Source organism: Paucibacter sp. B51 (assembly GCF_027863535.1).
GTDB classification, from domain to species: Bacteria; Pseudomonadota; Gammaproteobacteria; order Burkholderiales; family Burkholderiaceae_C; genus Paucibacter_A; species Paucibacter_A aquatilis.
On sequence record NZ_JAPIVN010000001.1, the window covers coordinates 3,343,230 to 3,400,900 of the forward strand.

Here is a 57,671-nt window from a genome sequence, read left to right on the forward strand (position 1 = left end):
CGGCCAAGGGTGAAAAGCTGCCCGATGCCTGGGAACTGGCCGTCGAAGCGGCGCTCGACGAGCCGCCGACCTGGATTGATTCGGCCAATCTTGGCCGTGCTCGCCGCATCGGCGATGCGCGTGGTCGTTACATCGAGTTCTGCAAGAACAGCTTCGGCTCCGATTTGACCCTCAAGGGCATGAAGATCGTGGTCGATGCAGCGCATGGCGCGGCCTACCACGTGGCACCCGATGTGTTCCACGAGCTGGGTGCCGAGGTCATCTCCATTGGCTGCAGCCCCGATGGTTTCAATATCAACGCCGGTTTTGGTGCCACTTCGCCCGCCGCCCTGGTCAAGGCCGTGCATGAGCACGGCGCGCACTACGGCGTCGCGCTGGATGGTGACGCCGATCGCCTGCAACTGGTGGACGCACAAGGCCGCCTCTACAACGGTGACGAGTTGCTGTATGTGATGGTGGCCGATCGCCTGGGTCAGGGCCTGCGTGTGCCTGGCGCGGTGGGTACCTTGATGACCAATATGGCGGTCGAGCTGGCCCTGCGTTCGCGCGATGTGGACTTCGTGCGCGCCAAGGTCGGTGACCGTTATGTTCTGGAAGAGCTGAGCGCGCGCGGCTGGCAGCTGGGCGGCGAAGGCTCGGGCCATCTGCTGGCCCTGGATAAGCACACCACGGGCGATGGCATTGTCAGCGCTTTGCTGATTCTGCAGGCCGTCAGCCGCACCGGTCGCTCTTTGTCGGAGCATCTGGTAGACGTCACCTTGTTCCCGCAGACCATGATCAATGTGCGTTTGCAGCCGGGTCAGGATTGGCGCAGCAATGCCCGCCTGGCGCGCGAGCAAGCCGAAGTGACGGCTGAGCTCGGCGACCGCGGCCGTGTGCTGATCCGCGCCTCCGGCACCGAGCCGCTTCTGCGGGTGATGGTGGAGGCCAGCGACGCGGCCTTGGCACAGCAAAGTGCGCAACGCTTGGCGGAGGCCGTCAAGGCCTGATGTGATGATGGTTCGGGGCGGGTGTGCTGCAGTGTGTTGCATTTGCCCGAACCCTTGACGCTGAAATGAAAAGCCCCAGGTGACATGTCATCTGGGGCTTTTTGCTTGATTGCCAGGCAGTGGTCGATTCAGGGGCGCATGAGAACCAAGAACCCGCCCGACTTGTCGGAAGGCCGACTTACGGCCGCTACCACGCTCCAGCCGGAGGGAATCTCCTGACTGTTGCTCTGCAGCGCATGGCTGCAGCGGGTGTTTTGCAGGGAATGCTGAGCATCGACCCTCCATCGGCCCTGGAACTGCAACGAGGCCAAGGTTGCCAGGGACTGATCCGGTGCTGCGACACAGTTGGCGTTCTGCGGCAGGTGAGCCCGCAAGCGCTCCACCAAGGGGCCGTTGCTGCGAATGAAATCCAGTGGCGGCAGCAACAAGGTCATGATCAAGAGCCAGCAAAGGGCCACGCCACCGGCGGGCAGGACCAAACTCTTCCAAAGCGCATGCTGATGCCGGGCGGTGCGCCAACGAACCAGTGCGATCCATGCCGCAGTAGCCAATACGGCCAATACCAGGGCCAGTGCGCTGAAGCGTGGTTCGAACTCTTCACCCAAACCCAGGCGGCGCAGATTGGTCATGGGCGTGCGCGGCACACCCAGATGCATGGAGATGTAGTGCAGCCAGAACAGCAATGTCCAGGCGCTGAAGAAGAACACCGAGAACCAGTCCATGGCTGCGGCGATGCCGCGCTGCAAGGTGGGCAACGCAAAACTGGCGAGCACTGCGAGCGCCGGCAAGCTCAACAACAAAGCGCGATCCGAGCCGCCCATCAGGATGCTGGTCAGCAGGGGGATCAGGGCGGCGATCAGTGGCAGAAGGATATGCCTGCCTTGCCAATGTGCACGCCAGCGCCACAGGGTCCAGAGGGCCATGGGCCAGACCGGCCAGCAGAACCAAGCCAGCAAATTGAGGGTGCGCAGCAACTGATCCAGATCCAGTTCGCCTTTGATTCGCCAGGCCCAGGCATTGAATTCCCAGGCACTCATGGCGGCCAGGCAGCCTGAAGCAAGCAGCCATAAGGTGAGGCTCCGCACTTCCAGATACCGCGAGCGCCGGCAAAGCCAGGCGCCAATGAGCGACAGCGCGAGCGCCACCGCGGGCGCGCCACTGGCTGCCAAGATGGGGAGTGCCCCAAGAATCGCCCAGCGCGATTTGCTGGGGCGATAGGGGGCCGCGGCGAGGCCGTATAGGTAGAGGCTGACAGCCAGCAACTGCAGCAATTCGGGCGTGGTTTCGTGACCCAGTTGCAGCAGACCCAGGCTGGCGATCAAGGCAAGTAGGGCGCCATCGGCCAGTGAGCGGGCGTAATCGACGGCCTGTGCTTCCCCGCCAAATGCAAAGGCCACGGGTTGTGCCGCATCGGTGCGCGCCAGATGGAAGCTGCTGTACCAAACCAGCACCAGGACCAGCACCAGCATCAGTGCATATGGCAGGCGCGCCGCGAAAGCAGCGTCGGCGAAAGGCAGGGCCTGGATGGCTGCCGCACCCACCCAGTAGGGCAGGGGGCCGCCTTCTGCCGGAATGCCCGCGATCGCAGGTTGCCACCATGGGGCGCTGCCTTGCGCAATGCTGGCCATGAAGCCAAAGGCGCTCAGGTCTGCATTGCGCCAGGGATCCCGGCCGAACAGGCCAGGCAGCACATAGGCTGCGCAAAACAGCAGCAGTGCCAGGCGGGGCAGGCGCTGCGCACTTCGCTCGGCAACGATGGCAGGGGTGGGCAGGTTCACGCGTGGAGCAGTTGGGTGCGAATGAAAGATGCCTGGATCATGCCGCAAAGCTGTGATGGCAGCGAGGCGCGCGTCTTGCGAAGCTGAGCGTGTGGGGCGAGGGCTGCACGGGGCTTGGCGAAGCGGGCATGAAAAAAGGCAGCCAGAGCTGCCTTCCTGTACCGAGAACCCGAAGTCCGGGTCGAATCGGATTTACTTCTTGGCGAAGCCGGCAAACTTGTTGCGGAACTTCTCGACGCGGCCGCCCAGGTTGTCGATGCTCTTTTGCTGGCCGGTGTAGAAGGGGTGCGATTCGCTGGTGGTTTCCAGCTTGACCAGCGGCACTTCGCGGCCGTCGTCCAGCGTGATGGTTTCCTTGCTGCTCACGGTCGAACGCGTGATGAACTTGAAACCATTGGATTGATCCACGAAGCAAACGTCGCGGTAATTGGGGTGAATGCCGTCTTTCATGAGAGACCTCTCGCTTTGCGCTGACGTGCCGGGAGCCATGTCGCACCATGCGACGCACTTTCCGACAGCGACAAAAACGCGGATTGTAGCAAAATTTTTCAGGGCGACCGTTTGAAAGTGTCCGTCGGCCCACCGAAACCAGCGGGCCGGGTGTCCACCGCCGCAGCATGCTGCGGCCGTCCCTGCGCCGGCAGGGGCTGGAGAATCAACCGCCGCGACGCATCATGTCGAAGAAATCGAGGTTGTTCTTGGTGGACTTCATCTTGTCCAGCACGAACTCCATCGCCTCGATCTCGTCCATGTTGTAGAGCAGCTTGCGCAAGATCCAGCTCTTTTGCAGGATCTCGGGCTTGAGCAGCAGTTCTTCGCGGCGGGTGCCGGACTTGTTGATCAAGATCGAAGGGTAGACGCGCTTTTCTGCCATGCGGCGATCCAGATGGATTTCGCAGTTGCCGGTGCCCTTGAACTCTTCGTAGATCACTTCGTCCATGCGGCTGCCGGTGTCGATCAGCGCAGTGCCGATGATGGTCAGCGAGCCGCCTTCTTCCACCTTGCGCGCAGCGCCGAAGAAGCGCTTGGGGCGCTGCAGGGCGTTGGCGTCCACGCCACCGGTCAGCACCTTGCCGGAGGAGGGCAGGACGTTGTTGTAAGCGCGAGCCAGGCGGGTGATGGAGTCCAGCAGGATGATCACATCCTTCTTGAGCTCGACCAGGCGCTTGGCGCGCTCGATCACCATCTCGGCCACCTGCACGTGGCGGGCGGCGGGCTCGTCGAAGGTGGAGCTGATCACTTCACCGCGCACGGTGCGGATCATCTCGGTCACTTCTTCGGGGCGCTCGTCCACCAGCAGCACGATCAGGTGAGACTCGGGATGATTGGCGACCAGCGCATGCGCGATGCTCTTCATCATCTCGGTCTTGCCGGTCTTGGGCTGGGCGACAATCAGAGCGCGCTGCCCTTTGCCGATCGGCGCGATCAGGTCAATGATGCGGCCGGTGACGTTTTCTTCGCCCTTGAAGTTGTCTCGTTCGAGCTTGAACTGTTCGCGCGGGAACAGCGGCGTCAAGTTCTCGAACATGATCTTGTGCTTACTCTCCTCGGGCGTCAGTTCGTTGACGCGGTCAACCTTGACCAGGGCAAAGTAGCGCTCGCCGTCCTTGGGCACGCGCACTTCGCCTTCGATCATGTCGCCGGTGTGGAGGTTGAAGCGGCGGATCTGGCTGGGGCTCAGGTAGATGTCATCGGTCGAAGCCATATAGCTGTCGTCGATGGAGCGCAGGAAGCCAAAGCCATCCGGCAGCACTTCGAGCACGCCGTTGCCGAACACTTGTTCGCCGGCTTTGGCGCGCTTTTTCATGATCGCAAACATCAACTCCTGCTTGCGCATGCGAGCGACGTTGTCGATCTCCAGCGCCTCGCCCATCTTGATGAGCTCGGAGACGTGAAGCGCTTTCAGTTCGGAAAGATGCATGGGTGAACACCCGGTAGGTCGTCAGGGTCCTGCCAAGGACCGGGGACTTAAAACTTCAGCGGCAAGCGCACATTGCCCTGCAAGCCACGCCAACGGCACAGAATCAGTCAGCGAAACCGCGAAACAAAAAAACGAGGGAGCTTGGGCGCCGAGTCCACGCGCCAGAGCCGTCGATGCGGCCAGGGCGTGTTGGCAATTCACTGTCGCCGGGAGCCGGGAATCCGAGAGGATTCGATATGTCCCCGGCAACAGATTGAAGGGGATTATAGGTTAGCGTCCAGGAAGGCCGTCAATTGGGCCTTGGACAAAGCACCGACCTTGGTGGCGGCCAGCTGGCCGTCCTTGAACAGCATCAGGGTTGGGATGCCGCGGATGCCGAACTTGGCGGGCACTTCGCGGTTTTCGTCCACGTTCATCTTGGTGATTTGCAGGCGATCGCCATAGTCCTTGGACACTTCGTCCAGGATGGGTGCAATCATCTTGCAGGGGCCGCACCATTCGGCCCAGTAGTCCACCAGCACGGGCTTGCCGGCTTGGATCACATCGGCGTCAAAGGATGCGTCGGAAATGTGTTTGATCAGTTCGCTGCTCATGGAGTGTCCTTGGACGGGGTCTCGGCAGGGCTGCCGACAAAGAGGCCAGACGTGGCTGGCTTGAGTGTCGTTGGATTTTGACACAAAGGATTTGGGGTCGTGACGATGGGGCCATGGTGGAACGGTCGGCTTCACGTGCTCGCGAATCAGCGCAACGACTTGTGTTCTGCGCTTGCCTTCTGATTCTTGGCTGCTGGGTCGCTAACGTGAAAACAACTCGGAGGTTTTTGGGGGGGGGCATGATTTCGGCAATGGCGTGTTGTTTGCAGTGGCCTGGAAGAAGTTTTTGGAGTTTTCTTGGGAGCGCTTGAATTCCAGGCTAGAATGGCGGTCTTCGTCGGGGCGTAGCGCAGCCTGGTAGCGCATCTGCTTTGGGAGCAGAGGGTCGCGAGTTCGAATCCCGCCGCCCCGACCAAGACCCTTATCGAATACCCGTTGCAAGCGCGAGTTTGCAGCGGGTTTTTTGTTTGTGCTGGAGAAAGGTAAGGCAGTCGTATTTGACACCGGGGTTTGTGCGCCCTGGGTTAGCGCGACTTCTCTGGCCGCAGCTCGAACCACAGAATTGCGCGCGACTGGGCTTGATCGAGCCCGCCCTTCAACATGACTTGATGCCATGGCTATCCAACAACTGACCGAAGAGCAAATCCAGACCTGGACTCGCGCCCAAAAGGACGAGTGGTGGTTCAAGAACATCTTCCGCGGCGACATGCCGCAGCTGACCCTGCGGTCTGCCCTGACGGGTTTCTTGCTCGGCGCCGTTCTGGCAGCCACGGCGCTTTATGTGGGCGGCAAGACCGGCATCGGCATCGGCGTGGGGCTGACCGCGGTGATTCTGTCGTTTGGCTTGTTCCGCGCCTTGCACGCTTCGGGTCTGGCCAAGGACTACACCATCCTCGAGAACAACTGCACGCAGTCGATCGCGACTGCGGCGGGCTATGTGGTGGCGCCGCTCTACACCAGCTTGGCGGCCTATATGTTGATCACGGGCCGCATCATTCCTTGGTGGCAGATGATCATTTGGATGGCAGTGACATCCATTCTTGGCGTGCTGGTGGCTTTCCCCATGAAGCGGCGCTTCATCAATGAAGATCAGCTGCCTTTTCCCGAGGGCCGTGCCAGCGGCGTGGTGCTGGATGCGCTCTACATGGGCGACGCAGCGACAGGTGTGTTCAAGGCGCGTTTGCTGACCCTGGTGGCCGGTGGCACTGCGCTCTATCAAGCCGTGGTCAGTGATGGCTGGATGAAGTTGATCCAGTTCAAGATCCTGCGCATGGATCAGTGGGCCGGCATGAAAGAGCCTTGGCATCTGCATGAGCGTCTGGACACCTACTACTACCAAGCCGCAGCCAAGGCGGAGTGGTGGATCCCGAAGATTCTGGGTACGGATTTCCGCGTCTTGGGCCTGCGCCTGACGCTGGACGCCGCCATGATCGGTGTCGGCGGTCTGATGGGCATTGCGATCGCAACCAGTTGCTTGCTCGGTGCCTTCATCAACTTCGTCATCCTTGCACCGATGATGATTCAGCTCGGCGATATTGCGCCGCGCGTGTCGCCCAGTGGGGCACTGGTGCCGCTTTCGCGCGCCGAGATCGTCAACCAGTGGTCGCTGTGGTGGGGGGTCACCATCATGGTGGTGGGCTCGCTGACCAGCCTGCTGGCCAAACCTGAGCTGATCACCAGTCTGTTCAAAGGCAAGAAGAAGGGCGCGGCTGTGGCGTCCACGGGCCCGGATCTGCTGGCCGGTATCGAAGTGCCGCTGTGGATCTCCTATGTCGGCGTGCCCGTGTTCAGCGTGCTGGGCGCCTGGGTCACGCACCTGTTCTTTGGTGTGCCCATGTTCCTGGCCTTGGTGTCCTTACCCTTGATCTTTGTGCTGACGGTCATCTGCACCAACTCGATGGCCTTGACCTCGTGGACGCCGACCGGGGCCCTGTCCAAGATCACCCAGTTCACCATGGGCGCAATCGACCGGACCAATCCCGCCAGCAATTTGCTGCCGGCCGGCATGACCTCGGAGATTGCCTCCAACGCCGCCAATCTGCTGTCGGACATCAAGCCGGGCTACATGCTCGGCGGCAAGCCGCGCCACCAGGCCATTGGTCACATCATCGGCATCTTCGCGGGCTTGCTGGCCTGTGTGCCCCTGTACTTCCTGCTCTTCTTGCCGGCCGATGCCAATGGCGTGCGCTCAGTGTCGACCCTGGTGTCGGAGCAGTTCGCCATGCCGGGTGCCTTGCAGTGGAAGGGCGTGGCCGAGTTGATTGCACGCGGCTTCAATGGCTTCCCGACCTCGGCTCTGATCGCCATGGCTGTGGCAGCCATCAGCGCCATCGTCATCGAGGTGCTGCGCATCGTCACCAAGGGCCGCTTCCCGCTGTCGGCTGTGTCCATTGGCTTGGGCGTGGTGTTGCCGCCCGAGTCGGTGTTTGCCATGTGGGTGGGTGCAATGCTGTTCTGGGTCATGGGCCTGCGCCACAAGAGTGTGAGCAGCCCCGGTCACCGCATTTGGGTGGAAGGTTGCGAGCCGATCTGTGCGGGCCTGATCTCGGGCGCGGCCTTGATGGGAATCGGCAACTCCATCGTCAATGTGATCATGAATTGATGGTGGGGCCTCGGCGGCGGCGCACTCGCGCGGCCTCCCAGGCCCATGGCACAATCGCGGCCCCCGGAGCCTTGATTCGGGTTCTGCTACAGCTCAGACCTCAATTTGTTTGGGTGGCCTCGTGGCAGGCTTGCCGGGGCTCATTGCCGGGGGTGGCGTCGATCGGCGCCGTGCCCTGTTCGACCGACCATAGCTCAACTGGATAGAGCACCCGCCTTCTAAGCGGGCGGTTGCAAGTTCGATTCTTGCTGGTCGGGCCAATCTTCTTTCTCGCAGCCATGTTGCGCCGCACTCTCCTTCCTGTGTGGTGGATGTCCGCGTTGGCGTGCCGGGCCGATTGCGGTTTCAGGGGCTGACGCTGGTGGATCTTGCGATGTTTCGCTCCTGTGCTGTTCTTGTTTCGAAGCCAGCGCCGCTGCCTTGCAAAGCAAGAATGGATTTACGGGCTGACAAGCTGGCGCATCTTTTTGAATCACGCTTGTTCCCGGCGTTCTAGGGTTTTCCTGAACCTTGCTTTCCTTTGAATTCCCGCTTTAACGCTGATTTCCTGCATTTGGGCCAGAGATTTTGCGTTGCAAGGATTGCATCCTGCGCGTTACCAAACGTAAAGTAGAGTCCACAAAACGAGGGAATAGCGGCACCACGATGTGTACGCTGGAGGGGGAGTGAGTGCGGCTGCAAATGCTGTTCTCGCAACCTTGGGGAATGGCTTGGAGCGCAGTGCAGATTCGTCTCAGTCTGCATGCCATGTGACTCCTTGTGAGCAAGCGGCGTCCTCGTTGGACGCCGCTTTGCTTTTTTGGATCGAACACCATGCAGTGAGGATCCGATTCAAGACTTCAAGCCGGGCAGAGAAGGTGCCGGCTGAGGCTTCAAGTGCCCAGCTCCGTCGCATTCCGTTGTTAGACTCCGCAGCCCTGTCCAGCCCGCGGGCTGTGCGCGTCCGCTTCGACACGGGATTGCGTTTGTTCTTGCCCATGCTTCCGTGACTGCCGTGCCTGCCTTGCCATGACTGCCTTGCCAATCACCCGACACACCTGCCTCGCCCTGCGTGCTGCCAAAGCCTGCCGAGCGGCTCGGTTCTTCGGGGTGGTGGCCATCTTGTTCGGTGCCACGATAGTTTGGGCGCAGGATGGCGGCGCGGCAGCGCCGGTATTGGGCACCGGCCCAGGGTCCTGTGTGTTGGTGTTCGGGCATGGGCGCAATTTCGAACCCACGCAGGCTGCCCAGAACGAGTATTGGGATCAGCTCAATCTGAGCTTCAACCGCGAGGTGGTTGATGCACTCAATCAGGCTCGCCACACCGCTCATGCCTTGGTGCTCAAGGTCTCGGCGCTGGATCTTGCGCGCAATGCGCGCCTGTTGCTGGACGAAGCACAGCGCCTCGGTTGCGGCCAGGTCTTGGAAACCACCGTGTTCGCCGATGTCGAGTCGTCTTCGTTCAAGGCCCGCTTGCGTCTGTATCCCCTGCAGGGGATGAAGGGGCCGCGGACTTCGGGCGAAGGCCTCAGCATCGGGGCGCCGCTCTACACCAACGAACGTGGCTTTGAGCTCAATCAGCGCAATCTCGAGCGCCTGCGTCCGGAGTTGCTGGCGCGCACCATGAGCGATGAGTTCTTGCAGTCCTTTGTGCCGGCCTCACGCACAGGTGCTGGGGCCAGCTCCGCTGCCGCTCCCGCCGCTGTCTCGGCGCCAGGACCTTGAGGTTCATGAGATGCATGAGGAGTGCGTCCGGCTCTGTGTGCCAGACGAAGCAGGCATCAATGTCGGCGGTACTGGGTGTCCCCGAACAGCATTTCGCGGGCCTTGTCGTCCATCAAGGGCTTGCGCTGGGTTTCCAGCACGGCCACGCCGCGCTGCACTGCCGGCCGCGCAGCGATTTCGTCAAACCAGCCCTTGAGATGGGGGTAGTCCGACATCTGCACGCCTTGGTTTTTCCAGCTGCGCAGCCAGGGAAAGATGGCCATGTCGGCAATGCTGTAAGCCGGCCCGCCGATGTAGCGGCTCATGGCCAGACGCTTGTCGATCACGCCGTACAGGCGCTGCGCTTCCTTGCTGTAGCGCTCGATCGCGTAGGCGATTTTCTCCGGGGCGTAGATGCGAAAGTGGTGAGCCTGACCCAGCATGGGGCCGACGCTGCCCATCTGGAACATCAACCACTGCAACACCTCGTACTTGCCGGCCGTGTCAGCGGGCAGAAATCGCCCGGTCTTGCCGGCCAGGTACAGCAGGATGGCGCCCGACTCGAACAGGCTGATCGGCCGCCCGTCCGGGCCTTCGCTGTCCTGGATGGCGGGGATCTTGTTGTTCGGGCTGATGGCCAGAAAGGCGGGCTCGAATTGTGCGCCCGCCCCGATGTCCACGGGGATCACCCGATAGGGCAGTCCGCATTCTTCCAACATGATGTGAACCTTGTGGCCGTTGGGTGTAGGCCATGAATACACTTCGATCATTTGGGTTCTCCACCTTGGCCAGACGGTCGATGCAAGGCGCATCGTCACGCTGTTCTGGCGTTCGCCGCATTGTGCTAGCTCATGTTTTTTAAGCAAGTCAAACACTGGTTCGTTGCCCGCTCCAATGCCGCCCGCTGGCGGCCCATCCACGATTGGTCGGAGAGCCGCAATGCCCAGTTCCGCTTGACCCGAGACGGCCGCGGCTTCGTGATCGAGCAGCCCAAAGCCCTGCCCGGCAGCTTGCGCATCGAGTGGGGGGACTCCCAGCGCGGCTACATCAAGGGCTCGGAGCTGCGCATTCGCTGCGAGCTGCGCCTGCACAGCGATCTGCAGATGATGGTGCTGTGCCGCCAGCTGATGGAGTCGCTGGAGTCCACCGTGTTCGAGGCCTACACCGACACGCTCAAGACCCGTGTCGACACCGACACGCCGGAGGAGATGCGCTGGCTGGTGATGTTCCCCAAGCTCGGCCAGATCAGCTCCAAGCTGGTGCGTCAGCGCTTTGGCGCCATCGGCGTCAACAAAGACCTGACCGCCGCCTGGCTGGATGGCGATCTCAGTGAAGCCCTGGCCCAGGCCAGTCAGGATTTGCTGCCCGAAGGGCACCCCGTCGTGATCATGACCCTGCGTGGCAATGCCTACCTGCGCACGGCCATGGACCAGCCCAGCTTGCCTGCCATCCAGGGCCTGCTCAAGTTGCTGGAAGTCGCGGGCCGGGAGGCTCAGCGTGTCAATGGTCGCTTGTCTGAAAGCGGCCCATGGCCGACCACCACCTCGATCGCCTGGCAGTCTTCGCGGCCGGAGGAAGACCTGTCACGGCCCTGAGCGCAGGGCCGCAGAGGCTGTTCAGCGATTGGCAATGGCCAGGAGTTTGTCGCGGCTGAGCATGACCAGGCGCGTGGGTTCGACCCGCACAGCCCCTTCGCGTTCGAAGCTCTTGAGCTCTTGATTCACGCGCTGGCGCGACGCCCCCAGCAGCTGGGCCAGGTCTTCTTGCGCCAGTTGCAGGCCGATGCGGGTTTCCTCGCCCTGGGGCTCGCCGTAGGAGCGAGCCAGGAAGATGATCTGCTTGGCCAGCCGCGAGGCCAGGGGCCGGGTGTTCAGGTCTTCCACCATGTCGAACATCAGGCGCAGGCGGCGGCAGTTCAGGCGCAGCAGCGCATCGTAGAGCTCGGTGTGGCGCTGCAGCAGCTCGCGGAAATCGGGCTTGCGGATCACCAGCAAGGTGGTTTCTCCATGCACACTGGCATCGTGGGTCCGTGGCAGCCCGTCGAACAAGGCGATGTCTCCGAACCAGGTGCCAGGTTCGACATAGGTCAGCGCAATCTGCTTGCCCGCCAGTGACACCGAGCTCACGCGCACGGCACCTTTGGCGACCGCCATCCATTCCTCGGCCGGCTCGCCACGGCAGGAGAGCAGGGCGCCATCGTTGAGGCGGCGCACCGAGGCGCGAGCAAGGATGTCCTCGCGCAAGGCGGCGGAGAGCTTGGAGAACCACGGGCCCGATTCGATGTTGTTGCGTTCTGTTTGTGTGAGGACCGTGCTGTTCATGCTGTGCCGCTGTCGTGACCACAAGAGTTTGTCGTCGGATGACTGATTGTCCATGAGCAGATGCTTGGTGTCGGGATGGTCTCAAAACGGAAATGGCATGGAAAACCCAGGCACTTGCGTCGCCTGCGGAAATGGCCTGGGAAGGCGGTTTGTTTCGCGCTTTTGTCCCGCAGTGCGGGCGATGCTGCGTGCTAGAGTGAGTCAAACAACATTTCCCCCCGGCATGGACCGAGCACCCGCACCGCCCACCTTCACCTGGCGCCATCCCCGATCCATCGCGCCATTGCTGCTCGGTGTGAGCCTGGGTCTGTGCGGCCCGGTGCAGGCCCTGGGCGTGGACAGTCCGCTGACGCAATCAGCCCTGGGGCAGGCGCTGAATCTGGCCTTTCCTGTGCTGCTGAAGGCGGGTGAGCGTCTGACTCCCGAGTGCGTGCAGGCTGAGGTCTATGCGGGTGAGGCGCGCTTGCCGCAGCATCTGGTGCAGGTGGTGCTGGAAGGTGAAAGTGAAGGCGCGGTGCGAGCTGTGCGCCTTTACAGCCCGGTGCCCATCAATGAGCCTTTGGTGCATGTCAACCTGAGTCTGGGTTGTCCGTCGGTCTTGAAGCGCCAGTACACGGCCTTCATCGACCCGCCGGGATTGGATCAAGGAGCACGCGGCCTCAACCAAGCCCCTGCTGCTGTGCGGGCGCCTCAGTACACGCCGGCCATGCGGGCCGCCATGGCTGCCGCCGGCGCCCGCCCCGAAGAGCTGCTCGGTTCAAGCGCTCGCATGGCCCCGGCGCCTGGCGCGACCGGACCCGTCGCACCTTCATCGAGAGTTGCGTCGGGCTCGAAAGTCAAGCTGCCCTCAGCGCCTGAGGCCGATGCGGCCGTTGTGCGGACGGCAACGGCCAGGCCGACTCAGGGCAAGGCCAGCTCAACCTTGCGAACCGTGAGTCTGAAGGCCGGCGAAACGCCTCGTTTGCGCCTGGATGCCCCGGATGCCGATGAGGCCGCCGAGTCGCCCTTGGCCCAGATCGCGGCTGCCGAGGTGGCGCTGCTGCGTTTGCGTCAGCTCGAAGAGCTGCTCAACCGGCTGCAGCAAGACAACCAAGGCAGCCGTGCCAAGGTGCAGGCCTTGCGCACGCAGTTGGAGGCAGCGCCGCCGGATGAAGGGCCGCAGCCCGCCGTCTGGGGCTTGGCTGCGTTGAGCCTGGGCTTGGCGGGCCTGAGTGCTTTTCTTTGGAACAGCCGTCGCCAGGAGCGCGCCGAACGCGATGCGGCTTGGTGGACTGCCGGCCGTGCAGGGAAGTCGCCAGATGAGATCGATGCGCGCGAGCCTGACGTGGGAGTTGCACCCGGCGAGGCATCTCGGACTGGCGGCGCCGATCGGTCCGGCCTGGACGGGCATGACTTGACCCCTGTCAGCCCTGCGCCCGCGCTTTCTGGAGTGGCGGCCTCTGCTCCGCCCAGCGCTTGGGCTTCGGCCACGGGCGCAATGCCGGCAGCGGCGCACCTCAGTCCGATCGATGAGCGCACCATCACCTTGCCGCCTCAAGATGCGGTAGACGATGCAATGGGCGATCCAGGCGACGACTTTCTGTCTGCCCCCATGCCGCTGGCGGACGAATCAGCGTCGGAGCCTCTGAGCATTCAGTTGCTGGACACGCCGGCCAATTTCGTCAATGACACCGGTGCTTTCACCGCGCCCGTGCCCTTGAACGTCACCGCGGTCGGCACCGATCATGTGACCGTGGAGGAACTGATCGACCTGGAACAGCAGGTCGAGTTCTTCCTGGTGCTGGGCCAGAGTGATGCCGCGGTGGAGTTGCTGCAGGCCCGCATCGATTTCGGCGGCGCCAGCGCCTTGCCGTATTTGAAGCTGATGGAGATCCACCAGCGCCAAGGTCAGGAGCCGCGCTTTCAACAGGTGGCTGCGGCCTTTGCCAAGCGGTTTGATGCCTTGGCGCCTACCTGGGGCGCCGATCTCAACCTGGGGCGTGATTTGGAGGCCTACCCTGCCGACTTGCAGCGCATCCAGGGTCGCTGGGCCGATGCGGCCGCCAGCATGGCCCTGGTGCAGGAACTGCTCTCGCGTGGTGGTGCGCAAGGGCAGGGTTTCGATTTGCCGGCCTACCGTGAGCTGCTGTTTCTCTACAGTGTGGCCCGAGATCGCTCCGAACATGAGGTGCGTGGCGAAGAAATCGATCTCTTCTTGCCTCTGGATGGCGACGCTTCGTCTGCGGCTGGAACGGCGGGCGACGGCCATGAATTGATGGCCACCATGATCTGGCAGGGCAAGGCCATGCCGGGCCCTCAGCATGCGCTGGAGGTTGACATCTCGCTGGATGACCCGAACGCCGCCGCGTCGCGCATCAGCGCACCCAGCCGTTTCTGAGTTTCTGAGTTTCTGTCGCGCCCGGGCCTTGGCGCACCAGCTCAGAGCTGCCGCAGCAAGGCCAGTGCGCGATCCAGGGTCGCGTCTTTTTTTGCGAAGCAAAAGCGAATGATCTTGTCTTGGCTGGCCCGCGCCTGGTCTTGCTTGTCCGCATGGAAAGCCGACACTGGAATTGCCGCCACGCCCACTTCTCGTGTCAGCCATTGGCAAAACTCGGCGTCGTTGAGTGCTCGTCCGGCCTCAAGCTCGCGGTAGTCCACGCACTGGAAATAGCTGCCCTCGCTGGGCAGCAGGCGCAGCCGGCATTGCGCCAGGACTGCGCGGAAATGGTCGCGCTTGCGCTGGTAAAACGCGGGCAGATCCAAATAGGGACGTGGGTCTGCCAGATAACGGCTCAGACCCAGCTGAACCGGCGTGTTGACGGAGAACACCGTGTACTGGTGTACCTTGCGGAACTCGGCGCTCAGGGCCGCGGGAGCGGCGACATAACCGACTTTCCAGCCGGTGACGTGGAAGGTCTTGCCGAAGCTGGACACGATCAGGCTGCGAGCGGCCAGCTCCGGAAAACGGGCGACGCTTTGATGCGCTTGCCCGTCATAGACCATGTGTTCGTAGACCTCATCGCTGATCAACAGTGCCTGGCTGCCGCGCAGCAAGTCGGCAAGGTTGCGCATCTCGGCATCACTCCAGACCGTGGCACTGGGGTTGTGCGGGGTGTTGATGATGAGGGCGCGCGTGCGGGGGGTCAACGCGGCGCGGATGCGATCGAAATCGGGGCGAAAGGTCTCCGGGTCCAGGGGCACGCGTACGAGCACGCCGCCAGCCAGCGCGATATTGGGGGCGTAGCTGTCATAGCAGGGCTCCAGCACGATCACTTCATCGCCGGGATGAACGATGGCCAATAGGGCGCACAAGATGGCTTGGGTGGCGCCGGCGGTGATGGTGATCTCGCGCTCAGGGCAATAGGCTTGGCCATGCGTAGCCTGCAGCTTGGTGGCCACCGCTTGGCGCAGTGCGGGCACACCGGGCATGGGTGGGTACTGGTTGTGGCCGTCACGCATCGCGGCATGCACGGCCTCGATCAGGGCGGGGTCGCAGTCGAAGTCGGGAAATCCTTGGCCCAGATTGACGGCGCCATGGGCCTGAGCCAAGGCCGACATGGTGCTGAAGATGGTGGCGCCCACCTGGGGCAGTCGGCTGTTCAGGGGCGTGGGCAGGGTCAGGCTGCCGGGCGATGTCGGTGCATTCATGGTCGAGGGCGGGGCAGACAGTCGAGCGGCCGGGCCCGACTGAGATCAAGGGATCAAAGCGTTCAGAGCTTGTAGTCGCTGGCCTCGCCGCTCATGGCTCGCTCGAGCAAGGGGCGGTTCAGTCGGTCCGACAGCAGCTCGGCAAAGCTGTAGACGTAATTGCGCAGATAAGCGCCACGTTTGAAGGCAATGCGGGTGACATTCTGGCCGAACAAATGGCCCAGCGGTCGCGACACAAGTCCGCCGTCGGGAGGATCCTCGCGCACCGCCATTTCGGCCACGATGCCCACACCCATGCCCAGGCGGACATAGGTCTTGATGACGTCGGAGTCGATGGCCTCGAGCACGAAGTTGGGGTGCAACTGGCGCGCCTGGAATGCCCGGTCGATGCGAGTGCGGCCGGTGAAACTGGGGTGGTAAGACACCAGGGGCTCGGCAGCCAGCTGCTCCAGGCTCGGGCGCTCCACCTGGGCCAGAGGATGGTCGGCCGGCACCACCAGCACATGCTGCCATTCGTAGCAGGGCAAGGTGACCAGCTCTTCGATCTGGGCCAGAGATTCGGTGGCCAGGCCGACATCGGCGCTGTCGTCGAGCAGCATGCGCACGACTTGGTCGGGGTTGCCTTGGTGCAGGCTGACGCGCACCAGCGGCAGTTGCCGGCGCAGCTGGGCTACCGGGCCCGGCAGAACATAGCGCGCCTGGGTGTGAGTGGTGGCGATCGACAGGGTGCCACTGTCCTGCTTGGAGTATTCGTCGCCGATGCGCTTGAGGTTGTTGACCTCGCGCATGATGATTTCGATGGCGGCCAGCACCTGCTGGCCGGGCTCGGTGATGCGGCGCAGGCGCTTGCCGTGACGCGAGAAGATGTCGATGCCTAGCTCTTCTTCGAGTTCCAGGATGGCCTTGGACACGCCCGGCTGAGAAGTGAACAGCGCCTTGGCGGTCTCGGTCAAGTTGAGATTGCGGCGTGCCGCTTCCTGCACGAATCGGAACTGGTGCAAGTTCATGGGTGTTCCTCGGCGGGGCCGTCCAGCCAGGCCAGGCTGGCCTCGGCCATGGCCTGGATGATGCGCTCCTGGTCGCCCAGGGCAGGGTGCAGCAGCCACTGCACGGCATCGCCGTACTGGCTTTCCAGGCTGGCCAGCAGGGGCGGAATGTCGCGCCGCACGTGGCCGCCGGTACCCAGGAACATGGGCACGATGTGAATCGTGTCGCAGCCCTCGGCCGCGAGGCCGTGTGCCGCTTCTTCGAGGCTGGGCGACATGAATTCCAGGTAGGCCAATCGCATGGCCAAGCCCGGGCGTTGTCGGGCCAAGCGAGCGGCCACGGCTTCGAATGGGCGCGCCCAATCGGGATCGCGGGCGCCATGGGCGAAAAGAAGCAGGCCTTGGCTCATGGCTGTTGGTGGTGGGTGTGGAGCGGGTTCATCGGTAGCGGACCAACCAGCCGAAGGCGGCCAGCGAGAGGGCCAGATAGATCAGGCTGGGCGTCGCGGCGGCAGCCCAAGGCGTCCAGTTGTTCAAGATGCCCATATGCCCGGCCACATTGTTCAGCAGGACAAAGCTGATGCCCAGCATGATGCCGCCGAAGACCTTGAGGCTGATGCCGCCCGACCGCCCATGAAGATAGGCGAATGGCAGGGCCAGGGCGATCATCACAAAGCAGGCGAAGGGGTAGAGCGCTTTGCGCCAGAACTGAATGTTATGGGCCTGAGCCGATTGCTCTTGCGCGGACAGGTGCTCGGTGTAGCGATAGAGCTCCAAGGTCGACATGGAGCCGGCCGGCAGCACAGCGGCTGTGATCACGCCTGCGTGCAGGCTGCTGGGCCAATCCAGGCGCGGCAGCCGCAGTTCGCGAACTGGGGTGCTCAGATTCGGTGCATCCTCGCCGCTGGTCCACTCGGTGCGCTCCACCTCTTGCAGCTGCCACAGGCCTTGCTTGTCCACGCTGGCGCGCTCGGCCGCCGTGCGCGAAATCAGGCCGCCATGCTCGTTGAACTCAAAGATGCGTACCTCGCGAAGTTGCCCTGCAACATCGGCCCGCCCGACGTGGATGGAAAAGCTGCGTTCCTGGCCGTCCACGGTGCGGTGCTCTTTCAACCAAGCTCCTTTGGCATTGGCCTGCGCATCGCCGGTGGCGCGTGCGCGAAGCAAGTCGTACTGGCGCTTGAAAAAAGGTTCTGCAAAGTCACCGGCCACAAAGGTCAGCACGGCAAAGACCAGGGCCAGGTTGGCCAGCAGGCCCAGCGCGCGCCCGGGACCCAGGCCGCCAGTGCGCAGAATCGTGAATTCGCTGGACTGAGCCAGGCGGGCCAGCGAGAAGATGGTGCCGATCAGCACCGTGATCGGGAACAACTGGTAGAAGTGTCCCGGGATCGACAGCAGGGCCAGTTGCAGCGCCACCCAGCTGCCGGCGCCTGCACGGCTCATGCGGTCGATTTCATCGACGCAGTCGGTGAAAAAAAACAGGGACAGAAAGGCCAAGGTGACAAAGGCGACGGCGCCGACGATGTCACGGTAGAGCAGGCGGCGGACCGTTTTCATGCGGCGCCTCCCTGGCAACTGGCCTTCAAGCCGACGCCGCGGCGGCGCGGTAGGTGGATGCGATTGCCCTGGTCACGCCACCACAGCAGCAACAGTGCCAGCGCCAACGCGCTGCCGTGCACGCTCAGCAGGGCGCCACCCATGCTCATGCGGCCACTGGTGATCCAGGACTGGCTGAGATTGACCAGATTGAAATAGACCACAAAGGTCAGCAAGGCGAACAGCAGGTTCCAATTGCTGGCACGGCGCGGATTGGTGGCCGACAGACCCAGGCCCAGCAAGCACATATTGAAGGCCGACAGAATCATGCCGAAGCGCCAGGCCAGCTCGGCCCGGTTGCGCGGCGTTGGGTTGTTGATCAGTTCCAGAGTGGCCAGTGCTTTGGGCGGCAATTGATCGGCCGAGCGCAAGACCTGGCTGTCCATCAAGACCTGGTACTCCTCGAAGCGGGCCAAGGTCTTTTCGCCGCCAAAGCCCTTCGTTTCGTTGCGTTGACCGCGATCCAGCACCAAGAAGCGGTCGTCGCCGACCTGCTCGATGCGGCCTTTGGACGAGGTGGTGACGGATTCGCTGTCCTGTTGTTTGGACAGGATGAAGACATTGCGGCCAGTGCGTCCGTCCTCGCTGTCTCGTTCGATGAAGAAGACGCGGCTGCCGTCACGTGAAGGCTGGAACTGGCCGGGTGCCACACGGGACAAGTCGCTGCGTTTTTGATAGCGCTCGCGCAGCTGGGCGCTGTTCTGGTTGCCCCAGGGCCAGATCAAGAGGTAGAGCACCATCACCACCAGGAGGACCGGCCAGGCCATGCGGAACACCGGCTTGGCGAATCGGCTCAGGCCGATGCCGCTGGAGAACCAAATCGACATCTCCGAGTCGCGGTACATGCGGCCAAGGCTGGTCACGATGGCAATGAACAGCGACAGGATCAGCATCGTGGGCAGATGGCCCAGCGAGGCATAGCCCAGCAGCAGCATCACATCCTGCGGCGCCACGCTGCCGCCCGCCGCCTGGCCCAGGGTGCCAATCAGCATGATGGTGAGGACGGTGGTGAGGATGACCACGAGGGTCACGCCGAAGCTGCGCGCCAACTCGGTGCGTACGGTGGAATCGAATAACATCCTGGGACTTTTTTCTACTCGGCGACATTATGGACTTCCGTACACAGTCTGCGTCCTTTGACGCATTGGCCAGCTTCAATGCTGATGCCTTGATCCTGGTTCTGGGTGGCGACACGCTGCCTGAGGGCCTGGACGCCGGCTTGAGCGCCCTCATCAAGGACGCGATCAAGCTGGGCGACTTCGAGTTGAAAGCTGGCAAGTCGCTGGTGCTGCAGCGCCCGGTCGGTGTGAAGGCCCCGCGCCTGGTGTTGGCAGCTTCTGGCAAGACCAGTGTCAAGGCCGCTCGTGCCGCTGTGCAATCGGCTCTGGGCTTGCTCAAGGGCCGCGGCGTGGCCCATGCCGGTGTGGCTTTTGTCGGTTTCGACTTCAACGCTCACGGTGACAGCTTGGCTGAGCAGTTCGTGCTGGCTGCAGGCGATGCGACGTATGTGTACCGTCACACCAAACCCAGCGCGCCGGAAGCCGGCAAGCTGAGCAAGCTGACGCTGCTGGTGGACAAGGCCGATGTCGCCTTTGCCAAGGTTGCCAAGCAAGGTCTGGCCCGCGGCGAGGCGATCGGTGCGGGTGTCGAGTTGGCCCGCGAATGCGCCAATCGCCCGGGCAATTACGCCACGCCGACCTACCTCGGCGAGCAGGTCAAGGCCTTGGGCCAAACCTACGGCCTGAAGGTTGAAGTGCTGGACAAGAAGGCCGTCGAGAAGCTGGGCATGGGCTCCTTCCTGTCTGTCGCCCAGGGCTCGGACGAGCCGCTGCGCTTCATCGTCGCCCGCTACGAGGGCGCAGCCAAGACGCAGGCGCCCGTGGTGCTGGTGGGCAAGGGCATCACTTTCGACTCGGGCGGCATTTCGCTGAAGCCGGGTGCCGAAATGGACGAGATGAAGTTCGACATGGGCGGCGCCGCCAGTGTCATCGGCACCCTGCGTGCTGTGGCTGAGCTCAAGCCCAAGATCAATCTGGTGGTGCTGATCGCTGCCTGCGAGAACATGCCCAGCGGCCGCGCCCTCAAGCCGGGTGATGTGGTGACCTCGATGTCGGGTCAGACCATCGAAATCCTGAACACCGATGCTGAAGGCCGCCTGATTCTGTGTGATGCGCTGACCTATGCCGAGCGCTTCAAGCCCGCAGCCGTGGTGGATGTGGCCACGCTGACGGGTGCATGCGTGATCGCTCTGGGCGGTGTGCGCAGCGGCATGTATGCCAACGACGAGAGCCTGGCGCAAGCCCTGACCGCAGCTGGCGAAGCGTCGCTGGATTTGTGCTGGCGCATGCCTCTGGATGACGACTACGAAGAGGGCCTCAAGAGCAACTTCGCGGACGTCGCCAACGTGGGCTCGCGCGCCGGTGGCTCCATCACCGCGGCCAAGTTCCTGCAGCGCTTTGCCAGCAAGTACGCCTGGGGTCATCTGGATATCGCCGGCACGGCCTGGAAGGGTGGCGCGGCCAAGGGCGGCACCGGCCGTCCGGTGGGCCTGCTGACCCACTTCGTGCTGTCGCAAGTTCGTTGATCGAAGAAGGGTGCGGGCGCTGTTCATCGGCGCCCGCCGTTTCTCGCTCACAAGGACCGAATGACAACCGAAGTCAGTTTCTACACCGGCGTTGCCGACCGGCTCGGCTACCTCGTGCGTCTGCTGCGCAAATCACAGCAGGCCGGGGTGCGCACGGGTGTGTGTGGGCCGGCTCATCTTCTGGGGCGTCTGGACGGCAAGCTCTGGGATGCCGAGGCCAGCATTTTTGTGCCGCACGCGCGCTGGGAAGCTGCGCATGCGGGCACGCCCTTGGGCGAGCACACGCCGATCTTGTTGAGTGAGCGCTGCGTGGACTTGCCCCACCGCGAAGTGCTGCTCAACGTCGGCGCTGACATGCCCGAAGGTTTCGACGAATTCCAGCGCGTGCTGGAGGTGGTTTCGACCGACCCCGAGCAGGTGCAGGCCGCGCGCCGGCGCTGGCGCCGCTATGAAGAGTTGGGCTTCAAGGTCACCCACCACAAGGTGGCCTGAAAGCTTTGAAGCCTTGCTACTTGCGCCCTGGCAAGGCCTGTTGCGATTCCATGCTTTCCCCATGTCGTCACCCCCTCGTTTTGGGGTATGTTCATGGTGTTGAGAATTCAACGGCAAATAACTCTCCTTCTTCCAACTCGGAGGTAATTCATGCAGGTTAAATTGAATGTTGTGGTCGGCGCCGTGGCGCTGATGCTGAGCGGTGCAGCCATGTCCCAGGACCTGGTTGTGAAGATCGGCCACGTCGGCCCCACCAGCGGCGCGATTGCCCACCTGGGCAAGGACAATGAGTTGGGCGCTCGCATGGCCATCACCGAGCTGAACGCCAAGGGCGTGATGATCGGCGGCAAGAAGGCCAAGTTCGAACTGCTGGCCGAAGACGATGCTGGCGATCCGAAGCAAGGCACCGCCGCAGCACAAAAGCTGGTCGACTCCAAGGTCAACGGCGTGGTCGGTCACCTGAATTCGGGCACCTCCATCCCGGCTTCCAAGGTCTACAGCGACGCGGGCATCCCCCAGATTTCGCCTTCGGCCACCAACCCCAAGTTCACTCGCAACGGCTACAAGACCACCTTCCGTGTGGTGGCTGATGATGTACACCTGGGCGGCACGCTGGGCAAGTATGCCGTCAAGGAACTGAAGGGCCAGTCGATCGCCGTGATCGACGACCGTACCGCTTACGGCCAAGGCGTGGCCGACGAGTTCGAAAAGGGCGTCAAGGCAGCCGGCGGCAAGGTCGTTGGTCGTGAATTCACCACCGACAAGGCCACGGACTTCACCGCCATCCTGACCAACTTGAAGGCCAAGAAGCCCGACGTGGTCTTCTTCGGCGGTATGGATGCAGTGGCTGGCCCGATGCTGCGCCAGATGAAGCAACTGGGCATCGAAGCCAAGTTTGTGGGTGGCGACGGCATCTGCTCGGGCGAGTTGCCCAAGCTGGCCGCTGGCACCATGGGCGATGGCCAAGTGGTGTGCGCTGAAGCCGGTGGCGTGGAAGGCGAATCGAAGAAGACTTCGGACGCTTTCAAGGCCAAGTTCAAGGAAGCCTACAAGGTTGAAGTCCAGATCTACGCGCCCTACGTCTACGACGCCGTAAACGTGCTGGTGGCAGCCATGGTCAAGGCGGGCTCTGCTGAGCCGGCCAAGTACCTGCCGGTGCTCGCCAAGACCGAAGGCTATAAGGGTGTCACTGGCACCATCTCCTTCGACAACAAGGGCGACATCAAGAACGGTGCTCTGACCATGTACACCTACAAGGGTGGCGAAAAGTCGCAAATCGCTGTGGTTCGCTGATTCAATTCAGCTGACTGTGCAATCCCTAGGCCCGCGTAAGCGGGCCTTTTTTTTGGGCTCCGGGAATAAGCACAAACTCATACTCTCCGAAGAAAACTGATAAAGCTGAACAAACTGTTCCCAGGCGACACATGTGCCAATTTGCGAGAGGCGCAAGCCCGTGGAATACGCACGCTGCGGCGATCTCGCGTGCGCTGCGGGTGTTCTGGAATGCGCTCTACTCTCGCCACTTAGTCGCAGGGGCCTGAAAACTCAATGCCTCGTGTTGCGGAGTTTTGTCTTTATTCCCGCCGGTCCCCCTCTAAACGGGGGGCTTTCAAGCAGTGGCGGCGCAGGCATCATTCGCTCGCGATCAAGGTAAGACCCAGTGTCAGATTTGGATCGTTTGCAGGTGAGCATGGTTGTTGGGGCTCATCCGGTTCGAAGGTGGCGATTCCGCTGCCCCGAATTGATAGCAGACGCTTGACGCTGCAGGCAGTTCAGTTTTAGTGATCGGGGAATAACATGATTCGGATATTCAGCCACTATTTGCATCGGCAGACTTTGCTGCAGGTCTTTTTTGATCTGGGTTTGATCGTCTTTGCGGTGGTCGCCGTGGTTCTGAGTCAGGAAGAGGCTGCCAGCTCGGTCATTCCTTTTGTCGCCTCTCATGGTTTGTCCTTGGCTGGTTGCATGTTTGTCATCAACTCGGCCAGTGGTTTGTACCAGCATGTGCACAACCGCTCGCTGACCGAGTCCTGCGCCCGCGCTTTGCTCGGCTTGCTGTTCGGTCTGCCGCTCGCTTATGCCATCTTCAGCCTGCTGCCGGTGGATCCGGGTCATCGTCAATTGGTGACGTTCGCTGCCATGCTTGCCGTTGCGGCCGTGATGGTTCATCGCGTGTATGCCGCCCATGCCGGTGCCCAGTCGCGCACCCGTACTCGCATCCTGATTTTTGGTTCCGGCGCTGTGGCCAAGACGGTGGGCGCCACACTGAAGGCAGCTGACCCCCATGCGCTGATCGTGGGTTACCTGGCCGGTCCCAACGAGGAGTCTTCGGAAGTGCCGGCCAATGAACTGATCCAGGCCCGCGGTTCTTTGACGGACACAGCTCGCAGTTTGGGTGTTGATGAAATCGTTGTCGCTCTGTCTGAGCGACGTGGTGGCAGCATGCCGCTGCGCCAGTTGCTGGATTGCAAGCTCTACGGTATCCGCGTGGTCGACATCGCGACGCATTTTGAAAAGACCCTCGCCCAGATCAAGATCAGTCACGTCAATGCGGGTTGGTTGATTTTCGGCGACGGCTTCAACCAGGGCGTGTTCCGCACGGCTGTCAAACGCATCTGCGATATCGTCTTTTCGTCGCTGATTTTCGTACTGACCTTGCCGGTGATGGCTGTGACCGCCGTGCTGATCAAGCTGGAATCCAAAGGCCCCGTCCTGTACCAGCAAGAGCGCGTCGGTCTGAATGGTGCAGTGTTCAAGGTGATCAAGTTCCGCAGCATGCGCACGGACGCCGAAAAGGATGGCAAGCCTCGCTGGGCTACCTTGAACGACGACCGCGTGACTCGCGTCGGTCGCTTCATTCGCAAGGTGCGCATCGACGAGTTGCCGCAACTGATCAATGTGCTGCGCGGCGAAATGAGCATGGTCGGCCCGCGTCCGGAGCGCCAGTTCTTCGTCGATGACCTGGTCAACAAGATTCCTTATTTTGCTGTTCGCCACAGCGTCAAACCGGGTGTCACGGGTTGGGCTCAAGTCCGTTACGAGTACGGTTCGACCGTGGAGGATTCGATCGAGAAGCTGCAGTACGACCTGTACTACGTGAAGAACAACTCGCTTTTCCTGGACCTGCTGATCATGCTGGAAACTGTCGCCGTGGTGTTGACCGGCAAGGGCGCGCGCTGACCGAGGCCTTGAATTCCGCTGAAAGATGGGCCGGCTCATGGAGCCGGCTTTTTTCTGTCCCGCTGCGGGTGAGTGCTTGGCATTTGTGCCGATTCAGCTGATCTGTAGGTCGTGCTCCAATCGCTGATGCTCAATAGTTTGCTGGATCTCAGCTTGTTCGGTGATGCGCTGGCCGCTTTGGCCTATGCCGTTTTCACCTTGTACTTTGCCTGGAAGCTGTGCTGGCAGCGCAGTGCTCCAGCCCACAGTGTTTCCTACGTCTTTCTCTCGGCCTTGCTTGTCAGCACGGGCTGGGCGGCCTTTTCCTGGCTCACCCAATGGCTTCGTTTGCCGATCGAGGTCGATGTCTGGCTGATTCCTTTGGCGGATTGGTTGCGCTACGCGCTGTGGCTGGCATTTGTGTGTCTGCTGTTACGGCCCGCCGATGGGGGCGCTCGGGCGGCAGGTCTGCCGCGTTTCGCGCCGCTCGCCGTCGTGGTGTCTTTGACATCTCTGGCGTTTTTGATCTCGCGTGAGTACAGCAGCCCGTGGTTGTCTTGGCCTGTCATGCTCAGCCGACCGGCGGCGTTTGCGGCTCTGGCTCAGGCCGTGGTCGGGCTGATTCTGGTGGAGCAGTTGCTGCGCAATGTTTCGGCCGATTCGCGCTGGAACGCCAAGCCGGTTTGCCTTGGCTTGAGCGCCATCTTTGCATTCGATCTGTTTTTCTTTTCGCAGGCCGCCTTGTTTCGCCGCTTTGACAGCGACGCATTGAGTGTCCGCGCCCTGGTCCACAGTCTCGCGGTCCCATTGTTGTTCATGGCCGCACGCAGGCAGGTCGACTGGCTGGACAAACTCCATGTTTCTCGCGCCGCGGTGTTCCACTCGGCCGCGCTTTTGCTCGTGGGCGCCTACCTGTTGCTGGTTTCGGCGGTGGGCTACTACGTGCGCTACACCGGCGGCGAGTGGGGCAGGGCCCTGCAACTGGCCCTGATGTTTGTGGCCTTGATTGCACTGGCTGTGGCGGTGCTGTCCGGCGCAATTCGGGCTCGCTTGAAGATCTACATCAGCAAGAACTTTTTCAATTACCGCTACGACTACCGAGAGGAGTGGCTGCGTTTCACGGCCATTCTGTCTTCTGGCAGCTCTCCGCAGGAGATGGGGCTGACGGTGGTCAAGGCCTTGGCCAATCTGGTGGAGGCCCCTTCCGGAGCTTTGTGGTTGCGCCGTGGTGCCGAGGCTGAGTTGCGCCCGGTGGCGAACTGGAACCTGCCTCAGCAGGATCGCGCGGAGCATGCTGCCTCGGGCTTTTGTGAGTTCTTGCGCGAACGCAACTGGATCGTTGACATCCAGCAACTCCATGCTCAGCACCAGCACTATCAGGCCGTAGCCCTGCCCGAATGGTTGCTTGCGGATTCACGCTACTGGTTGGTCATTCCATTGATCGTGGGTGGCGAGTTGCTGGGCTTGGTGGTTTTGGGGCGACCGAGGGCACCGATCGAGGTCAACTGGGAGGTTCGCGACCTGCTCAAGACCGCCAGCAGCCAGGCTGCCAGTTACCTGGCACAGATGCAGGCGGCCGAAGCCTTGATCGAGGCGCGCAAATTCGATGCCTTCAATCGCATGTCCGCCTTTGTGGTTCACGATCTGAAGAACATCGTCACGCAGCTGTCCTTGATGATGAAGAATGCAAAGCGGCTTCGAGACAATCCCGAGTTTCAGCAGGATATGCTGGACACGGTGGAGAACTCGCTGGAGAAGATGCGGCAGCTGATGTTGCAGCTTCGCGAGGGTGAGAAGCCCCATGGGGTGAGCAGCGGTGTGGACCTGGTCGGGATTGCCAAACGCCTGGCCGCCGCGGCGGAAGCCAAGGGGCGCCGTTTGAACTTGCAGTTGAGTCAGGGGCTGCGCACGCGCGGCCACGAAGATCGCGTCGAGCGCGTCATTGGTCACGTTGTGCAGAACGCCTTCGATGCCAGTGCGGCTGATGCCGAGGTGCGGCTGGTTCTGGAACAGAATGGCAGCATGGCTCGCCTCATCGTCAGTGATCAAGGCTGCGGAATGAGTGAAGATTTCATCCAGAACCGTCTTTTCAAGCCGTTCCAGACGACCAAATCCAGCGGTATGGGGATTGGCGCTTATGAAAGTTACCAATACCTGCAAGAGTTGGGTGGAAAGATTTCGGTGGACAGCAAACTCAAGATCGGGACCACAGTGACGATTTCATTGCCTTTGTTTCATGGCGGTGGTGCGGGAGAGCACTCTTTGGTGGGAGGCGCATGAGCGCAGTGCGACAACAGCCTTTGCTGATCGTTGAAGACGATCTTGCTTTGCAAAAGCAGCTCAAGTGGTCACTTGATCGATTCGAATCCGTGTTGGCTCAGGACGTGGCTTCGGCTGTGCTGCAGTTTCGTCGGCACAGTCCTGCCGTGGTGACCATGGATCTGGGCCTGCCGCCCGATCAGGATTCGGTGTCCGAGGGGTTCAAGTGCCTCGAGAAGCTGTTGGAGTTGGATCCTTCGGCCAAGGTCATCGTGCTGACCGGTCAAAACGATCAAGAAAACGCGCTGCGAGCCATCCGCATGGGTGCGTATGACTTTTTGTCCAAGCCCGTCGATCCAGATGTGCTGAGCTTGACGGTCGAGCGCGCTTACCGGCTGTACGAACTGCAGCAAGAGAATCGACGCCTGCAGACCGCGCAACAGACGGGTGCATTGAGCGGCTTGGTGACCCGTGACGCCCAGATGCAGCGCATCTGCCGCACGATTGAGAAGGTAGCCAGCAGCGATGTCACCGTGCTTTTGCTCGGAGAGAGCGGCACCGGCAAGGAAGTGCTGGCCCAGGGCCTGCATGAAGCCTCCAAGCGGGAAGGGCGTTTCGTCGCCATCAACTGCGCCGCCATTCCTGAGAATCTGCTGGAGAGCGAACTGTTCGGCTACGAGAAGGGTGCCTTCACGGGTGCCAGCAAGACCACCATCGGCAAGATCGAGACGGCCCATGGGGGCACGCTGATGCTGGACGAAATAGGCGACCTGCCCATGCCGCTGCAGGCCAAGCTTCTGCGCTTTCTGCAGGAGCGTGTGATCGAGCGCGTTGGCGGGCGCAAGGAGATTCCGATCGATGTGCGGGTGATCGGGGCAACCCATCAGGATCTGAAAAATCAGATCAGCTCGGGCGGCTTTCGCGAGGACCTGTATTACCGACTGGCTGAGATCGTGATCGATATCCCGGCTTTGCGTGATCGCCAGGGCGATGCGGTCCTGTTGGCGCACACCTTCTTGCGCAAGTTCAGCAGCGAGTTGCGTCGGCCCGGACTCAGCCTGGGCGAAGATGCAATTCGCAAGATCGAGTCCTATGCCTGGCCCGGCAATGTGCGTGAATTGCAGAACATCATCAAGCGCGCTGCCATCATGGCCGATGGTCAGCAGATCACGGCTGACGACATCGGTATCGCAGTTGCTGCCCCATTGGATGGCGAGGAGCTGGCCGTTCTGGACTTGCGCACAGTGCGTGAGCGCGCCGAGCGGCAGGCTGTCGTCGCCGCCCTGGCGCGTGTGGATGGCAATATCTTGCGCGCGGCCGAGTTGCTGGGCGTCAGCCGTCCGACTCTGTATGACTTGATGGACAAGCTCCAGATCAAGGCTTGACGCAGGAGTGGGGCCTGTAGCCAGCGCTGTGTGGCCCCAGGCGGGTAAATCGGCGCTGGGCAACTCGCGACAGATGCGTCATTGTCGGGCGGGTTAGCCCGGGCCCTGCGTCGGGTCGGATTGTGGCGAGGCGGTGAAAGCTGGGTGTCTTGGGCTCTCGATAAGACGGGTGTCTTGCCACTTGCAAACTTTGTCACGATTTGTACGCTCGGCGTATATTGGTCGGATGGTGGCGCGCGTGTTCGCAGGATGTTGAATGCTCGCCATTCCCGCTGATTCCATGCGCCGTGGCCCTGCCGCCGCGGCGCGTTGGGTGACGCATCAGATTGAGGAATCTATGAGTCAAATCCGCCGGTCCAATTTCCGCAAAAGCCTCCATCAACAGCTACGCGGCTTGTTCCGCAAGTTCCCGCAGAGCATCCGATTTCCTTTCTACCGGCGCATGGTGGATTGCGATCCCGCGCCTGACAGTCGGCTGGAGCTGAAAATTGCAGAAACCCAGGAGGAGCTGGAGGCTTGCTTTCAGATCCTGCATGACGCCTATGTGTCCAGCGGTTTCATGAAACCGCATCCGTCGGGTATGCGCGTTACGATCTACCACGCATTGCCCACGACCACGACTCTGTGCGCCAAGTTCGACGGCCGCGTGGTGGGCACCATTTCCATCGTGCGGGAGGGGGTGTTCGGCTTCCCGATGCAGACCGCGTTTGATTTGACGCAAGTGCGTGCAAAAGGCGGCAAGATAGCAGAAATATCTGCTTTGGCGGTGCATCCTGAGTTTCGGCGTACCGGCGGCGCGATCTTCTTTCCATTGGTGAAGTTCATGCGCCAGTACTGCGTCGAGTACTTTGATACCCGCCACCTCGTGATTGCCGTCAACCCTGATCGTATCGAGCTCTATGAAGCCGTGCTTTGCTGCGAGCGCTTGCAAGCCAACGTGATCGATCACTATGACTTCGCCAACGGCGCGCCAGCCGTTGGCGCGACGCTGGACTTACGTTTGGCACCTGAGGTGTTCCGGCGAACTTATGGTGGCCGGCCGCCTAAAAAGGACCTGCATAACTATTTTTTCGAGTTGTCTCTGCCCAATATCAAGCGCCCGAGCCGCAAGTACTTCACCACCAACGATCCGGTGATGACGCCCGAGTTGCTGGACTACTTTTTCAATCAAAGAACCCAGGTTCTTCCGCAGCTGGACGATCGCAAGAAGTCCCTGCTTTGGTCGATTTACGACCAGGTCGAGTACCGGGCTGTTTTGCCCTTGCTTCAAGGCTCTGCGGATCATGGCCATCCCTTGCGCCGACATCAGCGCTATTCCATTCGCTGCCCAGGCGCGGTTGAGTTCAGTGTGGACGGCTCGAAGCGCAACTTTGTGCTGCATGTCATTGAAATTTCGCTCTCTGGTTTTCAGGCGGAGTGCAAGCTCAATCTGCCCTTGGAACAAGACGGTTGGGCCGAGATCGATCTCGGGCAGAACAAGCGCTCGCGGGTGGAAGTGCGTTCGGTGCGTCACCGCGAAACCGAGGCCGGGCACTTTTATGGTTTCAAGCTGACCGAACCCGACACCATCTGGCGCGAGTGTGTGGCAGCGCTGGAAATGAGTTTGACTTCAGGGGATCTGGCTTGAAAGAGGTCGGCATCAGCCTTGCTCAGTCTTGCGCAGCGTATCTTCGCGCCCTTGTGCGCGCACTGTGTGCGGGGCTGCTTGTCTCGCTGGCAGCCCATGCGCAAAGCTCGGCCTCGGCGTTGACGCCTGCCGAGATCATCGCTCGAAGCAAGCCCTCGGTGGTGTTGGTTGGCACCTTCAACCCGTTGGCCACGCCCCGTTTTTCGTTTCGTGGCACTGGCTTCGCCGTCGCTGATGGAACGCGCATCGTCACCAACGCCCATGTGCTGCCGGAGCCGGGTTCAGAGCAAGCATCGCAGTTGGCGGTGCAGGTCAAGCAGGCCAGCGGTGCCTGGGAACTGCGCAAGGTGCTGGACCTCAGCCTGGAGCGTGCCCATGACTTGGCCGTTCTTGAGATCGGTGCCCCGGCGCTGCGGCCACTACCCTTGAAGACCGAATTGCCCGAGGAGGGCGCGGAGGTGCTGTTCATTGGCTTCCCCATCGGCGGTGCGCTGGGGTTTTCACATGTCAGCCATCGTGGCATGGTCTCGGCCGTTACGCCGGTTGCCTTGCCGGCTCCCAGCTCCACCACACTCAACGCACGCAATGTGTCGCAGCTGCGCGCAGGCTCCTTCAACATCCTGCAGCTGGATGCGACGGCCTACCCAGGCAACAGCGGCGGGCCGGTGCTGGATGCGCGCAGCGGTGAGGTGCTCGGCGTCATCAATATGGTCCTGATCAAGAACACCAAAGAGTCCGTGCTCGCTCAGCCCTCAGGAATCAGCTACGCCATACCGATAGAGAACGTGGCTCGCATTTTGCAACGCTGATCCGCCGGCATCGGGCCCGGCACGTCCTGCCGTGCTTGCAGTAAAGGAGTAGTCATGAATGTTCTGATCACCGGTGGCGCAGGCTTTATCGGCACCCACACCACACGTGCTTTGGTGGCCCAGGGGCATACGGTCCGAATCCTGGACAGCCTTGACCCCCAGATTCACGGGGCTGCACCTCAATTCAGTGCCGAATTGCAGCAGCTTGCGGATTGCCGTCTGGGCTCGGTTCTGAGTTTGAGTGACTGCATGCAGGCCTTGGACGGTGTTGATGCGGTCTACCACATGGCAGCCCGCACCGGTGTGGGTCAAAGCATGTATGAAATCGCCGATTACGTGTCCACCAATGTCCTGGGCACGGCGGTGCTTTTGGAAGCAATTCTGAAGAAGAAGATGCAGCTGCACCGCCTGGTGCTGTCTTCGTCACGCGCGATTTACGGCGAGGGCCTGTACAACTGCGCGAGCCATGGTGTGCAGCATCCCGAGATTCGCTCGGTCGAAGCCATGAATCGCGGCGACTTTTCCATGCCTTGCCCACATTGTCAGACTGCCATGCAGGCCTTGCCCACGACGGAGGATTGCCCCTCTGCGCCGCTGTCGGTTTACGCGCGAACCAAGAAGGAGCAGGAGGACTACTGCGACTACTTTGCCAAGACCTACCGTTTGCCCGTCACCACGCTGCGTTACTTCAATGTGTACGGTTCCGGCCAGTCCTTGAAGAACCCCTACACCGGGGTGGTGTCCATCTTCTTTTCGCTGCTGCGCGAAGGCAAGGCCTTGTCCATGTACGAAAGTGGCTTGCCGATCCGAGATTTCGTTCATGTGCGTGACGTGGTTCAAGCCAATTTGCTGGCCTTGAGCTCGCCCCAGGCGGCAGGTCAGAAGTTCAATGTCGGATCCGGTGTTCCCGCCACCATCGCAGACATCGCGCGTACGCAAGCGCAAGCCATGAAGCTTGAAGCCAGCTTGGAGGATCGAGGCGAGTTCCGGGTGGGCGATATCTTTGCCTGCTATGCCGATCTTGAGCATTCGCGCCGCGACCTGGGTTTCAAGCCTCAAGTGGACCTCTTGCAGGGCATGGAAGAGTTTGTGGCCTGGGCCTCGGGCCAAGCGTCGGCCAATTTGTACGACAAGACCGTGAGCGAGCTCCGCGCTCATGGCTTGTTTGGGCAGGCGCGCCGTTCTTGACCGAACTCAACTTCCGCACGCCCCGAACCGAGTCGCCGTAGAAGCAAGCCATGTCCGCACCGAAACTTCTGTTCGTCGCCGAGGCTGTGTCCCTGGCCCATGTGGCGCGCCCTAGTGTCCTGGCCCATTGTGCGGTTGCGGCCGGCTATGAGGTGATATTTGCCAGCAACGGCCAGTTCCCGGTGTGTTCTGCCAGCCCGGAATGGCAGTCCTACGCCTTGCACAGCATCGCGCCTGCGCTGTTTCTGCAGCGTTTGGCGGACGGTCAACCGGTGTACAACGAGGCCGAGCTGCGGGCGTATGTCGATGCCGACATCCGCATGCTGGAGGCGTTGCGTCCAGCGGCCATCGTCGGTGACTATCGACTGTCCTTGAGCGTGGCCGCGCGCAAAGTCGGCATCCCTTTGATGTCGATAGCCAATGCCCATTGGAGCCCTTTCGCTCGTGATCAGCAAATGCAAGCGCCGGAAATGGCGCCGGCCCGATATTTGGGCTACGCGGGTCTTGATCTTGTGTTTCGTGCCGTCTGGCCCTGGGCCAGCTTGCATCACTGTGCAGCCATGAATCGCGTGCGAGCCGACTACGGCCTGCCGGCCTACCGAAGCTTGCGTGAATACTATTGCGACGGCGATCTGACGCTGTATTCCGACACGCCTGCTCTGGTGCCAACCGCGGATTTACCGGCTTCCCATCGTTATGTGGGGCCCATCGTCTGGTCGCCGCAGATGACGCCGCCGGATTGGTGGGGCGTACCCGCGGGACAAGGTCGCCCGCTGGCCTACATCACCTTAGGCTCGACCGGCAGTGTTGACCTGCTGCCGGCCATCATTGATGCCTGCCTGGCTGAGGGCATGAGCTGCTTGGTGGCCACTGCAGGGCGCAGCGATTTCCGCTCGGACTCGCCCTATGTGTTTTGTGCCCCATATCTTCCGGGCAGCGAAGCGGCGGCCTGCGCTGATGTGGTGGTCTGCAATGGTGGTAGCGCCACGGTTCAACAGGCTCTGCAGAAGGGGCGGCCCGCGCTGGGCATTTGCTCCAACCTCGATCAGGTCTTGACCATGAAGGCCATGCAGCAAGCCGGTGTCGGACGCTATTTCCGTGCCGGGCAGTTCTCGCAGTCACGCATGCGCCAAGCACTGCGCGACTTGCGCGACGAGCCCGCGCTGCGTGCGCGTGCCCTGGCCATGGTCGAAGAGTTTGCGCGCTGGGATCCGCGTGTTCACTTTCCGAAGGCTTTGGCCGCGGTTCTGTCCTGAAGATGCGTCGCTCCGGGCCTGCTGTCCTGGGCCTGAGACAATGCACGGATGAATCCTTTATCCATGTCTGCATCTTCCCAGACCGTGCCCGCCGATGTGCGGCCCGAGGGCTTTCTTCGCGTCCAGGCTGCCTTGCTGCAACGGGGTCATGAACATCCGCCGCGCTGGCTGGACGTGGCGGCACGTACTTCGCAAGAAGCCGCCGATGCGTTGGGTGTCAGCCTTGGCCAGATTGCCAAATCGGTGGTGTTCCGTCGCCGCAGCGACGAGGCCGCGGTGATGGTGATCGCTTCGGGGGATCGCCGGGTCGACGAGAAGAAGCTGCAGCAGCACACCGGCGCTTTGGGGCGCGCGGACGCCGAGTATGTCAAGGCTCGCACCGGTTTCTCGATTGGCGGTGTGTCGCCACTGGGCTTTGCGCCGGCCGCAGATCTGCCCCAGCCGCTCTTGTTCCTGGATGCCGATCTGCGGCGCTTTGACTTCATTTGGGCCGCGGCCGGACACCCTAACGGCGTGTTCCTTATGAGCCCCGAGCAACTCCAGCGCCTGACGGGCGCTGAGTTCATCGAGGTGGTGCAAGCATGAGCGCGCTGCGCCCCCCTTCGCCGCCGGCCGTGCCGGCTCCTGGTTCCACCGTCAGTTCGCCCTGCACCAACATCTGCCGCATCCATGCTCCCACCGGTTGGTGTGAGGGCTGTGCGCGCAGCATTCCGGAGATCACCGTCTGGTCTCGAGCTGATGATGCGACACGGCTTGAGATCCTGGCGCGCCTGCCGGCGCGGCGCGAGCAATTGGCGGAGCAAGGCATTTTCATTGCCTGAAGATCGCGCCCCCCTTGCTCTTGTTTTGGTCATCCACCTGCAACAGGCGGAGGTCGGCAGGGCCGCAGCCGCCGTACCGGAGTCCTTCGCATGAAACATCTGCGTTTTTATTTCGATCCCATCTCTCCCTACGCCGCGCTTGCCTTCGAGCATCTGCCTCAGGCCCTGGAAGGGCTGAGCTACAGCGTCGAATACCGGCCGATTCTGTTCGCCGCTTTGCTCCACGCCTTGGGGCAGAAGGGGCCGGCCGAAATCGAGCCCAAACGACAGTGGACCTTCCGTCAGATCAGTTGGGCGGCGCACAAGCTGGGCCAGCCTCTGCAGGTCCCGGCCCAGCATCCTTTCAATCCGCTGCCGCTGTTGCGCCTGGCCTGGGCGTGTGCGCCGGCCGGTGACACGCCGAACCGGGCCACGGTGGAACGCATATTTCGCCATGTTTGGCGCAGTGAGGGCGCTCATCCTGCCGACCCAGCTCGTCTGGCAGCGCTGAGCCAAGAACTGGCGCCGGTGCGCGATCCGGCCAGTGAAGAGGTCAAGGAGACCTTGCGCGTGGCCACCGAGGCCGCGCTGACCCTGGGCGTGTTTGGCGTGCCGACGATCGAGGTGGACGGTCGCCTGTTCTGGGGCCTGGACTCATTCGATATGGTGGCGGCCTACCTCAAGGGCGACCCCTGGTTCCAGCAAGGTGACTGGGAGGCGGCCGCGGTACCGCGCCCTGGAGTGCGTCGGGCGGCCCCCTGAGCAGCGCACTTCCCTCAGGCTGTGCCCGGGAGGGCGCGGTCTGTGCATGTCTTGAGCTGACGAGCTAGTTCAGCGGCATGGCGAGTCTGACAATGCCAGCCCGGGACTTACCCTGAAAAGTCTGAGAATTTCGCATCGCGAAATTTCCAGGCAGGGTTGCAGCGGATTTTGTCAGCCTGCGTTCAGTTCGGCGTCAGAGTTGGGTCAGAGCCGACTCCCATGATGCGTGTCAAGAGCTACCGGTCGGTGGCTCTCAAGCAAACGTCGGTTTGCAAGAGGATGGGCCCTCAGCCTTTGACGGTGAGAGCCTCTCAGGACCCCAGGTCCATCCCCTTGTGGCCGGCTGCAATCAACGGAGACACCCACCATGGCAACTGCAAACGCAGTCTCCACCAACACGCCGATGACGGCCGAGGAAAAGAAGGTCATCTTCGCTTCCTCGCTCGGAACCGTGTTCGAGTGGTACGACTTCTACCTCTACGGTTCGCTGGCGGCCATCATCGCCAAGCAGTTCTTCTCGCAACTGGATCCGCAGGCGGCGTTCATCGCTTCGTTGCTGGCCTTTGCGGCCGGCTTCATCGTGCGCCCCTTCGGCGCGTTGGTGTTCGGTCGCCTGGGCGACATGATCGGTCGCAAGTACACCTTCCTGGTGACCATCCTGATCATGGGTCTGTCGACCTTCATCGTCGGTATCTTGCCGGGCTCGGCCACCATCGGTGCGGCAGCACCGGTGATCCTGATCGGTCTGCGCATGCTGCAGGGCCTCGCGCTGGGCGGCGAGTACGGCGGTGCAGCCACCTATGTGGCCGAGCATGCGCCTCACGGCAAGCGTGGCGCCTACACCTCCTGGATTCAAACCACCGCGACCCTGGGCCTGTTCCTGTCGTTGATGGTGATTCTGGGCACCCGTACCGTCGTCGGTGAGGCTGCGTTCGCCGAGTGGGGCTGGCGCGTGCCTTTCATCGTCTCCATCCTGCTGCTGGCCATCAGCGTCTGGATTCGTCTGTCGATGAATGAATCGCCGGCCTTCCAGAAGATGAAGTCGGAAGGCAAGACCTCCAAGGCCCCGCTGTCCGAGTCCTTCGGTCAATGGAAGAACCTGAAGATCGTCGTGCTGGCACTGTTCGGCCTGGTTGCCGGTCAAGGCGTGGTTTGGTACTCGGGCCAGTTCTACGCCCTGTTCTTCCTGACCAGCGTGCTCAAGGTGGACAACGCCACGGCCAACATCATGGTGGCGGTCTCGCTGCTGCTGGGCACGCCTTTCTTCGTGGTGTTCGGTACGCTGTCCGACAAGATCGGCCGCAAGCCCATCATCATGGCCGGCCTGCTGCTTGCCATCGTCACCTACTTCCCGCTGTTCAAGGCCCTGACCAACGCCGCCAACCCGGATCTGGCCAAGGCACAAGCGACCGCGCAAATCACGTTGACGGTGGACATGAACACCTGCTCCTTCCAGGGCAGCCCGATTGCGCGTGAGGTGGACTTCACCAGCTCCTGCGACATCGCCAAGCGTGCGCTGGCCCAGTCTTCGGCCAGTTATGAGACCCTGCCCGGCGAGGCCGGTTCGGTGGCCGTCATCAAGATCGGCGAGAAGGTCATCACCGGCCTGAATGCCACCAAGCTGAACGAGCACAAGTTCGATGAAGCCACGACCAAGGGCATCGCTGCCTTCAAGAAGGAACTGGCTGAAGGCCTGAAGGCTGCAGGCTATCCGGCCAAGGCCGATCCGGCCAAGGTCAACCAGCCGCTGGTGGTGGGCATCCTGTTCATCCTGGTGCTGTACGTGACCATGGTCTATGGTCCGATCGCCGCCATGCTGGTGGAGATGTTCCCGACCCGTATCCGCTACACCTCGATGAGCCTGCCGTATCACATTGGTAACGGCTGGTTCGGTGGTCTGCTGCCCTCCATCACCTTCGCGATGGTGGCTCAGAACGGCAACATCTATCACGGCCTGTGGTACCCGATCGGCGTGGCCGCCATGACCCTGGTCATCGGCCTGCTGTTCGTGCGTGAAACCAAGGATGTGGACATTTACGCCAAGGACTGAGCGTTTCATCTTCGAGCCATCTGGCTCATCAAAAGGGAGGCCCTGGGCCTCCCTTTTTTATTGGGCTTGTTGCTTGCAGAGGAAATGCGTGCAGGTGCGTTGGGCGAGCCGATCCACGCTCAGGCAGATGGGCTCGGGGCAGATTTCTTGCTAAATTGGTCTTACTTTGGTTTTATTGGCTTTCACATGAACACCAAGCTCTGTTCCCTTGCGTCTGCGGTTTCCCTTGCTTCCAGGCGCTGGCTGGGGCCGCTGCTCGTGCTCGCAGCGCTGCCGGTAGGTGCGCCAGCGAGCGCGCCACCCCCGGCATCGACGCCGGCCGCTGCCGGCGCATCGGTTCTGGCGGGGCTTCCGGTGGACCTGCGGCCGCTGCGCAGCTTGTCGCCGGCGGATGAGGACTTCAGCGACCTTGCCCCTTTGGCCAAGGAACTGGACGGTGTTCGGGTTCTGGCCTTGGGCGAGCAGACCCATGGCGGCCGCGAGGAGTTTTTGCTCAAGCTGCGCCTCTTGCGTTTCTTGCATGAAAAGCTGGGCTACGAGGTGCTGCTCCTGGAGAGCGGCTTTTATGACATTGGCCGTCTGGCTCAGGCGATGGCCGCGGGTCAGAGCCTGGATGCTCTGGCGCCCGGCAATGTGTTTTTCATGTACGCCAAGACCGCCGAAGGCCGCTTGTTGCTGCAGTATCTGGATCGTCGGCAGCGCAGCAGCCGCCCCTTGCAACTGGCGGGTTTCGACAGCCAGCACAGCGGGGAACTCAGCCTGAAAGGCTTGCTGCCCGGGCTGCGAGAGCGCATTCAGCAGCGAGCGCCTGAGCTGGCCGGGGACCATCTCTGGCAGCCCTTCGCGCAACTCGCCCAGGCCTTGCTGAGTCTGCGGCCGCCCCTGCCCGAGGCTGCGGAGCAAGCCGGCTTCTTCCAGCAGGTTCAGGCCCAGCGTCAGGCCTTGTGCCGAGAGATTCCCCCGGAGCAGCGTGCCGGTGTCGGCTCCGAGGGGTGGTGGTGCCAGTTGTTGGACAGCATCGAGTCCCAGGCGCGCAGCCTTTGGAGCGAGGGACGCGACTTTCAGCGCGATATCCAGATGGGCCGCCATGCCATCTGGCTGATGGAACAACAGTTCCCGGGCAAGAAGGCCGTGGTGTGGGCGCATACCGTGCATGTCGCGCGAGGCTTTGAGCGCAGCCCGGCTCACCCGCAATCCGGTGAAGTGATGGCCCGGCACTGGGGCCCGGCCTACAAGGTGCTGCAGTTCAGTGCCAGTGGTGGTCAGGTGCTGGATTACCTGCGCGCAGTGCCGCAGTCTGTGCCTGCGCCGGTGCCGGGCAGTCTGGAGGCCTTGCTTGGCCGATCTCACCCAGGTGCTGTGGCGTCGCCGGCCCAGCTCTTGATCGCGCGTGGACCGGTGACGCTGCCCCAGCACAGTTTTGAGTACCAGAGTGGGGGCATCGAAGCCTCGCGAGGCCCGGGTCGCCTGGGACAGAACTGGGATTTTCTGATCCACATCCCGCGCATGAGCCCTGTGCAGATGGTGCGCTGAGGCGCATCCGAGCTCAGCCTGCGCTCAGGCTGCTGTCAGCTTGGCTGGCAAGAATGCCGCCATCCTTTCTTCTTTTAATGGGAATACACCATGTGGAAACTGCTCGTCGGCTTCATTGCGTTTGCGGCTCTGGCCATCTTCATCATGAGCAAGGGTGGCGACATTGACATGAGCGGCGAGAAGCACGATGTGGCGGCTCCCCATGCCGCCGAGGCGCCCGCGGCCAGTTCGGCCCCGGCCTCTGCGACCCCGGAAGCCGCCTCTGCGCCGGCTTCAGCCGCTTCGAACTGAGTCACGCCAGATGCCGGGCCCAGCCGGCGGCATCGGCTTTGAGCTGAGCGCCCTGTGAAGGGCGCGCTGCGAGCCCTGGCCGGCAAGGGCGCTCAGTGCAAGGCGTCCTCGCTGCCGCCGCTGCGCTGTGGCGCATTCAGCGGCAGGCGCATCACCATGCGTGTGCCCTGGCCGACGCTGCTGATCACCTCGATCTGTCCGCCCAGCACATGGGTGACGATGTTGTGCACGATGTGCATGCCCAGGCCGGAGCCGCCGGTGCCCAGCTTGGTGGTGAAGAAGGGGTCGAAGATGCGGCGGCGCACCGATTCGTCCATGCCGCGGCCGTCGTCCTCGACGCTCAGTTCCACCTCCTCGCCGCTGCTGCCGTACATGCAGCGCACCAGAACCTGGCCTTGCTCGCGGCCTTCAAAGCCATGCACCAGGGCGTTGATCAGCAGATTGGTCAACACCTGGCCCAAGGAGCCGGGGTAGCTGCTCATCGCGATGCCGCGGGTCAGTTCGGTCTTGATCAGGAATGGCGTGTGCTTGAAGCTGGGCTCCACCAGCACCAGCACATCTTCGATCACGCGATCGAGTTCGAAATCTCGCCGTGAGTCGGTGGTCTGGTCGATGGCCACGCGTTTGAAGTCGCGCACCAGGTCGGCCGCTTTCTGCACATTGCGTTGCAGGATGTCCTGCCCGCGCCGGGTGTCGCGCACCAGGTCCTCCAGCACGCTGCGGCGCATGGGCGTGTTGTTCGCCAGCATCTCGTCGAGCTGTTTGTAGCGATCTTCCAGCGAGGACACCACGGTCAGGGAGTTGCCCAGCGGCGTGTTCAGCTCATGGGCCACCCCGGCCACCAAGCGGCCCAGCGAGGCCAGCTTTTCCGACTCGACCAGCTCATGCTGGGCGGTCTTGAGGTTGGCCAGGGCCTGGGTCAGGTCGGCATTGCTGGTGGTCAGCTCGGCGGTGCGCTGCTCCACCTGTTCCTCCAGGGTATTGGCATGCTCGCGCAAGGCATCAAAGGCCTGCAGCAGTGACTGGCGCATATGCTCCATGGCCTGACCCACCCGGGCGATCTCGTCGCTGCCTCCCAGTTTCAGCGGCTGCTGCAGCTGGCCGGCGGCCAGGGCTTCGGCGGCCTGGGTCATCTGGGTCATGGGTTGCAGCACGCGGCGCTGCATCACCCAGAGGATCAGGGCCGAGGACAGGGTCAGGGTCAGAAAGCTGCGCCATAGGGTGCGCAACATTTCCGCCTGCTTGGTCTCCAGCAGGGGCGCTGCGCTCATCTCGACCGTCAGCTCGGCGATCTTGCGGCCATCGCGCAGCACGGGCCGGCTTTCGCTGAGCGTCAGGTCCGGTTCGTTGGCTGCCAGCTTGCGGCGCAGCTCCTGGAAGGGGGCGACATTGGAGGGTTCACGCACCACCACCGAGACAAAGCGAGGGTCGTCGAATTGGGCCTTGATCATGGGCTCGGCCAGGTCAGGCGAGACCTGCCACACCGGTTCGGCCAGGGACAGCGACATGACCTCGGTCGTGCGCACCAGATCTCGTTTCAGGTCCTCCAGCGCGGTCCGCCGGGTTTTCTGGGCGTCGTACAGAAGCACCAGTGCGGTCGGCACCAGCAGGCCGATCAGCAGGGCCACGATGACGGCGTAGCGCAGCGAGGCGCGTTCGAACATCACGCGGTCTGCTCCGTGGCCGGGGCTGGGCGGGAATGCGTCAGCGGCAGGATGTTCAAACGGGGCGTCATTGCAAGGGCAGGGGACGAACTGCCCTCAGTGTATGGGCAGACGCGGCTCGGTCAAGTCGGGGCAGTGACCCGGCGTCGCGCGGCCGCGTCGGAGGCGCCGCGGGCGGGCTGCCGGGCAGGTTGGTGCTGTGCATGGGGGCAGGCTCAGGCCGCCTCCGCGCTGAGTACGGTGACGCAGTTGCGGCCGCAGCGTTTGGAGGCGTAGAGCGCGCGGTCAGCCCGCTCAAAGAAGTCGTTTGCACTCTCGCCCGGTGTCATCTGCGTCACGCCCATGGACATGGTGATGCGCTCCAGGCTGGGCTGGGCCTGGGCCGGACGGATGCGGCTGGCCGCTACGCTGGCGCGCATTTGTTCGGCCAGTCCTTGGGCCTGCGCCAGGCTGGCATGCGGCAGTAGCAGGGCGAACTCCTCGCCGCCCACCCGGGCCGGCAGGCTGTCGCCGCGTGCCACCTGCTTGAGCGTTTGGGCCACGGCACGCAGCACATGGTCGCCGAACAAATGGCCAAAGCTGTCGTTGACGCGTTTGAAGAAGTCGATGTCGCCCAGAACCAGGCAGGGCGCTTGCGCGTCCTCGGCACGGCGGTCCTCGTGCTGGGTTCGCAGGCCGGTGCGGCTGGCGGCGCACAGGCTGAGCTCCTGCTCAAAGGCGCGGCGGTTGGCCAGACCGGTGAGCGAATCCACCAAGGCATCGGCCCGCGCCCGGCGCACTTCTTCGCGCAGCAGGCGCAGCTCGTTCTGGCTGCCGTCCAAGCGCTCTTGCAGGGTTTGCAACGTGGCGCGGATGTCCTGGGTACCGACCAGCAATTGCTGGACGATCTGGCCCGGCGTCTGTCCGCTGCGCTCGGCTGCAGGCACGGCATCGACCAGCAGCTCTTCCACCCAGCGCTGCAGCGAGGCCTCAAACCCTGCCGTTTGCTGGCCGGCCAGCGAGGCCGAGGCCGACAGGGTGTCGAGTACCCGATTCAGGCCGTCGCCGATGTTCTGGGCGGTGCGGGCATTGAAATCGCTGACATGGTCCTGGTAGAGCTGCAGGGTCTGCGCCTCGTCGAGGCAGCGCTCGTCCCGCGTCAAGGTTTGCAGGGCGTGGCTGAGGGCGGGGTTGATGCCGCTGACATGCTCGTACCAGACCGCATAGCTGATCGGGTGCAAAGCAGCGCGCTGACGCGTCATCTGGGGCAGGGCGGCGCGCAGGTGCTCGGCGCTGCGCGCCATGCTGTCTTGGTATCTCATCGGGGAACCCTCGAAGCTTGGCGTTTTGATTGCTTTTCAATGGGCCAAGATCGGTGGTGTTCCGTGACCGGACCACCAACTGCTGCCGGGTGGCGACGCATGTTCAGCGGCCCCGGTCTGCTTGGCATGCCGGGCCTATCGGCAGCGCTTGCGTGAACTCAAGCCTTCAGCGGCACAGACAGGCCAGGCCCATCCACGCGAGGCTGATTTTTGTCAATTAGTGCCGGCTCTCTAGGCCTTAGTCTGCCGGCTGTTCTTCATCCACCGTGCGGGGCGCTCAGCGCCCGAGCCTGCCCATGACTGAAACCTCCAGCCCCCAGCAGCAGCTGCAATCCCTGTTCGAGCGCAGCGGTCTGCGCGCTCTTGAGTTGAAGGGCCGTTGCTTGCTGCCCATCGTGCAAGGCGGCATGGGCGTGGGCGTCAGCGCCCAGCAACTGGCCGGCACGGTGGCCAGTCTTGGCGGTGTGGGCACCTTGAGCTCGGTGGATCTGCGCCGCCAGCATCCCGACCTGATGGCTCGCACCGAGGGCCACAACGCGGGCGACGCGGCCAAGCGCTTGATCAACGAGGTCAATCTGATTGCACTCGAGCGCGAGATCCAGGGCGCCAAGCAGCGTGCCCAGGGCCGCGGTCTGGTGGCTTTGAACGTCATGCGTGCGGTGGCCGAGTACGCGCCCCAGGTGCGTCGGGCGCTGGAGTGCGGTATCGAGGCTGTGGTGGTGGGGGCGGGCTTGCCGCTGGACCTGCCCGACCTGGCGGCCGAGCACCCGCAGGTGGCTTTGATCCCGATCCTCAGCGATGCCCGCGGCGTGCAGCTGATCGTGCGCAAATGGGAGCGCAAGCAGCGCTTGCCCGATGCCATCGTCATCGAGCACCCGCGACTGGCCGGTGGCCACTTGGGCGCGGCCAAGGTCGCCGATGTGCACGATCCGCGCTTCGATTTCGAGCGCGTGATTCCCGAGTGCCTGGAGTATTTCGAGAAGGCCGGCATTTCGGGCCAGATCCCCTTGATCGCGGCCGGCGGCGTGCGCAGCTTCGCCGACATCCAGCGCCTGCAGGCCCAGGGTGCTGCGGCCGTGCAATTGGGCACGCCCTTCGCCGTCACCACCGAGGGCGACGCCCACCCCGAGTTCAAGCGCGTGCTGGCCGAAGCGCAGGAGAGCGAGCTGGTCGAGTTCATCAGCGTGGCTGGCCTTCCAGCTCGCGCCGTGGCCACCCCTTGGCTGCGCAACTACCTGCGCGCAGCGCCCAAGCTGCAGGCTATGGCTCAGGTCAAGAGCCGCTGTACCAAGGCCTTCGATTGCCTGGCGCAATGCGGCTTGCGCGATGGTCTCAAGGACGCCGGCCAGTTCTGCATCGACAACCAGCTGGCAGCCGCCTTGCGCGGAGATGTCAAGCATGGCTTGTTTTTCCGCGGAGTAGGGGCTTTGCCCTTCGGTGCGCAGATCCGCAGCGTCGCGGAGTTGATGCAATGCCTGCTCAGCCCTGGCGGCGCGCAGGCCTTGAACGCCTCGATCTGAGAGGCGGTTCACGCCCGGAAGGGACCAGGCCAGCACGGGTTTTTCCGGGTGCCAAGGGTCACCCGTGCGACAAATCCCTGCGCCACAATCGCGCCTTGAATTTTCGCTGACGGCCCCTTCGTGGCCGGCGAAAAACAAGGGACGAGGGTGAGGGGGAGAGTCATGCGTGACGCTGGAGGAAGGGCTGTTGTGTCAGCCCGGCAGCAGGGCACCGTGGTGCCCGTTTGGAACAGGGCCGCATTGCTGGCCTTGTTTCTGTCTTGCCTGTGGTGCAGCGGTCTGGCCCAGGCGCAGATCAAGATCGGCCAAACGGCGGGTTTCAGCGGACCTGCAGCCACCGGCGTGCAGGAAATCACCGACGGCGCGCGCCTGTATTTCGACGCCATCAATGCCCAGGGCGGCATCAAGGGTCAGCCCATCGAGCTGGTCTCTTTGGATGACAAGTACGACCCGCGACTCAGTGCGGCCAATGCCGAGCGTCTGATCGACGAAGGGGTGGTGGCCTTGTTCCTGAGTCGCGGCACCGCGCAAAGCCAGGCTCTGCTGCCCTTGCTCAGCAAGCATCAGATGGCCTTGGTGGCGCCGTCCAGCGGTGCCATGGTGCTGCATCAGCCCATGATCCCCCAGGTCTTCAATGTGCGCGCCACCTTCCAGAAGGAAGCGGCGCGCGCGGTGCAGCACCTGGCCTCGATCGGGGTCAAGCGGGTGACCATTGTTCAAGTCAACGATGCCTTCGGCAACGATGCCGGTATCGGTGCGATCAAGGGTCTGGAAGCCCAGGGCATGAAGGCCTCGGCCATCCTGCGCTTCGATGGCGCCAGGCCCGAGCTGGGGCCCTTGATGGAGCAGGTGGCGCGGGCCGGTGTCGAGGCCGTGCTTTTTATTGGGCCCAGCCATGCGGTGGTGCAAGGGGTCAACGCCTTGCGTGCGACCGGTTCCAAAGCCCAGGTGGCCACGCTGTCCAACAATGCTTCAGTCGATTTCGTCAAAGCCCTGGGCGAGAACGCGCATGGCGTGATCGTCACCCAGGTCTTCCCCTACGAGCGATCGACCAACAACCCCTTGGTGCGTGAAGCCCTGGGGTTGGCCAAGGCGCGTGGTCGCAATGAACTGAGCCCTTCGCAGATCGAAGGGTTTGCAGCGGCCAAGCTGCTGGTCGAAGGCCTCAAGCGAAGCGTCAAGGACATCAGCCGGGCTAGCCTGCTCAAGTCTTTGGAAGGCTTGCAGCGTCTGGACCTGGGTGGCGTCGAGTTGCACTACGGCCCCAAGGACCGCAGCGGTCTGGATTTCGTGGACATCTCCATCATCGGACCCGACGGCAAGTTCTGGCGCTGATCTGTCGGCGCCGATCGTTCGGCCCTGCCTTCCCGCCCACGGCTCCGTAGGAGCAAGGCTTGCTCCCTTCGGAAGGCCTGGCGCGCACGCGGGCCGGGGCCGGCTTCTATGATGGCGGCCGATGTCTGCTTCCCCCGCTTCTTCGAGCCCGCCTGCGGCGCCGGCCCGCCTCTGGCCCGGCTTCGCCTTGGCCACCGCTGGCGCCATCGCCTTCTCGGGCAAGGCCATCATCGTCAAGCTGGCCTACCGGCATGGTGTCGATGCCATCACCTTGCTGATGCTGCGCATGCTGATGGCCCTGCCCCTGTTTGTGCTGCTTGCCTGGTGGGCCGGGCGGGGCAAGCCGGCGCTGACCCGGCGTGACGCCTGGGTGGTGCTGGGCCTGGGCTTCAGCGGCTACTACCTGGCCAGCTTTCTGGATTTCGCCGGCCTGGCATTCGTCAGCGCCAGTTTCGAGCGCCTGATCCTGTACCTCAACCCGACCCTGGTCTTGCTGCTGGGTTGGCTGTTCTTCAAGCGCCCTGTCACCGGCCGGCAGTTGCTGGCTCTCGCCATCAGCTACAGCGGTGTCTTGCTGGTGTTCGGACAAGAGCTGTCCTTGCAAGGCCCGCATGTGGGCCTCGGCGCGGCCCTGGTGTTTGGCAGTGCGCTCAGCTATGCCTGCTATCTGCTGTTCAGCGGCGAAGAAGTGCGGCGCCTGGGGGCGATGCGCCTGACCGGCCTGGCCACCACGGTGGCCTGCCTGCTTTGCATTGCCCAATTCCTGATGCTGCGGCCGCTCAGCGGCCTGGCCCAGCTGGCGCCCGAGGTGTGGTGGCTGTCCTTGCTGAACGCCACCGCGTGCACCTTTGCGCCGGTGCTGATGGTGATGCTGGCGATCGAGCGATTGGGCGCCAGCCTGGCGGCCCAGACCGGCATGGTGGGGCCCATGTCCACCATCGTGCTGGGCGCGCTGATTTTGGATGAACCCTTCACGGTCTGGGTGCTGATGGGCACGCTGCTGGTGCTGGGCGGGGTGTGGTTGTTGACGCGTTGGAGGTGATGGCGATGGATTTGGGACTGTCGGGCCGCTGGGCCCTGGTGTGTGCGGCCAGCAAGGGCCTGGGTCGAGGCTGTGCCGAGGCCTTGGTAAAAGAGGGCGCGCATGTGGTGATCACCGCGCGCGGCGCTGAAGCGCTGGAGGCCACGGCCGAGGCCTTGCGGGCGCTCAACCCCGCCGTGCAGGTGCTTGCCGTGGCGGGCGATATCGCCACGCCCGAGGGCCGCGCGGCGGCCTTGGCCGCCTGCCCGCAGGTCGATGTGCTGGTCAACAACGCCGGCGGCCCGCCGCCCGGTGATTTCCGCGACTGGGACCGCGCCGCCTGGCTGGCCGCCATCGACGCCAATATGCTGACCCCGATCGAGCTGATCAAGGCCACGGTCGACGGCATGGCGGCGCGTGGCTTCGGCCGCGTGCTCAACATCACTTCGGGCGCGGTCAAGGCGCCCATCGATGTGCTGGGCCTGTCCAACGGCGCGCGTTCGGGCCTGACCGGCTTCGTCGCCGGCCTGGCGCGCCAACCGCAGCTGGCCGGCCGCAATGTCACCCTCAACAACCTGCTGCCCGGCGCTTTTGACACCGAGCGCCTGCACAAGACCCTGGTGGCCGGCGCCAGCAAGAACGGCCTGGCGACCGAGGAGTTCGCGCAGCGCCGCAAGCAAAGCATTCCAGCCCAGCGCTTCGGCACGGCCGCCGAGTTCGGCGCCATCTGCGCCATGCTGTGCAGCGCCCAGGCGGGCTACCTGACGGGGCAGAACATCCTGCTCGATGGCGGGGCTTACGCCGGCGTGTTTTGAGTGGTCTCGCCAGGGCATCGCTCGGTCGCAATTTGTTACCGATCTGTGCCCTTTGGGGGGATGGGTGAGCGGGCTGCACTTGGGCACAATGCTCGGCTTCGTGTGGCTATGCCTGAATGGGAGTGCATCTTGATGATGAAGCAGAAGGTCTTCGTGCAGACCGGCGTGGTGGCTGCGGCCGTGATGATGCTGGCGGGCGGCGCCCGCGCCGAGGAGCAAGGCTCCAATGTCGAGAAATGCTCGAAGAAGCTGGGCGTGATCGCCGTGGCCGAGCCGCAGACCGGCTGGCACCACCTGTCGCGCTACGGCCTGGGTTCGCCCGAAGCCTTGCTGCGCATGATGATCCAGCAGTCGGGCTGCTTCGATGTGGTCGAGCGCGGCGTGGCCATGCAGAACCTGCAGCAGGAGCGCGCCCTGGGCCAGAGCGGTGATCTGCGCCAGGAATCCAATGTCGGCAAGGGCCAGATGCAGGCCGCCGACTTTGTGATGACGCCCAATGTGCAAGTGGCGGCCTCCGACACCGGCGGCATCGGGGGTGCGCTGATGGGCCGCCTGGGCGTGCTCGGCGCGATTGCCGGTGGCCTCAAGTTCAAGGAAGCGTCCACCAGCCTCCTGATCGCCGATGTGCGCTCCAGCATCCAGGTGGCCGCCGCCGAAGGCAAGGCCACCAAGACCGACTTCGGCATCGGCGGCTGGGCCTACGGCAACGGCATGCTGGGTGCGCTGGGCGGCTACACCAAGACGCCGGAAGGCAAGATGGTGGCCGCCAGCCTGCTGGACAACTACAACAAGATCGTCCAGACCATCCGCGATCAGCCTCAGCTGATCCGCAGCAACAGCGCCTCGGGCGATGCCAATGCCGCAGCCTCGCAAAAGGCCGAGGCACCGCAAAAGCCCGGGCAAACCCTGTGCCCCAAGATCGCCAATGTGAAAGCCTATGCCACGGCTTCGCGCGAAGGCAAGGTCGTGGCCACCCTCACCAAGAACGATGAGCTGATCGCCTCGGGCGAGCTCAGCAACGGCTTTGTCTTTGTGGACGCCGCCAACTTCAGCGGCTGGGTGCAGCGCACCCTGGTCGGCGCTTGCGGCATGGTGTCGAGCGCGCCGCAGGCCCAGCCTCTGCCGGTCACGCAATCGGTGGCCGGCGGCATCTTCGGCAACTTCTCCGGCAGCTTCAGCGGGTACGAACAGGGCAGCTTCACGGTCAGCATCCTGCCGGGCCTCAATGGCAGCGGCACGGTCACCGGCAGCGGTGTCTCCAACCAGAGCGGCGCCTTCAGCGTCAGCGGCGCGGTGCTGCCCAATGGCCGCCTGACCATGGTGGCCTCCGGCTCGGCCGGCTCGGCCCATTACCAGGGCGGTGTGGACCCGGTCAACGGCACGGTCAGCGGCACCTGGAGCTATGGCGGCGGCATGAAGGGCGGCGGCAGCTTCAGCGGCCAGCGCAGCTGAGGGCGTCAATGAGGGCGTGGCTGAATTGTGCTCAGCCCCGCGGCCTCAGGCCTTTTTCGACGAGACCCTCGACGAGACCCAGATCCCGGCCGCAATCAGGCCCAGGGCCGCACCGTGGTACCACTGCGGCCATTCGCCCAGCAGGGCCGCGGACATCAGGCCGGCAAATACCGGCGTGAGGTTGCCGAAGAAGGCCGCCACCGCCGGCCCGGCCTGGGCCACGCCCAGGCCCCAGCAGCGGTAGGCGATCAGCGAAGGCCCCACCGCCACGTAGATGAGGGTCAGGGCAAGACCTGACCCCCAGGCGATGGGTGCTGGGCTGCCCAGCGCCTGCTCGGCGCCCGCCATGCCGCCGGCAAAGACGAGGCCGAAGAGCAGCTGGGCCATCAAGGTCTCGGCCCAATCCCAGTGGGGGCGCTGTTCCCCGCGCATCGAGGCCGGTGGCCGCGCCAGCAGCCAGCTGTACAGGGCCCAGGAGAGGATGGCCAGCAGCATCAGCAGATCGCCGCTGACGAAGTGCACCTGGGCCAGGCTGGTCAGTTGTCCGCGCGCGATCACCAGGGCCACGCCGGCCAGCGAGAGCAGGGCGCCCAGCAGCTGGCGCCGCTGCGGCCGCACGCCGAACAACAGGGCGCCGATGGCCAGCATCCAGACCGGCAGGCTGGCGGCGATCAGGGTGACGTTGAGCGCGCTGGAGCTGCGCAAGGCCTGGTACTGCAGGGCGTTGTAGCAGCCCATGCCCAGGAACCCGGTCAAGGCCAGATAGGCCCAGCGCTGGCGCAGCAATTCGGTCTGTTTCAGCAGCCGCCAGGACAGTGGCAGCAAGAGCAGGGCTGCCAAGGCCCAGCGCAGGCCGTTGAGGGCCAGGGGGCTGATGCTGCCCACCATCAATCGCCCGACCACGGCATTGCCCGCCCACATCAGGGGTGGAAGGGTCAGCAAAAGGGCCAGGCGCGGGTTCAAAAGCCGATGTCCGGGCGCTTGTCGGCGTGGTGCTTGTTCTTGCGGCTGCTGCGCAGGCGCCAGCGCAGCAGCAGGCCCAGGGCCACCACCAGGGCGGTCATCAGCGGCAAAGCCGCGCTGGCTTGCTGCGCTCGCGCTGAGCCCAGGCTGGCGACGGTGTCCATCAGCCAGCCGAACAAGCCGCCGATCAAGGCGAGTGACAGCAAGGCCAGGGCGCCGGCCACGGCCAAGCCCCAGGCAAGGCGACGGTAGCGGGCGGAGCCCGTGAGATTCATGTCCATGGCGTGCCTGGATTCAAGGTTCTGGGTCGGGCGGGCTCGCTGGGCGGTCCGCCCCCGAGCCGTCCAGAGCCACTTCAAAACTGAAGCAGGAGCCCGTGCCCGGCTGGCTTTCCACCTGCACCTGGCCGCCCATCAGGCTGACCAGGCGCTGGACGATGGTCAGGCCCAGGCCGGTGCCACCGTAGCGCCGCGTGATGCTGCCATCGGCCTGGCTGAAGGGTTCGAAGATCTGCTGGATCTGGTCGCGCGTCATGCCGATGCCGGTGTCGTGCACGCTGAAGCGCAGGCGCAGTGGTGGCGGGCCTTCGGTGGGCGCGTTGCCGGCTTCTCCAGGCTCGGGCTCGATGCGTTCCACCTCGACCCGCACCTCGCCTTTTTCGGTGAACTTGAGCGCATTGCCGACCAGATTGACCAGCACCTGGCGCAGGCGCAGGGCGTCGCCGGTTGCATGCTGCGGCACGCCGGGCTGGACGCGGGCGTGCAGGTGCAAGCCCTTCTCGTGTGCCTGGAGCAGCAGCGGGTGCAGGGCCTCGCGCAGGCAATCGTGCAGGGAGAAATGCGCCTGCTCGATGACCACGCGGCCCGATTCGATCTTGGCCACGTCCAGCAGGTCGTTGATGATGACCATCAGGCCCTTGGCCGAGCTGTGGGCCAGTTCGATGAATTTGCGCTGCTTGTCGCTGAGCTCGGTCTGCAGCACCAGCTCGGTCAGGCCCAGCACCCCGTTCATCGGTGTGCGGATCTCGTGGCTCATATTCGCCAGAAAACTGCTCTTGGCCTGGCTGGCCGCTTCGGCCGCTTCTCGGGCGGCTTCGAGCGCGGCTTGGCTGGCCTTGAGGTCGGCGATGTCGCGGGCATTGAGCAGCAGCACCTGCTCGCCGGTCACCGGGTCGCGCATGGGTCGGGCATTGACGCCATGCCAGCAGCGGCCACCGTCGGTCAGCAGCTCCAGATCGGCCTTGAAGCTGTGGCCGGCCCGCACTTGGTTGAAGACCTTGATGGCATCTCCGCTGTCGGCAAACAGGGCCTCGAAATCGCTGATGCGCCCACGACCGGCGGTGCTGGTGTTGGCCACAACCGGGCGTTTGCCAAAAGCCAGGGCGGCCGCAGGGTTGCGCATCAGGGTGCTGCCGTCCTGCAGGCTGAACACGGCGATGCGCACGCTCGTGTGCTGCAGGGCTTCCACGCCGCGCAGCATGGCCTTGTCGCTGCTGTTGGCCAGGGAATCGGCCGCAAACAGCATGACCTGGCGGCGGTCGGGGGTGAGGATGCCGCGTGAGACCAGCATCACAGTGGCGGGCTGGCCCTTGGGGTAGAGCGTCCATTGTTCGCGCACGATCTTGCCCTGGGCATGGTCGGCGGCGGTGACAGCCAGGCGTTCGCGCACGGCCTCGCTGGTGTCGGAGAAATCGCGCGAGAGGAATTCCTCGGCGCTGCTCGCGCGCCAGAAACCGAGTGCGGCGGCATTGGCCCAGAGATTGCGCTGGCGTGCGGGGTCGAACACCCACATTGGCACGTCAAGCCAGTCGTAATGGGTCAAGCAGGAAAAATCGAGCATGGAGGGTCAGGGTGGGCCAAACGGCCGAGCGTGCAGGCCTTGTGGGGCCACCTCCGTGGCCATCCGGCAGGCTGCGCGTGGCGCTGCGCATTGTCGCCTGGGTGACGCGGCCTGCCGTCGCTTGTCGGCCGGCTGTTGCGCAAAAAACTGCGTTCGACGCGCGACTGGTGCGCAATTCGGCGGCTTCAGTCTTCCACGGCCGCGCGGTAGGCATGCCAGCTGGCATGGCCCAGCACCGGCCCCACCACCAGCAGGCCGGCAAATCCCGGCAGCAAGGCCAGCACCACCAGCACCGTGATCAGGGCGCCCCAGAACAGCATCACACCGGTTTGTGTCAGCACGAGGCGCAAGCTGGTCAGGCCGGCCGTGACAGCATCGGTCGGGCGATCCAGCAGCATGGGGATGGAGATCACGCTGACGGCATAGATCAGGCCGGCGAAGAAGGCGCCGACGCCGAGGTAGGCGACGATGAAGCCCAGGTTCTCGGGGTTGAGCAACTTGACCAGGGAACCGCTGAGATCGGGCATGCCATCAAAGCTAACGGCAAACACCACCAGGGCCGCGCGGCCCCAGATCATCTCCAGGATCAGCAGCACGGTGCCGAAGATGGCGATCTGCGACATGCGCTTGCGCCAGGCGGTGAGGCAGTCCAGCAGGCGGGGCTGGTAGCCCTGCTGCAGGCGTCGGCTGACCTGGTACAGGCCCAGGCAGAGAAACGGACCCATCAGCAAAAAGCCGGCCGACAAGGCCAGGGTGTAGATGGGGGCATGCTCGTAGACACCGAGCAGGCACCAGCCCATCAGCATGAAACAGGCACCGAAGAACAGGCCGATCAGGGGGGCGCGCCGGAAATCAGCCCAACCGGCCGCCAGCCAGCGCACGGGGTCGCCAAAGCCCAGCGGGCGCAGGCGGATGGCAAAAGCGCTGTCGGCAGGGATTTCCTCATTCACCGCCGAGGGCGGCAGAGGCTGGGGCCGGGGCGCATCGCTGGAGGGCAGTTCGGCGGGTGTCATGGCCGCAGCTTAGGCGCCTGCAAGGCCTGCGCACCAGCGGGCTTTCCAGCAGATGCAGGCCCCGCGGGACGCGAGTCAAGCTGGCGCTCAGGTTCAGCGGCGCAGTGCGGCGCGGGGCCGCACTCAGCCCTTGCGAACTCGCCGAACCTCGTCCCAGATCAGCAGCACCGCGCCCACGGTGATGGCGCTGTCGGCGACATTGAAGGACGGGAAGGCCCGGCCGCTCCAGTGCACCTGGATGAAATCGACCACATAGCCGTGCAGCAGGCGGTCGATGACATTGCCGATGGCGCCGCCCAGGATCAAGCTCAGCGCTGTGGCAAACAGGGTTTGCTGGCCGTGGCGTTTGAGCATGATGAGGATGAAGACCGTGGCTGCTGCACCCAGTCCGACGAAGAACCAGCGCTGCCAGCCTGCCGCATTGGCCAGGAAGCTGAAAGCGGCGCCGGTGTTGTGGACCCGCACGACGTTGAAAAAGCTGGTTACATAGCGGCTGTCGCCGAGCTGGAAGTTGCCCAGGATCAGCACCTTGGTGAACTGGTCCAGCAGGATGATGACCAGGGCGATGCCCAGCCACAGGCCCAGCTTGTTGCCACCGCCCGCGCCGCTTTTCTTGTTGCTGCTCGCCATCGTTCAGGCCACCGTACGGGTTTCGCCGCCGCCGTGCAGATTGCTGTCGCAGCGGCCGCACAGAGTCGGGTGGGCCGGGTTGGCACCCACGTCCTCGCGGTAATGCCAGCAGCGCTCGCATTTCTGGTGAGCCGACGGGGTGACCGTGACGCTCAATGCTTCCGCAGCCGAGAGGTTGGCGGCCGAAGTGATGAAGACGAACTTCAGATCCTCGCCCAGGCTTTGCAGCAGGGCCAGGTCTTGCGCTTCGACGCCCAGGGCCACCTCGGCCTGCAAGGAGGCGCCCACGCCGCCGGCGCTTCGCACATCCTCTATGGCCTTGTTGACCGCCTCGCGGATCTCGCGGATGCGGCCCCACTTGGTCAGCAAGGCCTCGTCCGGGGCAGCGAACTTCCAGTAGGTCTCGACAAAAATGCTCTCGCCGCCGTGGCCGCCGTCGAAGATGGCCCAGGCCTCCTCGGCGGTGAAGCTCAGGAAGGGCGCCATCCAGCGCAGCATGGCCTGGGTGATGTGCCAGAGCGCCGTCTGCGCCGAGCGGCGCGCCAGGCTCTTGGGCGCGGTGGTGTAGAGCCGGTCCTTGAGCACGTCCAGGTAGAAGGCGCCCAGGTCTTCCGAGCAATAGACCTGCAGCTTGGCCACCACCGGGTGGAACTCATAGCGCTGGTAGTGCGCCAGGATGTCGGCCTGCAGCTGCGCCGCGCGGGCCAGGGCGAAGCGGTCCACTTCCAGCAGCTGATCCAGCGGCAGGGCATCGGTCTTGGCATCGAAGTCCGAGACATTGGCCAGCAGGAAGCGCAGGGTGTTGCGGATGCGGCGGTAAGCATCGACCACGCGGGCCAGGATCTTGTCGTCCAGGCCCAGATCGCCCGAGTAGTCGGTCGAGGCACACCAGAGGCGGATGATCTCAGCGCCCATCTTCTCGCTGACGGTCTGCGGCGCCACCACATTGCCGACCGACTTGCTCATCTTGCGGCCCTGGCCGTCGACGACGAAGCCGTGGGTCAGCAAGCCCTTGTAGGGCGCGCGGCCGTAGAGTGCGCAGCCGATCAGCAGGGAGCTGTGGAACCAGCCGCGGTGCTGGTCATGGCCTTCCAGATAGAGGTCGGCCTCGGGGCCGCTGTCGTGGGCGGCGCCCACGTGGCTGCCTTTGAGCACATGCTGGAAGGTCGAACCGGAGTCGAACCAGACGTCCAGGATGTCGCTGCCCTTGCTGTACTGCGCCGCTTCTTCGCCCAGCCATTCGGCCGGGTCCAGCTTGGCCCAGGCCTCGACGCCGCCGACTTCCACCAACTGCGCAGCGCGCTCGATGAACTCCAGGGTCTTGGGGTGGGCCAGGCCGCTGTCCTTGTGCAGGAAGATGGGCAGGGGCACGCCCCAGCTGCGCTGGCGCGAGATGCACCAATCGGGCCGGCCGGCGATCATGTCGCGCAGGCGAGCGCGGCCGTTCTCGGGGTAAAAGCTGGTGGCGTCGATGGCTTCCAGCGCGGTCTGGCGCAGGGTCTTGGCGGCCGGGTCGGTGGCGAACAGGCCTTCGCCCTCATCCATGCGCACGAACCACTGCGCGGCCGCGCGGTAGATCACCGGCGTCTTGTGGCGCCAGCAGTGCGGGTAGCTGTGGGTGATCTGCACATGCGAGAGCAGTCGGCCGGCGTCTTCCAGGGTCTGGGCGATGACGGCATTGGCCTTCCAGATGTGCTGGCCGCCGAACAGGGGCAGGCTGGCTTCGTAAGTGCCGTTGCCGGTGACCGGGTTCAGGATGTCCTTGAAGGCCATGCCATGCGAGATGCAGGACTGGAAGTCATCCAGGCCGTAGGCGGGCGCCGAATGCACGACGCCGGTGCCGTCCTCGGCGGTGGCGTAATCGGCCAAATAGACGGGGCTGGTTCGGTTGTAGCCCGCATCGACATGGGCCAGCGGGTGCTTGAACTCCAGGCCGGCCAGGTTCTTGCCGAGCGTGGTGGCCAGCACCGAGCCCTCGAGCTTCCAGCGTGCCAGGCACTTCTCGACCAGGGCCTCGGCCACCACATACAAGCCGCGCGGCGTGTCCACCAGGGCATAGCTCAGCTCGGGGTTGAGGTTGAGTGCCTGGTTGGCCGGGATGGTCCAGGGGGTGGTGGTCCAGATGACGGTGAAGGCATCCTTGTCCAGCGAGCTCAGGCCAAAAGCTGCGGCCAGGCGCACCGGCTCAGCGCTCAGGAAGGCCACGTCCACGGCTGGGCTCTTCTTGTCCTGGTACTCGATCTCGAACTCGGCCAGCGAGGAGCCGCAGTCAAAGCACCAGTACACGGGTTTGAGGCCGCGGTAGACGAAGCCGCGCTCGAACAAGCGCTTCAAGACGCGGATCTCGCCCGCTTCGTTTTTGAAGTCCATGGTGCGGTAGGGGCGGTCCCATTCGCCGAGCACGCCCAGGCGCTTGAAATCGGCGCGCTGGGCGTCGATCTGCTCGCCGGCATAGGCGCGGCTCTTGGCCTGCACCTCGTCGCGCGGCAGGCCGCGGCCGTGTGTTTTCTCGATCTGGTTCTCGATCGGCAGGCCGTGGCAGTCCCAACCGGGGATGTAGGCCGCGTCCAGGCCTTCCAGTTGGCGGGCCTTGACGATCATGTCCTTGAGGATCTTGTTGGCGGCGTGGCCGATGTGGATCTGGCCATTGGCATACGGCGGGCCGTCATGCAGCACAAACTTGGGCGCGCCGCGGCGCGCCTCGCGCAGGCGCTGGTAGGTGCCTTGTTCTTCCCAGGCCTTGATCCAGCCCGGTTCGCGCTTGGGCAGATCGCCGCGCATGGGAAACGGGGTGTCGGGCAGGTTCAGCGTGGCGCGGTAATCAGCGGGGGTGTCTTTGGCGGCTGTCATGGTGAAGCGATGGCTTTCAGGCGTGAGCCCGTTCAAAAGAGTCGCCGCGCGCAGGGCGGGCGGTGGAGGGCGTGCAGGAGGCGCGAGGGTGTAGAGCCCATCGCAGGGGCTGCGGCAGGCCGGTGTGCTGCACCCGGCCCCCGCGCCGATCAAATTCGATCGCGGGTGGTCTGCCGGCGCAAGGCGGCGTGGGTGGCCAAAAAGGCGCGTGCCTGCTCGGCATCCTGCCGGATGGCAGCCGTCAAGGCATCGAGCCCGTCGTAGCGGGCTTCGTCGCGAAGTTTGTGCAGGAGTTCCACGCGCACGAGTTTACCGTAGGCCTCCTCACGCCCCAGGGGAGCGGGCCAGGCTAAGCAATGCACCTCGAGCAGCACGCGACCGGCGTCTTCCACCGTGGGTCGCACACCCAGGCTGGCCACGCCGTCCAGCGGCTCGGCGGCCAGGCCATGGGTGCGCACGGCGAAGATGCCGTGGGCGGCCGGCTTGTCATGGCTGAAGCGCAGGTTCAGGGTGCGAAAGCCGTCCAGGGCACCGGGGCTGGATTCACCGAGGCTGCGGCCCAGCTTCTGGCCATGAACGACATGGCCCGAGATGGCATATGGCCGACCGAGCAGGCGCGCGGCACCTGCCATGTCACCGGCGGCCAGGGCCTCTCGCACGGCGGAGCTGCTGACGCGCAGCCCGTGTACCTCGTAGCTCATCATGCGGGCGACGTCGAAGCCGCGCTGCCGTCCGGCGGCGTCCAGCGTGGCGTAGTCGCCCTGGCGCTTGGCGCCGAAGCGGAAGTCGTCACCAACCAGGATGTAGCGCGCCCCCAGGCCCTGCATCAGCACCTGGTCGATGAAAGCTTGTGCGCTGAGCGCAGCCAGCGCCGCATCGAAGCGCAGCACGATGACCTGGTCGATGCCGCAGCGTTCCAGCTCGCTGAGCTTGTCGCGCAGGGTGGCGATACGGGCGGGCGCCAGCTCCGGCTTGCCCGCGAGCTGGGCAAAGAAGTCGCGTGGGTGGGGCTCGAAGGTCATCACGCAGCTGGGCAAGCCGCGGTGTGAGGCCTCGGACTTGAGCAAGGCCAGCATGGCCTGATGGCCGCGATGGACGCCGTCGAAATTGCCAATCGTCAGCGCACAGGCGCTGGCGATGCCGGGATGATGGAAACCGCGAAAAACCTGCATGGCGCCGATTATCGTGCGCCAGCGCAGCGACCGGATTTGGCCTTCAGACCAGGGCTGCCGAGCGGCTCTGCTGCGCGACCTGCATATGGCGCTGCACCACGGCGACGAGGTCGTCCATCTCGAAGGGTTTGACCAGGTAATCGTCCATGCCGCACTGGATGCAGCGCTCGCGGTCGCCGTTCACGGCGCTGGCGGTCAGGGCGACGATGGGCACGGGCGTCAGGAACTTCTGGCGCTCCTGGCTGCGCCAGCGGCGCGTGGCCTCGAAGCCATCCATGCGCGGCATCTGGCAGTCCATCAGCACCAGGTCGTAGTGCTGCTGGCTCAGCCGGTCCAGGGCCTCCAGGCCATTCTCGGCCGTGTCCACCTGCAGACCGCAGCACTCCAACATGGACGAGGCCACCAGCACATTGACCAGACTGTCGTCCACCAGCAGCACGCGGCCGCTGAGCTGGGGCGCCAGGTCCTTGGCGCTGCTGGTACCCAGGGCGCGGTAGTCGCTGGCAGGAAGGGGGCGCGCAGGCGCGGGCTGGCAGGCTTGCAGGGGCAGGGTGAACTCGAACAGCGAGCCTTGGCCGGGCACCGAGCTGCAGCGCAGATCGCCACCCATGGCGCGGGCCAGCTCGCGCGAGATGGTCAGGCCCAGGCCGCTGCCGTCCTGGCGCGGCGCGCGGCTTTGCTGGGTGGCTTGTTCAAAGGGGGCAAAGATGCGCTCCATCTGGTCGGCCGCAATGCCTTCGCCGCTGTCGCGCACCGCAAAGCGCAGCAAGGTGCCGGCGCGCATGTCCAGGGTCGAGCTGACCTCCACGTTCACGGCGCCGCGCTCGGTGAACTTGATGGCGTTGCCGATCAGGTTGTGCAGCACTTGCTTGATGCGCGAGGCATCGCCCAGCACATGGCTGGGCAGGGCGGGGCTGAACTGCAGCTCGAAGGCCAGACCTTTGTCGCGAGCGGTCTGCACCAGCAGCTGGCAGACATCGTCCACCACCTCGCGCAGGCTGACCGGGCCGGCGTCCACGGCCAGCTTGCCGGACTCGATGCGGGCCAGATCCAGGATGTCGTTGACCAGGGCCAGCAGATGGCGGCCCGAGCGGCGCACGATGTCGATCTGCTCGCGCTGCTCGGGCTTGAGTTCGCTGCGCTCCAGCAGCTGGGTCATGCCCAGGATGCCGTTCAGCGGCGTGCGGATTTCGTGGCTCATCACCGCGACGAAACGGCTCTTGCTGGTGCTTTGGTGCTCGGCCGACTGCAGGGCCTGTTGGCGCTGTTCGGCCACCCATGCATTGGCAAAGCGCAGGCGCAGCAGCTCGGTGTGGCGTTGCTCGATGCGGCGTGACTCGCTCAAGGCGATGCAAAGGAAGAAGCCCAGGCCCAAGGCGATCAGGGCGCCTGTTTGCGTGCCCAGGCTCAGGTTGTAGGCCATCAACGGGGCCAGGGCCAGCGTAGAGAACACCAGATTGGCCTGGAAGCGACCGCCCAACACGAACAGACCCATGGCACTCAGGCCGACCATGGAGGCCAGCATCACGCCTTCCAGCTCGGGTGCCTGCGGGGTGTGAAAGAACCAGCCCATGGCGCCCCAACTCAGCGCATCAAGGGCCAGCAATTGCAGCGCACGCCGGCGCCAGGGGAGCAAGGTTTGGAGCGGGGGGCGTTGACCGCCAAGGGGCGCCAACACATGTCGCTGGAAATGCAAGGCTTCCGCACAGCGCCAGAGCGTCACCAGGGCGCGCGCGCCGAGCCAGCCCAAGAGTAGCTCGTGAGACAGATGGGGCCAGAGCAGGTAGACGGGCAGCAGGCAAAAG

Annotated in this window: 47 protein-coding genes and 2 tRNA genes (2 of these 49 cut by a window edge); 28 read left to right on the forward strand and 21 right to left on the reverse strand. The window is 63.7% G+C overall.

The window, feature by feature from the left end; genetic code table 11:
• Positions 1–989, forward strand: the 3' portion of a protein-coding gene (gene glmM / locus OOB33_RS14380; RefSeq protein WP_271009173.1) for a phosphoglucosamine mutase. 343 nt of this gene lie to the left of the window's left edge; the window shows 989 of its 1,332 coding nt (coding positions 344–1,332); the start codon falls outside the window, past its left edge; the stop codon is at positions 987–989.
• Positions 990–1,117: 128 nt separating this feature from the next.
• Here glmM and OOB33_RS14385 read toward each other — a convergent pair whose 3' ends face one another.
• The 4 genes from OOB33_RS14385 to trxA all read right to left on the reverse strand — a co-directional run bounded on the left by OOB33_RS14385 (position 1,118) and on the right by trxA (position 5,281).
• On the reverse strand, positions 1,118–2,767 hold the full coding sequence (locus OOB33_RS14385; RefSeq protein ID WP_271009174.1) for an ArnT family glycosyltransferase: 1,650 nt from the start codon (positions 2,765–2,767) through the stop codon (positions 1,118–1,120).
• A gap of 192 nt (positions 2,768–2,959) precedes the next feature.
• Complete coding sequence (locus tag OOB33_RS14390) at positions 2,960–3,217, reverse strand: type B 50S ribosomal protein L31 (RefSeq protein WP_102770129.1); 258 nt, start codon at positions 3,215–3,217, stop codon at positions 2,960–2,962.
• A 205-nt stretch (positions 3,218–3,422) separates the two neighbouring features.
• A complete protein-coding gene (gene rho / locus OOB33_RS14395; protein WP_102770130.1) occupies positions 3,423–4,688 on the reverse strand; it encodes a transcription termination factor Rho in 1,266 nt (421 codons plus the stop codon).
• Between the two features lie 263 nt (positions 4,689–4,951).
• Positions 4,952–5,281, reverse strand: coding sequence for a thioredoxin TrxA (gene trxA, locus OOB33_RS14400; RefSeq protein WP_102770131.1), 330 nt, complete (start codon positions 5,279–5,281; stop codon positions 4,952–4,954).
• A 338-nt stretch (positions 5,282–5,619) separates the two neighbouring features.
• On the opposite strand from trxA, the gene OOB33_RS14405 reads away from it, so the two are divergent.
• The 4 genes from OOB33_RS14405 to OOB33_RS14420 all read left to right on the forward strand — a co-directional run bounded on the left by OOB33_RS14405 (position 5,620) and on the right by OOB33_RS14420 (position 9,587).
• Positions 5,620–5,696: transfer RNA gene (locus OOB33_RS14405), tRNA-Pro, on the forward strand.
• Between the two features lie 198 nt (positions 5,697–5,894).
• The gene (locus OOB33_RS14410) at positions 5,895–7,883 is read left to right on the forward strand and encodes an OPT family oligopeptide transporter (protein WP_102770132.1); all 1,989 of its coding nucleotides are present in this window, start codon (positions 5,895–5,897) and stop codon (positions 7,881–7,883) included.
• Between the two features lie 183 nt (positions 7,884–8,066).
• A tRNA-Arg gene (locus OOB33_RS14415) sits at positions 8,067–8,143 on the forward strand.
• Between the two features lie 748 nt (positions 8,144–8,891).
• The gene (locus OOB33_RS14420; RefSeq protein WP_271009175.1) at positions 8,892–9,587 is read left to right on the forward strand and encodes a hypothetical protein; all 696 of its coding nucleotides are present in this window, start codon (positions 8,892–8,894) and stop codon (positions 9,585–9,587) included.
• 56 nt (positions 9,588–9,643) lie between these two features.
• On the opposite strand, the gene OOB33_RS14425 is transcribed toward OOB33_RS14420, so the two are convergent.
• Entirely contained in the window at positions 9,644–10,336 is a 693-nt protein-coding gene (locus OOB33_RS14425) for a glutathione S-transferase N-terminal domain-containing protein (RefSeq protein WP_102770134.1), read from the reverse strand.
• Between the two features lie 81 nt (positions 10,337–10,417).
• Here OOB33_RS14425 and OOB33_RS14430 point away from each other — a divergent pair, with 81 nt between their 5' ends.
• Entirely contained in the window at positions 10,418–11,161 is a 744-nt protein-coding gene (locus OOB33_RS14430) for a hypothetical protein (protein ID WP_102770135.1), read from the forward strand.
• 21 nt (positions 11,162–11,182) lie between these two features.
• Here the strand turns inward: OOB33_RS14430 and OOB33_RS14435 are convergent, their stop codons facing one another.
• On the reverse strand, positions 11,183–11,887 hold the full coding sequence (locus OOB33_RS14435) for a Crp/Fnr family transcriptional regulator (RefSeq protein ID WP_102770136.1): 705 nt from the start codon (positions 11,885–11,887) through the stop codon (positions 11,183–11,185).
• A gap of 223 nt (positions 11,888–12,110) precedes the next feature.
• Between OOB33_RS14435 and OOB33_RS14440 the strand changes: the two genes are divergently transcribed.
• Positions 12,111–14,264 carry a hypothetical protein gene (locus OOB33_RS14440; RefSeq protein WP_271009176.1) on the forward strand — a complete coding sequence of 718 codons (2,154 nt, stop codon included), beginning with the start codon at positions 12,111–12,113 and terminating at the stop codon, positions 14,262–14,264.
• Positions 14,265–14,305: 41 nt separating this feature from the next.
• Here OOB33_RS14440 and OOB33_RS14445 read toward each other — a convergent pair whose 3' ends face one another.
• The 5 genes from OOB33_RS14445 to lptF form a co-directional block, all read right to left on the reverse strand.
• Entirely contained in the window at positions 14,306–15,514 is a 1,209-nt protein-coding gene (locus tag OOB33_RS14445) for a pyridoxal phosphate-dependent aminotransferase (protein ID WP_271009177.1), read from the reverse strand.
• Between the two features lie 62 nt (positions 15,515–15,576).
• Positions 15,577–16,521, reverse strand: coding sequence for a CysB family HTH-type transcriptional regulator (locus OOB33_RS14450; protein ID WP_102770139.1), 945 nt, complete (start codon positions 16,519–16,521; stop codon positions 15,577–15,579).
• Positions 16,518–16,910 (reverse strand): sirohydrochlorin chelatase, encoded by a 393-nt coding sequence (locus OOB33_RS14455; protein WP_271009178.1) that lies wholly within the window; start codon positions 16,908–16,910, stop codon positions 16,518–16,520. Before OOB33_RS14455 ends, OOB33_RS14450 begins: the two co-directional genes overlap by 4 nt.
• A 28-nt stretch (positions 16,911–16,938) precedes the next feature.
• The gene (gene lptG, locus OOB33_RS14460) at positions 16,939–18,057 is read right to left on the reverse strand and encodes an LPS export ABC transporter permease LptG (protein ID WP_271009179.1); all 1,119 of its coding nucleotides are present in this window, start codon (positions 18,055–18,057) and stop codon (positions 16,939–16,941) included.
• Positions 18,054–19,175, reverse strand: a complete 1,122-nt coding sequence (gene lptF / locus OOB33_RS14465) for an LPS export ABC transporter permease LptF (protein ID WP_271009180.1) — start codon at positions 19,173–19,175, stop codon at positions 18,054–18,056. Before lptF ends, lptG begins: the two co-directional genes overlap by 4 nt.
• Before the next feature lie 29 nt (positions 19,176–19,204).
• Here lptF and OOB33_RS14470 point away from each other — a divergent pair, with 29 nt between their 5' ends.
• The 16 genes from OOB33_RS14470 (at position 19,205) to OOB33_RS14545 (ending at position 38,291) form a co-directional block, all read left to right on the forward strand.
• A complete protein-coding gene (locus tag OOB33_RS14470) occupies positions 19,205–20,680 on the forward strand; it encodes a leucyl aminopeptidase (protein ID WP_271009181.1) in 1,476 nt (491 codons plus the stop codon).
• 60 nt (positions 20,681–20,740) lie between these two features.
• Complete coding sequence (locus OOB33_RS14475; protein ID WP_271009182.1) at positions 20,741–21,172, forward strand: DNA polymerase III subunit chi; 432 nt, start codon at positions 20,741–20,743, stop codon at positions 21,170–21,172.
• A gap of 150 nt (positions 21,173–21,322) precedes the next feature.
• A complete protein-coding gene (locus OOB33_RS14480) occupies positions 21,323–22,465 on the forward strand; it encodes a branched-chain amino acid ABC transporter substrate-binding protein (protein WP_102770145.1) in 1,143 nt (380 codons plus the stop codon).
• Between the two features lie 504 nt (positions 22,466–22,969).
• Positions 22,970–24,352: a TIGR03013 family XrtA/PEP-CTERM system glycosyltransferase gene (locus tag OOB33_RS14485; RefSeq protein WP_102770146.1), complete on the forward strand. Its 1,383-nt coding sequence runs from the start codon at positions 22,970–22,972 to the stop codon at positions 24,350–24,352.
• 111 nt (positions 24,353–24,463) lie between these two features.
• Positions 24,464–26,611: an XrtA/PEP-CTERM system histidine kinase PrsK gene (gene prsK / locus OOB33_RS14490; RefSeq protein ID WP_271009183.1), complete on the forward strand. Its 2,148-nt coding sequence runs from the start codon at positions 24,464–24,466 to the stop codon at positions 26,609–26,611.
• Entirely contained in the window at positions 26,608–27,975 is a 1,368-nt protein-coding gene (gene prsR / locus OOB33_RS14495) for a PEP-CTERM-box response regulator transcription factor (RefSeq protein ID WP_102770148.1), read from the forward strand. Before prsK ends, prsR begins: the two co-directional genes overlap by 4 nt.
• 256 nt (positions 27,976–28,231) lie before the next feature.
• Positions 28,232–29,602: a GNAT family N-acetyltransferase gene (locus OOB33_RS14500; protein WP_271009184.1), complete on the forward strand. Its 1,371-nt coding sequence runs from the start codon at positions 28,232–28,234 to the stop codon at positions 29,600–29,602.
• Positions 29,599–30,411 (forward strand): S1C family serine protease, encoded by an 813-nt coding sequence (locus tag OOB33_RS14505; RefSeq protein WP_271009185.1) that lies wholly within the window; start codon positions 29,599–29,601, stop codon positions 30,409–30,411. Before OOB33_RS14500 ends, OOB33_RS14505 begins: the two co-directional genes overlap by 4 nt.
• Positions 30,412–30,465: 54 nt before the next feature.
• On the forward strand, positions 30,466–31,599 hold the full coding sequence (locus OOB33_RS14510; RefSeq protein WP_271009186.1) for an NAD-dependent epimerase/dehydratase family protein: 1,134 nt from the start codon (positions 30,466–30,468) through the stop codon (positions 31,597–31,599).
• A 50-nt stretch (positions 31,600–31,649) separates the two neighbouring features.
• Positions 31,650–32,855, forward strand: coding sequence for a glycosyltransferase (locus OOB33_RS14515; protein ID WP_271009187.1), 1,206 nt, complete (start codon positions 31,650–31,652; stop codon positions 32,853–32,855).
• A gap of 63 nt (positions 32,856–32,918) precedes the next feature.
• Complete coding sequence (locus OOB33_RS14520; protein ID WP_102770152.1) at positions 32,919–33,440, forward strand: YbaK/EbsC family protein; 522 nt, start codon at positions 32,919–32,921, stop codon at positions 33,438–33,440.
• Positions 33,437–33,676 carry a DUF1289 domain-containing protein gene (locus OOB33_RS14525; RefSeq protein ID WP_171826050.1) on the forward strand — a complete coding sequence of 80 codons (240 nt, stop codon included), beginning with the start codon at positions 33,437–33,439 and terminating at the stop codon, positions 33,674–33,676. Before OOB33_RS14520 ends, OOB33_RS14525 begins: the two co-directional genes overlap by 4 nt.
• Positions 33,677–33,766: 90 nt before the next feature.
• Positions 33,767–34,417, forward strand: coding sequence for a 2-hydroxychromene-2-carboxylate isomerase (locus tag OOB33_RS14530; RefSeq protein ID WP_271009188.1), 651 nt, complete (start codon positions 33,767–33,769; stop codon positions 34,415–34,417).
• 367 nt (positions 34,418–34,784) lie between these two features.
• The gene (locus tag OOB33_RS14535) at positions 34,785–36,467 is read left to right on the forward strand and encodes an MFS transporter (protein ID WP_207796057.1); all 1,683 of its coding nucleotides are present in this window, start codon (positions 34,785–34,787) and stop codon (positions 36,465–36,467) included.
• Positions 36,468–36,821: 354 nt separating this feature from the next.
• Positions 36,822–38,000, forward strand: a complete 1,179-nt coding sequence (locus OOB33_RS14540; RefSeq protein WP_271009189.1) for an erythromycin esterase family protein — start codon at positions 36,822–36,824, stop codon at positions 37,998–38,000.
• 90 nt (positions 38,001–38,090) lie between these two features.
• Positions 38,091–38,291, forward strand: coding sequence for a hypothetical protein (locus OOB33_RS14545; protein WP_171826053.1), 201 nt, complete (start codon positions 38,091–38,093; stop codon positions 38,289–38,291).
• Between the two features lie 92 nt (positions 38,292–38,383).
• Here the strand turns inward: OOB33_RS14545 and OOB33_RS14550 are convergent, their stop codons facing one another.
• The gene (locus OOB33_RS14550; protein WP_271009190.1) at positions 38,384–39,955 is read right to left on the reverse strand and encodes a sensor histidine kinase; all 1,572 of its coding nucleotides are present in this window, start codon (positions 39,953–39,955) and stop codon (positions 38,384–38,386) included.
• A gap of 215 nt (positions 39,956–40,170) precedes the next feature.
• Positions 40,171–41,256, reverse strand: a complete 1,086-nt coding sequence (locus OOB33_RS14555) for a GGDEF domain-containing protein (RefSeq protein ID WP_271009191.1) — start codon at positions 41,254–41,256, stop codon at positions 40,171–40,173.
• A 296-nt stretch (positions 41,257–41,552) separates the two neighbouring features.
• On the opposite strand from OOB33_RS14555, the gene OOB33_RS14560 reads away from it, so the two are divergent.
• From OOB33_RS14560 to OOB33_RS14580, 5 genes are all read left to right on the forward strand, one after another.
• Entirely contained in the window at positions 41,553–42,776 is a 1,224-nt protein-coding gene (locus OOB33_RS14560; protein ID WP_271009192.1) for an NAD(P)H-dependent flavin oxidoreductase, read from the forward strand.
• A gap of 189 nt (positions 42,777–42,965) precedes the next feature.
• Positions 42,966–44,111, forward strand: coding sequence for an ABC transporter substrate-binding protein (locus OOB33_RS14565; protein ID WP_271009193.1), 1,146 nt, complete (start codon positions 42,966–42,968; stop codon positions 44,109–44,111).
• A gap of 121 nt (positions 44,112–44,232) precedes the next feature.
• Complete coding sequence (locus OOB33_RS14570) at positions 44,233–45,153, forward strand: DMT family transporter (RefSeq protein WP_271009194.1); 921 nt, start codon at positions 44,233–44,235, stop codon at positions 45,151–45,153.
• Between the two features lie 5 nt (positions 45,154–45,158).
• Positions 45,159–45,947, forward strand: coding sequence for an SDR family oxidoreductase (locus OOB33_RS14575; RefSeq protein ID WP_271009195.1), 789 nt, complete (start codon positions 45,159–45,161; stop codon positions 45,945–45,947).
• A 132-nt stretch (positions 45,948–46,079) separates the two neighbouring features.
• The gene (locus tag OOB33_RS14580) at positions 46,080–47,399 is read left to right on the forward strand and encodes a CsgG/HfaB family protein (protein WP_271009196.1); all 1,320 of its coding nucleotides are present in this window, start codon (positions 46,080–46,082) and stop codon (positions 47,397–47,399) included.
• A 45-nt stretch (positions 47,400–47,444) separates the two neighbouring features.
• Here the strand turns inward: OOB33_RS14580 and OOB33_RS14585 are convergent, their stop codons facing one another.
• The 8 genes from OOB33_RS14585 to OOB33_RS14620 all read right to left on the reverse strand — a co-directional run.
• Positions 47,445–48,341 (reverse strand): DMT family transporter, encoded by an 897-nt coding sequence (locus tag OOB33_RS14585; protein ID WP_271009197.1) that lies wholly within the window; start codon positions 48,339–48,341, stop codon positions 47,445–47,447.
• Positions 48,342–48,358: 17 nt separating this feature from the next.
• Positions 48,359–48,643, reverse strand: a complete 285-nt coding sequence (locus OOB33_RS14590) for a hypothetical protein (protein ID WP_271009198.1) — start codon at positions 48,641–48,643, stop codon at positions 48,359–48,361.
• A gap of 13 nt (positions 48,644–48,656) precedes the next feature.
• Positions 48,657–50,201, reverse strand: a complete 1,545-nt coding sequence (locus OOB33_RS14595) for an ATP-binding protein (RefSeq protein ID WP_271009199.1) — start codon at positions 50,199–50,201, stop codon at positions 48,657–48,659.
• 185 nt (positions 50,202–50,386) lie between these two features.
• Positions 50,387–51,214, reverse strand: coding sequence for a DUF2189 domain-containing protein (locus tag OOB33_RS14600; RefSeq protein ID WP_271009200.1), 828 nt, complete (start codon positions 51,212–51,214; stop codon positions 50,387–50,389).
• A 123-nt stretch (positions 51,215–51,337) separates the two neighbouring features.
• Positions 51,338–51,844, reverse strand: a complete 507-nt coding sequence (gene lspA / locus OOB33_RS14605) for a signal peptidase II (protein ID WP_271009201.1) — start codon at positions 51,842–51,844, stop codon at positions 51,338–51,340.
• A gap of 3 nt (positions 51,845–51,847) precedes the next feature.
• Positions 51,848–54,694: an isoleucine--tRNA ligase gene (ileS, locus tag OOB33_RS14610; protein WP_271009202.1), complete on the reverse strand. Its 2,847-nt coding sequence runs from the start codon at positions 54,692–54,694 to the stop codon at positions 51,848–51,850.
• A 149-nt stretch (positions 54,695–54,843) separates the two neighbouring features.
• A complete protein-coding gene (locus tag OOB33_RS14615; protein ID WP_102770171.1) occupies positions 54,844–55,866 on the reverse strand; it encodes a bifunctional riboflavin kinase/FAD synthetase in 1,023 nt (340 codons plus the stop codon).
• A 43-nt stretch (positions 55,867–55,909) separates the two neighbouring features.
• Positions 55,910–57,671 carry the 3' portion of an ATP-binding protein gene (locus OOB33_RS14620; RefSeq protein ID WP_271009203.1) on the reverse strand. Its footprint extends 185 nt past the window's final position, so only the last 1,762 of its 1,947 coding nucleotides appear in the window; the start codon falls outside the window, past its right edge; its stop codon occupies positions 55,910–55,912.

Coding starts and splice junctions, on each gene's coding strand:
- OOB33_RS14390 (WP_102770129.1), bottom strand. CDS start 3,217: ATGAAAGACGGCATTCACCCCAATTACCGCGACGTTTGCTTCGTGGAT.
- rho (WP_102770130.1), bottom strand. CDS start 4,688: ATGCATCTTTCCGAACTGAAAGCGCTTCACGTCTCCGAGCTCATCAAG.
- trxA (WP_102770131.1), bottom strand. CDS start 5,281: ATGAGCAGCGAACTGATCAAACACATTTCCGACGCATCCTTTGACGCC.
- OOB33_RS14410 (WP_102770132.1), top strand. CDS start 5,895: ATGGCTATCCAACAACTGACCGAAGAGCAAATCCAGACCTGGACTCGC.
- OOB33_RS14420 (WP_271009175.1), top strand. CDS start 8,892: ATGACTGCCTTGCCAATCACCCGACACACCTGCCTCGCCCTGCGTGCT.
- OOB33_RS14425 (WP_102770134.1), bottom strand. CDS start 10,336: ATGATCGAAGTGTATTCATGGCCTACACCCAACGGCCACAAGGTTCAC.
- OOB33_RS14430 (WP_102770135.1), top strand. CDS start 10,418: ATGTTTTTTAAGCAAGTCAAACACTGGTTCGTTGCCCGCTCCAATGCC.
- OOB33_RS14435 (WP_102770136.1), bottom strand. CDS start 11,887: ATGAACAGCACGGTCCTCACACAAACAGAACGCAACAACATCGAATCG.
- OOB33_RS14440 (WP_271009176.1), top strand. CDS start 12,111: ATGGACCGAGCACCCGCACCGCCCACCTTCACCTGGCGCCATCCCCGA.
- OOB33_RS14445 (WP_271009177.1), bottom strand. CDS start 15,514: ATGAATGCACCGACATCGCCCGGCAGCCTGACCCTGCCCACGCCCCTG.
- OOB33_RS14450 (WP_102770139.1), bottom strand. CDS start 16,521: ATGAACTTGCACCAGTTCCGATTCGTGCAGGAAGCGGCACGCCGCAAT.
- OOB33_RS14455 (WP_271009178.1), bottom strand. CDS start 16,910: ATGAGCCAAGGCCTGCTTCTTTTCGCCCATGGCGCCCGCGATCCCGAT.
- lptG (WP_271009179.1), bottom strand. CDS start 18,057: ATGAAAACGGTCCGCCGCCTGCTCTACCGTGACATCGTCGGCGCCGTC.
- lptF (WP_271009180.1), bottom strand. CDS start 19,175: ATGTTATTCGATTCCACCGTACGCACCGAGTTGGCGCGCAGCTTCGGC.
- OOB33_RS14470 (WP_271009181.1), top strand. CDS start 19,205: ATGGACTTCCGTACACAGTCTGCGTCCTTTGACGCATTGGCCAGCTTC.
- OOB33_RS14475 (WP_271009182.1), top strand. CDS start 20,741: ATGACAACCGAAGTCAGTTTCTACACCGGCGTTGCCGACCGGCTCGGC.
- OOB33_RS14480 (WP_102770145.1), top strand. CDS start 21,323: ATGCAGGTTAAATTGAATGTTGTGGTCGGCGCCGTGGCGCTGATGCTG.
- OOB33_RS14485 (WP_102770146.1), top strand. CDS start 22,970: ATGATTCGGATATTCAGCCACTATTTGCATCGGCAGACTTTGCTGCAG.
- prsR (WP_102770148.1), top strand. CDS start 26,608: ATGAGCGCAGTGCGACAACAGCCTTTGCTGATCGTTGAAGACGATCTT.
- OOB33_RS14500 (WP_271009184.1), top strand. CDS start 28,232: ATGCTCGCCATTCCCGCTGATTCCATGCGCCGTGGCCCTGCCGCCGCG.
- OOB33_RS14510 (WP_271009186.1), top strand. CDS start 30,466: ATGAATGTTCTGATCACCGGTGGCGCAGGCTTTATCGGCACCCACACC.
- OOB33_RS14515 (WP_271009187.1), top strand. CDS start 31,650: ATGTCCGCACCGAAACTTCTGTTCGTCGCCGAGGCTGTGTCCCTGGCC.
- OOB33_RS14520 (WP_102770152.1), top strand. CDS start 32,919: ATGTCTGCATCTTCCCAGACCGTGCCCGCCGATGTGCGGCCCGAGGGC.
- OOB33_RS14525 (WP_171826050.1), top strand. CDS start 33,437: ATGAGCGCGCTGCGCCCCCCTTCGCCGCCGGCCGTGCCGGCTCCTGGT.
- OOB33_RS14530 (WP_271009188.1), top strand. CDS start 33,767: ATGAAACATCTGCGTTTTTATTTCGATCCCATCTCTCCCTACGCCGCG.
- OOB33_RS14535 (WP_207796057.1), top strand. CDS start 34,785: ATGGCAACTGCAAACGCAGTCTCCACCAACACGCCGATGACGGCCGAG.
- OOB33_RS14545 (WP_171826053.1), top strand. CDS start 38,091: ATGTGGAAACTGCTCGTCGGCTTCATTGCGTTTGCGGCTCTGGCCATC.
- OOB33_RS14550 (WP_271009190.1), bottom strand. CDS start 39,955: ATGTTCGAACGCGCCTCGCTGCGCTACGCCGTCATCGTGGCCCTGCTG.
- OOB33_RS14555 (WP_271009191.1), bottom strand. CDS start 41,256: ATGAGATACCAAGACAGCATGGCGCGCAGCGCCGAGCACCTGCGCGCC.
- OOB33_RS14560 (WP_271009192.1), top strand. CDS start 41,553: ATGACTGAAACCTCCAGCCCCCAGCAGCAGCTGCAATCCCTGTTCGAG.
- OOB33_RS14570 (WP_271009194.1), top strand. CDS start 44,233: ATGTCTGCTTCCCCCGCTTCTTCGAGCCCGCCTGCGGCGCCGGCCCGC.
- OOB33_RS14575 (WP_271009195.1), top strand. CDS start 45,159: ATGGATTTGGGACTGTCGGGCCGCTGGGCCCTGGTGTGTGCGGCCAGC.
- OOB33_RS14580 (WP_271009196.1), top strand. CDS start 46,080: ATGATGAAGCAGAAGGTCTTCGTGCAGACCGGCGTGGTGGCTGCGGCC.
- OOB33_RS14590 (WP_271009198.1), bottom strand. CDS start 48,643: ATGGACATGAATCTCACGGGCTCCGCCCGCTACCGTCGCCTTGCCTGG.
- OOB33_RS14595 (WP_271009199.1), bottom strand. CDS start 50,201: ATGCTCGATTTTTCCTGCTTGACCCATTACGACTGGCTTGACGTGCCA.
- OOB33_RS14600 (WP_271009200.1), bottom strand. CDS start 51,214: ATGACACCCGCCGAACTGCCCTCCAGCGATGCGCCCCGGCCCCAGCCT.
- lspA (WP_271009201.1), bottom strand. CDS start 51,844: ATGGCGAGCAGCAACAAGAAAAGCGGCGCGGGCGGTGGCAACAAGCTG.
- ileS (WP_271009202.1), bottom strand. CDS start 54,694: ATGACAGCCGCCAAAGACACCCCCGCTGATTACCGCGCCACGCTGAAC.
- OOB33_RS14615 (WP_102770171.1), bottom strand. CDS start 55,866: ATGCAGGTTTTTCGCGGTTTCCATCATCCCGGCATCGCCAGCGCCTGT.